Origin of the sequence: Bordetella tumulicola (assembly GCF_965138755.1) — a bacterium.
Lineage (GTDB): Bacteria > Pseudomonadota > Gammaproteobacteria > Burkholderiales > Burkholderiaceae_B > Bordetella_A > Bordetella_A tumulicola.
Genome location: NZ_CBCSFP010000011.1, coordinates 30 through 57,506 on the forward strand (window position 1 = coordinate 30; position 57,477 = coordinate 57,506).

General features: G+C 60.3%; 49 protein-coding genes, 1 tRNA gene and 1 pseudogene (1 of these 51 cut by a window edge). 33 read left to right on the plus strand and 18 right to left on the minus strand.

Translation table 11 applies throughout. From position 1 onward, the window contains the following. Window positions 1–66: 66 nt before the first annotated feature. From ACNAZS_RS21225 to ACNAZS_RS21235, 3 genes are all read right to left on the minus strand, one after another. Window positions 67–1,584: an efflux transporter outer membrane subunit gene (locus ACNAZS_RS21225; RefSeq protein WP_415792679.1), complete on the minus strand. Its 1,518-nt coding sequence runs from the start codon at window positions 1,582–1,584 to the stop codon at window positions 67–69. 88 nt (window positions 1,585–1,672) lie between these two features. Then, complete coding sequence (locus ACNAZS_RS21230; protein WP_415792512.1) at window positions 1,673–4,870, minus strand: efflux RND transporter permease subunit; 3,198 nt, start codon at window positions 4,868–4,870, stop codon at window positions 1,673–1,675. 138 nt (window positions 4,871–5,008) lie between these two features. Then, window positions 5,009–6,244, minus strand: a complete 1,236-nt coding sequence (locus tag ACNAZS_RS21235; protein WP_415792513.1) for an efflux RND transporter periplasmic adaptor subunit — start codon at window positions 6,242–6,244, stop codon at window positions 5,009–5,011. 241 nt (window positions 6,245–6,485) lie between these two features. Here ACNAZS_RS21235 and ACNAZS_RS21240 point away from each other — a divergent pair, with 241 nt between their 5' ends. The 3 genes from ACNAZS_RS21240 (at window position 6,486) to ACNAZS_RS21250 (ending at window position 9,644) form a co-directional block, all read left to right on the plus strand. Further along, window positions 6,486–7,499 (plus strand): LysR family transcriptional regulator, encoded by a 1,014-nt coding sequence (locus ACNAZS_RS21240; RefSeq protein ID WP_415792515.1) that lies wholly within the window; start codon window positions 6,486–6,488, stop codon window positions 7,497–7,499. Window positions 7,500–7,642: 143 nt separating this feature from the next. Next, complete coding sequence (locus ACNAZS_RS21245; protein WP_415792516.1) at window positions 7,643–8,764, plus strand: AI-2E family transporter; 1,122 nt, start codon at window positions 7,643–7,645, stop codon at window positions 8,762–8,764. A gap of 112 nt (window positions 8,765–8,876) precedes the next feature. Further along, window positions 8,877–9,644, plus strand: a complete 768-nt coding sequence (locus ACNAZS_RS21250; protein ID WP_415792517.1) for a phytanoyl-CoA dioxygenase family protein — start codon at window positions 8,877–8,879, stop codon at window positions 9,642–9,644. Between the two features lie 217 nt (window positions 9,645–9,861). On the opposite strand, the gene ACNAZS_RS21255 is transcribed toward ACNAZS_RS21250, so the two are convergent. Then, window positions 9,862–10,602, minus strand: coding sequence for a 16S rRNA (uracil(1498)-N(3))-methyltransferase (locus ACNAZS_RS21255; RefSeq protein ID WP_415792518.1), 741 nt, complete (start codon window positions 10,600–10,602; stop codon window positions 9,862–9,864). Window positions 10,603–10,838: 236 nt separating this feature from the next. Between ACNAZS_RS21255 and tkt the strand changes: the two genes are divergently transcribed. Genes tkt through ACNAZS_RS21270 form a run of 3 tightly spaced genes read left to right on the plus strand, consistent with a single transcriptional unit; the run spans window position 10,839 to window position 15,100 of the window. Further along, window positions 10,839–12,875 carry a transketolase gene (tkt, locus tag ACNAZS_RS21260; RefSeq protein WP_415792520.1) on the plus strand — a complete coding sequence of 679 codons (2,037 nt, stop codon included), beginning with the start codon at window positions 10,839–10,841 and terminating at the stop codon, window positions 12,873–12,875. Window positions 12,876–12,889: 14 nt separating this feature from the next. Then, window positions 12,890–13,900 carry a type I glyceraldehyde-3-phosphate dehydrogenase gene (gene gap, locus ACNAZS_RS21265; RefSeq protein WP_415792521.1) on the plus strand — a complete coding sequence of 337 codons (1,011 nt, stop codon included), beginning with the start codon at window positions 12,890–12,892 and terminating at the stop codon, window positions 13,898–13,900. Between the two features lie 6 nt (window positions 13,901–13,906). Next, on the plus strand, window positions 13,907–15,100 hold the full coding sequence (locus ACNAZS_RS21270) for a phosphoglycerate kinase (protein ID WP_415792522.1): 1,194 nt from the start codon (window positions 13,907–13,909) through the stop codon (window positions 15,098–15,100). Between the two features lie 70 nt (window positions 15,101–15,170). Here the strand turns inward: ACNAZS_RS21270 and cynS are convergent, their stop codons facing one another. The 5 genes from cynS to ACNAZS_RS21295 form a co-directional block, all read right to left on the minus strand. Next, window positions 15,171–15,614 (minus strand): cyanase, encoded by a 444-nt coding sequence (gene cynS, locus ACNAZS_RS21275; RefSeq protein ID WP_415792680.1) that lies wholly within the window; start codon window positions 15,612–15,614, stop codon window positions 15,171–15,173. Window positions 15,615–15,672: 58 nt separating this feature from the next. Further along, complete coding sequence (locus ACNAZS_RS21280) at window positions 15,673–18,195, minus strand: DUF3141 domain-containing protein (protein WP_415792523.1); 2,523 nt, start codon at window positions 18,193–18,195, stop codon at window positions 15,673–15,675. Window positions 18,196–18,334: 139 nt separating this feature from the next. After that, a complete protein-coding gene (gene yfcF, locus ACNAZS_RS21285) occupies window positions 18,335–18,985 on the minus strand; it encodes a glutathione transferase (protein WP_415792524.1) in 651 nt (216 codons plus the stop codon). Window positions 18,986–19,037: 52 nt separating this feature from the next. Further along, complete coding sequence (locus ACNAZS_RS21290; protein WP_415792525.1) at window positions 19,038–19,367, minus strand: DHCW motif cupin fold protein; 330 nt, start codon at window positions 19,365–19,367, stop codon at window positions 19,038–19,040. A gap of 42 nt (window positions 19,368–19,409) precedes the next feature. Next, window positions 19,410–19,895 carry a GNAT family N-acetyltransferase gene (locus ACNAZS_RS21295; protein WP_415792526.1) on the minus strand — a complete coding sequence of 162 codons (486 nt, stop codon included), beginning with the start codon at window positions 19,893–19,895 and terminating at the stop codon, window positions 19,410–19,412. Between the two features lie 103 nt (window positions 19,896–19,998). Here ACNAZS_RS21295 and ACNAZS_RS21300 point away from each other — a divergent pair, with 103 nt between their 5' ends. Both ACNAZS_RS21300 and ACNAZS_RS21305 read left to right on the plus strand, forming a co-directional pair. Beyond that, on the plus strand, window positions 19,999–20,718 hold the full coding sequence (locus tag ACNAZS_RS21300; protein ID WP_415792528.1) for an AzlC family ABC transporter permease: 720 nt from the start codon (window positions 19,999–20,001) through the stop codon (window positions 20,716–20,718). Further along, entirely contained in the window at window positions 20,715–21,065 is a 351-nt protein-coding gene (locus tag ACNAZS_RS21305) for an AzlD domain-containing protein (protein ID WP_415792529.1), read from the plus strand. Before ACNAZS_RS21300 ends, ACNAZS_RS21305 begins: the two co-directional genes overlap by 4 nt. Before the next feature lie 101 nt (window positions 21,066–21,166). On the opposite strand, the gene ACNAZS_RS21310 is transcribed toward ACNAZS_RS21305, so the two are convergent. Further along, on the minus strand, window positions 21,167–21,805 hold the full coding sequence (locus ACNAZS_RS21310; protein ID WP_415792530.1) for a histidine phosphatase family protein: 639 nt from the start codon (window positions 21,803–21,805) through the stop codon (window positions 21,167–21,169). A 206-nt stretch (window positions 21,806–22,011) separates the two neighbouring features. Here ACNAZS_RS21310 and ACNAZS_RS21315 point away from each other — a divergent pair, with 206 nt between their 5' ends. Together ACNAZS_RS21315 and greA are read left to right on the plus strand one after the other, a co-directional pair. After that, a complete protein-coding gene (locus ACNAZS_RS21315; RefSeq protein WP_415792531.1) occupies window positions 22,012–23,334 on the plus strand; it encodes a solute carrier family 23 protein in 1,323 nt (440 codons plus the stop codon). Window positions 23,335–23,855: 521 nt separating this feature from the next. Continuing rightward, on the plus strand, window positions 23,856–24,332 hold the full coding sequence (greA, locus tag ACNAZS_RS21320) for a transcription elongation factor GreA (protein ID WP_415792532.1): 477 nt from the start codon (window positions 23,856–23,858) through the stop codon (window positions 24,330–24,332). Between the two features lie 403 nt (window positions 24,333–24,735). Here greA and ACNAZS_RS21325 read toward each other — a convergent pair whose 3' ends face one another. Then, complete coding sequence (locus tag ACNAZS_RS21325) at window positions 24,736–25,347, minus strand: YhbY family RNA-binding protein (RefSeq protein ID WP_415792533.1); 612 nt, start codon at window positions 25,345–25,347, stop codon at window positions 24,736–24,738. A gap of 18 nt (window positions 25,348–25,365) precedes the next feature. Between ACNAZS_RS21325 and ACNAZS_RS21330 the strand changes: the two genes are divergently transcribed. The 5 genes from ACNAZS_RS21330 to ACNAZS_RS21350 all read left to right on the plus strand — a co-directional run bounded on the left by ACNAZS_RS21330 (window position 25,366) and on the right by ACNAZS_RS21350 (window position 31,268). Next, window positions 25,366–26,001, plus strand: coding sequence for an RlmE family RNA methyltransferase (locus tag ACNAZS_RS21330; RefSeq protein WP_415792534.1), 636 nt, complete (start codon window positions 25,366–25,368; stop codon window positions 25,999–26,001). A 145-nt stretch (window positions 26,002–26,146) separates the two neighbouring features. Next, window positions 26,147–28,039: an ATP-dependent zinc metalloprotease FtsH gene (gene ftsH, locus ACNAZS_RS21335; protein WP_415792535.1), complete on the plus strand. Its 1,893-nt coding sequence runs from the start codon at window positions 26,147–26,149 to the stop codon at window positions 28,037–28,039. A 29-nt stretch (window positions 28,040–28,068) separates the two neighbouring features. Further along, entirely contained in the window at window positions 28,069–28,911 is an 843-nt protein-coding gene (gene folP, locus ACNAZS_RS21340) for a dihydropteroate synthase (RefSeq protein WP_415792536.1), read from the plus strand. Continuing rightward, window positions 28,908–30,251: a phosphoglucosamine mutase gene (gene glmM / locus ACNAZS_RS21345; RefSeq protein ID WP_415792537.1), complete on the plus strand. Its 1,344-nt coding sequence runs from the start codon at window positions 28,908–28,910 to the stop codon at window positions 30,249–30,251. Before folP ends, glmM begins: the two co-directional genes overlap by 4 nt. 213 nt (window positions 30,252–30,464) lie before the next feature. Next, window positions 30,465–31,268 (plus strand): GNAT family N-acetyltransferase, encoded by an 804-nt coding sequence (locus ACNAZS_RS21350; protein WP_415792538.1) that lies wholly within the window; start codon window positions 30,465–30,467, stop codon window positions 31,266–31,268. 65 nt (window positions 31,269–31,333) lie between these two features. Here ACNAZS_RS21350 and ppx read toward each other — a convergent pair whose 3' ends face one another. Beyond that, window positions 31,334–32,821 (minus strand): exopolyphosphatase, encoded by a 1,488-nt coding sequence (gene ppx / locus ACNAZS_RS21355; protein WP_415792539.1) that lies wholly within the window; start codon window positions 32,819–32,821, stop codon window positions 31,334–31,336. 185 nt (window positions 32,822–33,006) lie between these two features. On the opposite strand from ppx, the gene ppk1 reads away from it, so the two are divergent. The 5 genes from ppk1 to pstB all read left to right on the plus strand — a co-directional run bounded on the left by ppk1 (window position 33,007) and on the right by pstB (window position 39,131). Then, window positions 33,007–35,076: a polyphosphate kinase 1 gene (ppk1, locus tag ACNAZS_RS21360; protein WP_415792540.1), complete on the plus strand. Its 2,070-nt coding sequence runs from the start codon at window positions 33,007–33,009 to the stop codon at window positions 35,074–35,076. Between the two features lie 143 nt (window positions 35,077–35,219). Next, window positions 35,220–36,263, plus strand: coding sequence for a phosphate ABC transporter substrate-binding protein PstS (gene pstS, locus ACNAZS_RS21365; protein ID WP_415792541.1), 1,044 nt, complete (start codon window positions 35,220–35,222; stop codon window positions 36,261–36,263). A gap of 110 nt (window positions 36,264–36,373) precedes the next feature. Further along, window positions 36,374–37,390, plus strand: coding sequence for a phosphate ABC transporter permease subunit PstC (pstC, locus tag ACNAZS_RS21370; RefSeq protein WP_415792542.1), 1,017 nt, complete (start codon window positions 36,374–36,376; stop codon window positions 37,388–37,390). A gap of 32 nt (window positions 37,391–37,422) precedes the next feature. Continuing rightward, window positions 37,423–38,280 (plus strand): phosphate ABC transporter permease PstA, encoded by an 858-nt coding sequence (gene pstA / locus ACNAZS_RS21375; protein WP_415792543.1) that lies wholly within the window; start codon window positions 37,423–37,425, stop codon window positions 38,278–38,280. Between the two features lie 44 nt (window positions 38,281–38,324). Then, window positions 38,325–39,131, plus strand: coding sequence for a phosphate ABC transporter ATP-binding protein PstB (gene pstB / locus ACNAZS_RS21380; RefSeq protein ID WP_415792544.1), 807 nt, complete (start codon window positions 38,325–38,327; stop codon window positions 39,129–39,131). Between the two features lie 143 nt (window positions 39,132–39,274). On the opposite strand, the gene ACNAZS_RS21385 is transcribed toward pstB, so the two are convergent. Continuing rightward, window positions 39,275–41,509 (minus strand): FepA family TonB-dependent siderophore receptor, encoded by a 2,235-nt coding sequence (locus ACNAZS_RS21385; protein WP_415792545.1) that lies wholly within the window; start codon window positions 41,507–41,509, stop codon window positions 39,275–39,277. A 189-nt stretch (window positions 41,510–41,698) separates the two neighbouring features. Here ACNAZS_RS21385 and ACNAZS_RS21390 point away from each other — a divergent pair, with 189 nt between their 5' ends. Then, window positions 41,699–42,715 carry a helix-turn-helix transcriptional regulator gene (locus ACNAZS_RS21390; RefSeq protein ID WP_415792546.1) on the plus strand — a complete coding sequence of 339 codons (1,017 nt, stop codon included), beginning with the start codon at window positions 41,699–41,701 and terminating at the stop codon, window positions 42,713–42,715. On the opposite strand, the gene ACNAZS_RS21395 is transcribed toward ACNAZS_RS21390, so the two are convergent. Continuing rightward, window positions 42,712–43,311, minus strand: a complete 600-nt coding sequence (locus ACNAZS_RS21395; protein ID WP_415792548.1) for a nitroreductase family protein — start codon at window positions 43,309–43,311, stop codon at window positions 42,712–42,714. The two genes, ACNAZS_RS21390 and ACNAZS_RS21395, sit on opposite strands and share 4 nt — an antisense overlap. Before the next feature lie 201 nt (window positions 43,312–43,512). Here ACNAZS_RS21395 and ACNAZS_RS21400 point away from each other — a divergent pair, with 201 nt between their 5' ends. Together ACNAZS_RS21400 and ACNAZS_RS21405 are read left to right on the plus strand one after the other, a co-directional pair. Next, entirely contained in the window at window positions 43,513–43,893 is a 381-nt protein-coding gene (locus ACNAZS_RS21400) for an RNA-binding S4 domain-containing protein (RefSeq protein WP_415792549.1), read from the plus strand. A gap of 139 nt (window positions 43,894–44,032) precedes the next feature. Beyond that, window positions 44,033–44,109: transfer RNA gene (locus ACNAZS_RS21405), tRNA-Pro, on the plus strand. A 144-nt stretch (window positions 44,110–44,253) separates the two neighbouring features. Here the strand turns inward: ACNAZS_RS21405 and ACNAZS_RS21410 are convergent. After that, a complete protein-coding gene (locus ACNAZS_RS21410) occupies window positions 44,254–45,156 on the minus strand; it encodes a LysR family transcriptional regulator (RefSeq protein ID WP_415792550.1) in 903 nt (300 codons plus the stop codon). A gap of 222 nt (window positions 45,157–45,378) precedes the next feature. Here ACNAZS_RS21410 and ACNAZS_RS21415 point away from each other — a divergent pair, with 222 nt between their 5' ends. Further along, window positions 45,379–46,359: a Bug family tripartite tricarboxylate transporter substrate binding protein gene (locus tag ACNAZS_RS21415; RefSeq protein WP_415792681.1), complete on the plus strand. Its 981-nt coding sequence runs from the start codon at window positions 45,379–45,381 to the stop codon at window positions 46,357–46,359. A 17-nt stretch (window positions 46,360–46,376) separates the two neighbouring features. Next, window positions 46,377–47,900 (plus strand): amidase, encoded by a 1,524-nt coding sequence (locus tag ACNAZS_RS21420; protein ID WP_415792551.1) that lies wholly within the window; start codon window positions 46,377–46,379, stop codon window positions 47,898–47,900. A gap of 109 nt (window positions 47,901–48,009) precedes the next feature. On the opposite strand, the gene ACNAZS_RS21425 is transcribed toward ACNAZS_RS21420, so the two are convergent. Next, window positions 48,010–48,969 (minus strand): Bug family tripartite tricarboxylate transporter substrate binding protein, encoded by a 960-nt coding sequence (locus ACNAZS_RS21425; protein ID WP_415792552.1) that lies wholly within the window; start codon window positions 48,967–48,969, stop codon window positions 48,010–48,012. A gap of 46 nt (window positions 48,970–49,015) precedes the next feature. Continuing rightward, window positions 49,016–49,933: a dihydrodipicolinate synthase family protein gene (locus ACNAZS_RS21430; protein ID WP_415792553.1), complete on the minus strand. Its 918-nt coding sequence runs from the start codon at window positions 49,931–49,933 to the stop codon at window positions 49,016–49,018. Window positions 49,934–50,037: 104 nt separating this feature from the next. Between ACNAZS_RS21430 and ACNAZS_RS21435 the strand changes: the two genes are divergently transcribed. Then, window positions 50,038–50,931, plus strand: a complete 894-nt coding sequence (locus ACNAZS_RS21435) for a LysR family transcriptional regulator (RefSeq protein WP_415792554.1) — start codon at window positions 50,038–50,040, stop codon at window positions 50,929–50,931. Window positions 50,932–51,237: 306 nt separating this feature from the next. Beyond that, window positions 51,238–52,251, plus strand: coding sequence for an FUSC family protein (locus ACNAZS_RS21440; RefSeq protein WP_415792555.1), 1,014 nt, complete (start codon window positions 51,238–51,240; stop codon window positions 52,249–52,251). 78 nt (window positions 52,252–52,329) lie between these two features. Here ACNAZS_RS21440 and ACNAZS_RS21445 read toward each other — a convergent pair whose 3' ends face one another. Continuing rightward, the gene (locus tag ACNAZS_RS21445; RefSeq protein WP_415792556.1) at window positions 52,330–52,836 is read right to left on the minus strand and encodes a CinA family protein; all 507 of its coding nucleotides are present in this window, start codon (window positions 52,834–52,836) and stop codon (window positions 52,330–52,332) included. Between the two features lie 159 nt (window positions 52,837–52,995). Between ACNAZS_RS21445 and ACNAZS_RS21450 the strand changes: the two genes are divergently transcribed. The 6 genes and pseudogenes from ACNAZS_RS21450 to lpdA all read left to right on the plus strand — a co-directional run. Continuing rightward, entirely contained in the window at window positions 52,996–53,355 is a 360-nt protein-coding gene (locus ACNAZS_RS21450; protein WP_415792557.1) for a hypothetical protein, read from the plus strand. Window positions 53,356–53,615: 260 nt separating this feature from the next. Continuing rightward, window positions 53,616–54,848, plus strand: a complete 1,233-nt coding sequence (locus ACNAZS_RS21455) for a 3-methyl-2-oxobutanoate dehydrogenase (2-methylpropanoyl-transferring) subunit alpha (RefSeq protein ID WP_415792558.1) — start codon at window positions 53,616–53,618, stop codon at window positions 54,846–54,848. 20 nt (window positions 54,849–54,868) lie between these two features. Continuing rightward, window positions 54,869–55,894, plus strand: a complete 1,026-nt coding sequence (locus ACNAZS_RS21460; RefSeq protein ID WP_415792682.1) for an alpha-ketoacid dehydrogenase subunit beta — start codon at window positions 54,869–54,871, stop codon at window positions 55,892–55,894. Between the two features lies 1 nt (window position 55,895). Then, the coding region (locus ACNAZS_RS21465; RefSeq protein WP_415792559.1) for a biotin/lipoyl-containing protein at window positions 55,896–56,427 on the plus strand (532 nt) is incomplete at its 3' end. A 1-nt stretch (window position 56,428) separates the two neighbouring features. Next, window positions 56,429–57,323 (plus strand): annotated as a pseudogene (locus ACNAZS_RS21470) (dihydrolipoamide acetyltransferase family protein); the annotation flags it as partial. Next, window positions 57,320–57,477: the beginning of a dihydrolipoyl dehydrogenase gene (gene lpdA / locus ACNAZS_RS21475; protein WP_415792560.1), read on the plus strand. It continues 1,240 nt past the right edge of the window; 158 of the gene's 1,398 nt are visible here — the first part of the coding sequence; the start codon lies at window positions 57,320–57,322; its stop codon lies off the right edge, out of view. The pseudogene ACNAZS_RS21470 and the gene lpdA, both read left to right, overlap by 4 nt.

Below are 57,477 nucleotides of genomic sequence, written 5' to 3' on the forward strand. Positions count from 1 at the left end.
GGCCGGCGGGGCCACGGAGACGGCTCGGGACGCCTCAACAGAGATTCTCCCGCTACGTCGAGCGCATCACTCGAACGCCAACTCCGCCGGCAGCGGAACATCCCACCCGCCGCCTAACGCTCTCACCAACCCAACCGCCGATCGGGCACGTTCGCCATCCAATTGCACTGAGACACGCTGCTGCGCCAATACGGTGCGGTCCGCTTCGATGACATCAAGGTAGCTGATCGAACCTTCCTTGTATTGCGTATGCGAGATGCGTGCGGCGCGTGCTGACGCTTGCAGCGCGGCGTCTTGAGCCGACATCTGGCTGGACAGGATGCGAAGGTTGGCCAGATTGTCTTCGACCTCTCTGAATGCCGTCAGGACCGTTTGCCGGTAGTTAGCGACATCCTCCTCGTAGACGGCGCGTGCGCGGTCCAGGCCTGCCTGGCGACGGCCGCCGTCAAAGATGGGAAGCGAAAGGGCGGCACCTACGATGGGGCCCAGCAGGAAGGTGCGGCTGGACCACTCAAACAAATTACCGAGTTCAGACGATTCAAACCCGGCCGCACCCGTGATGTTCAGCCGAGGGAAAAATGCGGCCTTGGCAACACCGACGCGAGCATTAGCAGCCGCCATGGCGCGCTCCGCGGCGGCAATGTCCGGACGACGTTCGAGTAGGGTCGAGGGTAGGCCCGCAGGGATGTTGACAGCGATGCGAGTCAAGGGTTGTGCGGCCAGGTTGAAGTCCGCCGGGGCTTTGCCGAGCAAGACCGCCAGCGCATGTTCCGCCGTGGTGCGGCGGCGTTCGAAACCCAGGGCTTCAGCGCGTGCAGACTCGAGCTCCGAGCGGGCCCGCGCGAGATCGAGCTCGCTGATGTCGCCCGCATCGTAGCGGCGCTCAATGAGTTGTAGTGTCTCTTCGCGCAACGTGACGGTTTGCCGATACAGGCGTAAGCCGGCATCCAGCTCACGTACCTGGAAATAAGCTTGCGCGACGTCGGCCTGTAGCGCTAATAGCACCGACCGATAGAGGGCTTCGCTTTGCTGCGCATCCGCCGTGGCGGCATCGACCGTGGAGGCGACGCGGCCGAACAGATCTACCTCGTAGGCCACGCTGGCCTGGGCGCGCCACAACGTTGAGGGATCGGTCGAGTCGTTGTCGGATAGGCCTTGTGCCGCGGGCGAAGAGCGTTGGCGCGTCGGACCAAAGCCGGCATCCACCGTGGGGAATCGTTCCGAGCGCGCGTCGCCGAGCAGCGCCCGGGCTTGCTTCAGGCGAGCGGCGGCGGCCTGCAGGTTTTGATTGGCCTGTTGCGCCTCTTGCTCCAGCGCATTGAGGGTGTCATCGCCAAAGAGTTTCCACCATTCGCCGCGTAATGCTTGTTCGGCCGGTTGCGCGGCCTGCCACGTGCCCGCTTCATGTGCAGGCAAGGGCGACTCGGCCTGAGCCTCTTTGAACGCGGCCGGGGTCGTCACGCTGGGGCGCTCGTACTCCGGGCCGACCGCGCAGCCGGCCAGGATCAGCAGCATGGCGAGCAGGCCGGACATTTTGGGCAGGGCGGCCCGCACCCGCAAAGGACGCGTGGTCGCGGGCGCCATCGTGGAGCCCTCTGCAGAGAGGGCGTGTGTGGATAAGTGCGTCATGGTCGATGTGTTTTGCATAGCAGTTCTCTGCGTCTGTTCGGGCTTAGTGGCCCACATGCTCGCTAGCCGGTTGCGTTGTCACGGGGGCTTCATGGGCCGTGGCCGAGTGCAGCTTGCGTGTGCCCAGCGATCGCAGCAGTACATAAAAAACGGGTGTCAGGAACAAGCCGAACAACGTTACGCCGAGCATCCCGAAGAACACCGCCACCCCCATGGCTTGCCGCATTTCTGCGCCGGCGCCAAAGGACAGGACCAGTGGCACCACTCCCATGATGAAAGCAATGGACGTCATCAAAATAGGCCGCAAGCGCAAGCGACTTGCTTCGATGGCGGCCTGCAGCGGCGTGCTGCCCTGCATCTCCAGTTCGCGTGCGAATTCCACAATCAGGATGGCGTTCTTCGCGGATAACCCGACCAGCACCATCAACCCGATCTGGGTGAAAATGTTGTTATCGCCGCCCGTTAACCACACCCCTGTCAGCGCCGCCAGGACGCTCATCGGCACGATCAGGATGACAGCCAGGGGTAGCGTCAGGCTTTCATACAAGGCGGCGAGCACCAGGAAGACCAGCAGCACACTGATGGGGAATACCCACAGCCCGGCATTACCCGCCAGGATTTGTTGGTAGGTCAGGTCCGTCCATTCGAATTTCACGCCACGTGGCAAGGTCTCGGCCGCGATACGTTCTGCCGCTTCCTGGGCCTGGTCGGATGAGTATCCGGGCGCCGGTCCGCCATTGATATCCGCGGCCGTAAAGCCGTTGTAGCGCACCACCATTTCCGGGCCAAAGGTCTGACGTACATTGACCAATGCGGATAATGGCACCATTTGCCCGGTATCGCTGCGGGTCTTCAATTGTCCAATGTCGTCAGGGTGGGCACGGAACTGCGCGTCAGCCTGTGCGCGTACTTGGAAAACCCGGCCGAAACGATTGAAGTCGTTGACATACATCGAACCCAGATAGATTTGTAATGTGTCGAACACATCGGTCACGGGCACACCCAATTGCTTGGCCTTGACCCGGTCGAGGTCTACGTCCAGTTGCGGCACGTTGATCTGGTAATTGGAGAACGTCGGGCCGAGCTCCGGCGTCTGCTGTGCTTTGGCCAGGAACGCCTGGGTAGCCTTGTCCAATTCGGCATAGCCCAGCGAGGCACGGTCTTCGATTTGCAATTTGAAGCCGCCCATCGTGCCCAGGCCCATGACCGGAGGTGGTGGGAATACCGCGATATAGGCATCCTTGATCGACGCGAACTTGGCATTGAGCGCGCCCGTGATGGCGTCGCTGGACAGGGCAGGATCGTGACGTTCATCAAAGGGCTTGAGGGTCACGAAGACGATGCCCGCACTGGAGCTATTGGTAAAGCCGTTGATCGATAGGCCAGGAAAGGCGATGGCACTGGCCACGCCCGGCTCCTTGAGCGCGATATCGGACATGCGGCGGATCACGTCTTCGGTGCGGTCCAGCGAGGCACCATTGGGCAATTGCGTAAAGCCGATCAGATATTGCTTGTCCTGGGCGGGCACAAATCCGCCCGGCACCAGTTGTGAAACGCCGACGGTTGCCGCCAGCAACACGACATAGATGCCCATTGCGCCGGCTTTGCGGCGAATCACGCCTGTGACGCCGACCGCATAGGCATCCGATGAGCGCGAGAAAAATCGGTTGAACGCATTGAAGAATCGTCCAAACAATCGGTTCATTACGCGCGTCAGCCAATCGGGTTTGTCGTGATGACCCTTTAACAAGATGGCAGACAGGGCGGGCGACAGGGTCAACGAGTTAAATGCCGAGATGACCGTCGAGATGGCGATGGTCATGGCGAACTGTTTGTAGAACTGACCCGATAGCCCCGTCATGAACGCCAGCGGTACGAACACCGCGCATAGCGTCAGTGCGATAGCGATGATGGGCCCGCTGACTTCGCGCATGGCGCGATAGGTAGCGTCGCGCGGTGTGAGCCCGGCGGCAATATTGCGCTCGACGTTTTCGACGACCACGATCGCATCATCGACCACAATACCGATGGCGAGCACCATGCCAAACAGCGACAGGGCGTTGATCGAATAGCCGAACATCAACAAGAGCGAGAACGTGCCCACGATCGACACCGGCACGGCCAATAGCGGAATCAACGAAGCCCGCCAGGTTTGCAGGAAGACGATCACGACCAGCACCACCAGGGCGATGGCCTCCAGCAGCGTCGTAATCACCGCCTTGATGCTCGAGCGCACGAACTGCGTCGGGTCGTACTCGATACGGTATTCCACCGAGGGCGGAAAGTCGGCGGCGAGTTCTTTCATGGTCTCGCGAACCTGCGAGGAAACGTCCAGCGCGTTGGCGCCAGGTGACTGCATGATTCCCATCCCGATAGCGGGCTTGTTGTCCAGCAACGAGCGCAACCCGTACTCCTGGGCGCCCAACTCGATGCGCGCCACATCCGACAGTCGCGTGATAGCGCCATCAGGAGAGGACTTCAAAATAATGTTGCCGAACTCGGTTTCGTCTTTCAGGCGACCCTGCGCATTGACCGAAAACTGCATGGGCACGTCGCCCACCGTGGGCGAGGCGCCGATCACGCCCGCAGCGACCTGCACGTTTTGCTCGCGAATCGCGTTGACGACGTCGGTGGCGGTCAGGTCGCGTTGCGCGACCTTTTGCGGATCGAGCCACACACGCATGGAATAGCTGCCCGATCCCCAGATTTGTACTTCGCCCACGCCGCTAATGCGCGCCAGACGGTCTTTGACGTTAAGGACGGCGTAGTTGCGCAGATAGGTGCTGTCATAGCGATCGTCAGGCGAAATCAGATGCACCACCAGCGTCAGTGTCGGCGAGCTTTTGGTGGTGGTGACGCCCAGGCGTTGAACGTCCGGCGGCAGGCGCGGCAAGGCTTGCGAGACCCGGTTTTGCACGAGTTGTTGCGCCTTGTCCGGATCGACGCCGAGTTTGAAGTACACCGTCACGGCCAGGTTGCCGTCGCTGTTGGCTTGCGACTGCATGTAGAGCATGTCCTCGACACCGTTGATGGATTCCTCCAGAGGCGAGGCAACGGTATTGGCGATCACGGCGGGGTTGGCGCCGGGATACTGGGCACGCACCACGACCGACGGCGGCACCACTTCGGGGTATTCCGAGATGGGCAGCTGGAACATGGCCAGCAGGCCAGCCAGCAAAATAATCACTGACAAGACGCCTGCAAAGATGGGCCGATCGATAAAGAATTTAGAGATGTTCATGCTTGCTTCCTGCAAGGGGCACGGTGACTTCAGGCAACACGGGATCTAGCCAGCACACGATTTGTGTGCTGGCAGCTCTGCTTGGATAAAGCCTTTTATGTGTTCAGGCGCTGTCATCCCGGCGCCGGCCTAACGTCTTCAGTTGATACTGGCTGTTGTGGTTGCGGTGGTGCTTGTGGCGGTTGTGGCGGCGGTTGTCGCTGTCGGCGTGCTTTGGGGCGAATCTTCCATCGAGACCAGATTGGGCGCCACGATTTCGCCCGGACGCACGCGCTGTAGACCATTGACGACGACACGTTCGCCCGCTTGCAACCCTTCGGTGATGACGCGCAACTTGCCTTGGCTCGCACCCAGCGATACTCGTCGATAGACCGTGCGACCTTCGTCGTCCACGACCAACACGAAGCGTTTGTCCTGGTCAGTGCCAATGGCGCGCTCTTCAACCAGGACGGCCGCGTGGGGTTCCGTGCCACCCAGGCGAATGCGAGCGTACATCCCCGGCAGCAGCGAGCCATCGGCGTTGTTGAACATTGCTCGCACGCGTATCGTGCCCGAGGTGGTGTTGATGCGGTTGTCGACCGATTGCACAACCCCTTCGCGGGAATAATTCTCCTCGTTCGCAAGACCCAGTTGGACAGGGACTGGCGCACCGGAGACACGGGCCGGACTCATGTACTTCAGATAGGTCCGCTCGTCGACGTCAAAGGCGGCATACATCTGAGATACCGATACCAGCGTGGTGAGGGGTGTCGACGTGGCACCGGCCGCTACGACGTTGCCTTCGGTGATTTCCGCTCGCGAGACACGGCCCGCCACCGGGGCGACGATTTCCGTGTAGCCTAGGTTCAGCTTGGCGGCATCCAGCGCGGCGTCGGCCGCTTGTACGTTAGCAGCCGCCTCTCTGGCATCGTTACGTTTTGATTCAAAATCGCGCCGGGCGATCGCGTTTTCCGCCAACAGGCGCTTGCCGCGTGCCAGCTCGGACGCCGTAAATGCGACCCGCGCGCGAGCGGCGGCGAGTTGCGCCTCGGCGCGGTCGACCTCGGCGGCATAGGGGCGCGGGTCGATGGTAAAAAGCGGATCCCCTTTGTTGACCAGGCTGCCATCTTTAAAATGCACCGCGGTCAGGGTGCCGGAGACCAATGGCCGAATGTCGACTCGGTCGATGGCTTCGAGCCGGCCGGAGTAATCCTGCCAGTCGATCAGCGTTTTGCCCAGGGCAGGCGCCACGTCAACGGACGGGGCTGCAGGCGCAGCCTGGGTCTGAGCGGTAGCGGTGCCGGCGGGGTCGCCCCACAGGGAATAACTGCCTGCGGCGGCCACCAGGGCCACAAAAATCGTCAACAGCGCAATAGGCGGGCGCGAAACAAGCATGATGTTTCCTTAGAGCATGAGGGATAATTGACCGAGGCGAAAAGGGCGGCGGTATTGCACCGCGCAGTCCCGAAATCCGGGGCTTGGGGTATCGGTCTAATCAGATAGGACGTATTCTGAGTGTTTTCCCGCGCAGGATAAATATAGCTATTCCGTCAATACTATTCAAAATACTCGACTAATAAAATCTAAAAGCGCGGTATGCTTTAGCCACTGCTATTTTGTTTTTCAGGACGGGACCATGGATCGTTTTCAAGCCATGCAGGTCTTTGTACGTGTCGTTGACGTCAACAGCTTTACCCGGGCCGCCGACAGCCTGGCATTGCCGCGCACGACAGTCACCACCACCATTCAGAATCTGGAGCGCCACCTGGGGGTGCGGCTATTGAATCGCACCACACGCCGCATCAGCTTGACCCCGGATGGGGCGGCCTACTATGACCATAGCCAACGCATTCTGGCCGACGTCGAGGAAACCGAGGCCTGCTTTCAAGAGGCGGCGGTTCGCCCACAGGGTAAATTGCGTATTGATGTGCCCGCCAGTGTGGGCCAGCGGATCCTGGTCCCGGCGCTCTGCGAATTCCACACGCGCTATCCCGATATTGAGTTGGTGCTTGGCATGAGTGATCGTCGCGTCGACCTGGTGCAAGAGGCCGTCGATTGCGTCATCCGAGGCGGCGAACTCGAAGACTCGACCCTCGTGGCGCGTCGTATCGGGTCGTTCCAGTTCCTGACCTGCGCGGCGCCGTCTTATCTGGCGCGCAATGGCGTGCCACATACGCTGGACGACCTGAAAAACCATACTGCCCTGAATTACTTTGCCAGCCGTTCCGGCCGTAATTACAACTGGGATTTTGTGATCGATGGCCAGGTTCACGAAATCGAAATGCCGGGGATCGTCTCTGTCAACGATTCGAACGCCCACTTGGCACTTGCGCTGCAAGGGTTCGGCCTGATCCAGACGGCCCGTTTCATCGCCTTGCCGCATGTGCTGGCGGGTGAACTGATCGAGGTGATGCCGCAGTACAAGCCCCAGGTGTTGCCGATTTCCTTGCTTTATCCGCAAAGCCGTCAACTCTCACCCAAGGTGAGAGTGTTTTCCGATTGGGTGGCGGAGTTGTTCTCGCGGTGTCCTCTGTTGCGTGGAGGCGACGGTACCGAGGCCTGTCACGACGTTCGCTATGCAGAATTGTCCCAGTCTGCAATGCGGGCCCCGCGCCGTGGCGAGCTCGCCGAACCCGAGTATGCGATATAGGACCTGCACGGTCCGACGGCAGGGTCGGGCAGGCCTGGCGAGCGGGAACATTCAGATGCCATGCCAGGGCGAACTGTGACGGGCCGCCCTGGTTCGTACTGTATATTTGAACGCTCGGCTTTTCCGCCTCATCGGCCCGTCCCATGCAGCAGCCCGTCCTACCCGCGTACTTGATTGCCCGCTGGCTACTTTTGCTAGTGCTGCTGGCCGGCGTTTATTTTCTCAGCGGTTTTTTGGTACCGGCGCTGGCGGCCCTGATCATCGGCCTGGCCACATGGCCGTTGTTTCAGCGCCTGGTCGCAGCCTGCGGTGGCCGAACCATGGTGGCGGCCTCATTAGCCCTGGTTGGCGTGATCCTGGTACTGATCGTGCCGCTGACCCTGGCGCTGTCATACGCGGTGCAGGAGGCCAGCAGTTTCATCGCCTGGGCCCTGGCCGCCAACCGTCACGGGGTAGAGGTCCCGACCTGGATCTCGGCATTGCCTGGGGTCGGTGAAAAGCTGTCCGAATATTGGCGCACGTATATCGGCGAGCCCCACGCGTTGGGCGCGTTGGTCGAAATGGTCAGCGGCGAACATCTGGGTAATATCTATCGCATGGTGCTGTCCGCAACCGGCAACGCCTTTCACCTGGTGCTGAATGTCATATTCATGTTGATCACGCTGTTCTTTGTGTACAAGGATGGCGACAACATGATCGAGCAACTGGACGTACTGGGCGAGCGGATTTTGCCGACACGCTGGCAACGCTTCTCCCGCGTGGTACCGGCAACCGTGGGCTCCACGGTGACAGGCATGAGCCTGATCGCCGTGGGTGAAGGGGTTGTGCTGGGCCTGGCGTACTGGATCGCTGGCGTGCCCTCGCCGGTGTTGCTGGGCGTGGTGACAGGCTTTATGGCCATGGTCCCCGGCGGCGCCCCGCTGTCATTCACCCTGGTGTCCCTGTATTTGGTGGGATCGGGGCAGTTAGTGGCCGGCATTGCGCTGTTAGCCTGGGGCACCATTGAGCTCTTCATCGTCGACAAGACCTTGCGCCCGCGCCTCGTGGGCGGACCGGTCAAATTGCCGTTTCTCCCCACGTTTTTTGGTTTGATCGGCGGGGTAAAAACCATGGGCATCGTGGGTCTGTTCGTAGGCCCGGTGCTGATGGCATTGCTGGTCGCCGTATGGCGCGAATGGGTGCGCAATGTCAGGCGCGACCGCGATCTGGCTCGATTAAAGAATGCAGAGGCGCCGACCAGGACGCAGGCCGACGAACCCGCGTAAAGCGATATGATTAAGCCTGCGTATGAAGCGTCGGCTCGTCCGATTGCATCGTGCGCGGGGCTCTTTCGACACATCCAAGTCGATTGTTCTCGTCGATATCATCGAGGAAAAAATGTCTGCATCATCCGTGGCGGCCCAAGTGGCCACTCTGCGCGAGCAGGGGTTTGTGGTCGCCCGCCAGTTTGCTTCACCCGACACCGTAAAGGCCCTGCGCGCTGAGACACAACAACAGTTGGCCCAGGCCGTTGCCCCACTGGAATACGAGGCCGATTTGCAATATCCAGGCGCGCCCACGTCCCGTCAGGCGCAAGGCGGCGCAACGGTGCGCCGTCTGCTCAATGCCTATGGCCGCGGCCCCCTGTTTCAGGCATGGTCCACCACACCAGCCGTGGCTAGCTGGCTCAGGACGTATTTTGCGGACACCCCCGTGTTGTCCACCGTCCATCACAATTGCGTCATGACCAAACACCCGGCCTACGGCAGCCTGACCGGCTGGCACCAGGATATCCGCTATTGGTCGTTCACTGACGATGACCTCGTCTCGACTTGGCTGGCGCTAGGTCCCGAGACCGCGGATAACGGTGGCCTGTTTTTCTTGCCGGGCTCCCACACCGCCCCATTCTCTGCCGAGCAATTCGACGAGCAAAAATTCTTTCGCGCCGATCTCCCGGAAAACCAATCCTGGATCAATCGCGCAGTCTGCCCGGATCTCGAACCCGGCGACGTCGTCTTCTTCCATTGCCGGACCCTGCATGCGGCGCGCCAGAACAGCAGCACGCAAGTCAAACTCTCCGTGGTCCACACCTATTATCCGCAGACATGTGCACCGTTGCCGCAGACCCGGTCGGCGTCCTTGCCTGGCGTACCGTTGTTGGCGTAGGTGTCTGCTGTGGGTGGCGGTTGGTCTCTGTCTAGGCGTCCCGTGCGCGTGTTATGGGTCACACCGGCCAGATCGCGACGGCTCGGCCCATAAGCACGGGCCGAGGTCCCGCTGCGCGGGACTNCCCGNCGNTCNANCTGGCCGGCGGTGGCTATACACCGGCGCCGCTCGGCNNCTTAAGTACCCAACACTACGCCAGCAACGCCCCCGAGATGCTTCACCACTGAAGTAACGCCGTCACCGCGGAGATCAACGCAATGCCCGCGGTCTCGGTGCGCAGAACACGCGGCCCGAAGCGTACGGGTTGGACGTTGTGTTGGGCGGCGAGGGTGAGTTCTGCGTCGGACCAGCCGCCTTCGGGGCCGACGAGTAAACAGATGGCCTCGTGTGGCGGCCTGCCGGGCAGTGTGCTGATGGCGTCGGCGAGCGTCGGGGTGGCGTCGGGATGGCAGAGCAGGCGTAGGCCGGTGGGGGCCTGGGTGAGCCAGTCGCGCAGGGTGAGCGGGGCGTCGACGGGCATGAGGCGGTTGCGGCCGCATTGTTCGGCGGCGGCTTGGGCGATACGGGACCAGTGGGCGACGCGCTTGTCCAGGCGGGGGCCGCTTAGTTGCAAGACACTGCGCTGGGCGGCGATGGGACAGACGCGGCTCGCGCCGAGTTCGACGGCTTTCTCTACGACCCAGTCCATTTTGTCGCCTGAGGGCAGGCCCTGTACCAGCGTGACGTTGCCGGCGAGCTCGGCCTCGCGTGGGTCATAGGCGCCGAGCTGGGCCCAGGCGCTTTTGCCGTCGATGCTGAGCGTGGCGGGGTACTCGCCGCCGGTGCCGTCAAATAGGGTCATGGCGGCGCCATCACGCAGGCGTAAGACGCGGACGGCGTGGTGGGCCAGGGCATCGGGCAGGCAGACGTGGGCGCCGGGAGAAAGCGGGGTATCACAGAAAAAGCGCGGTAAGGGCATGGGGTGGGACGAACAGGGCGCGTTCTGGCGCGGGCGAGCACAAAAACGTAGCCTACCATTCTGATGGGGCGAGCGCTGATGGGGTGAGCGGCAGGGCGCCGGTGAGGCATTAACGGAGGGGTGGGTTCATGGCCGCCTCAGCTAGGGTTATCCTCAGGTGCTAAAATCATGACCTTCTCAAACCCTCTCACCTGGCCCCGTTTTTCGGCCGGCCGGAGTCTACGAGCCTTTTCCGCATGAGCCCATCCACTGCCCAACCCTTGGCCCTTGCCGATGCCATTCGCGCACTCGCCATGGATGCTGTCCAACAAGCAAATTCGGGGCATCCCGGCGCTCCCATGGGGATGGCGGAAATCGCCCAGGCGTTGTGGTTGGGCCATTTGCGTCACAATCCCGTCGATCCCGCCTGGGCCAACCGTGACCGCTTTGTGCTGTCCAATGGTCACGGCTCGATGTTGGTCTACGCGTTATTGCACCTGACCGGCTACGATTTGCCTATCGAGGAACTCAAGCAGTTCCGCCAATTGCATTCGCGTACACCGGGTCATCCCGAGGTCGGTATTACCGCCGGCGTTGAGACGACCACGGGTCCATTGGGTCAGGGCTTGGCCAATGCGGTGGGCATGGCACTTGCCGAGGCCTTGTTGGCCGCCGAGTTCAACAAACCGGGCTTGTCCATCGTTGACCACCACACCTACGCGTTCGCGGGCGATGGATGTCTGATGGAAGGCATCTCGCACGAGGCCTGCTCGTTGGCGGGGACACTGAAATTGTCCAAGCTGGTTGTGCTGTATGACGACAATGGTATTTCCATTGATGGTCATGTCGAACATTGGTTTGGCGAAGACACCGCGACGCGTTTCGACGGCTATGGCTGGAATGTGATCCGTGGCGTCGATGGCCATGATGTAGCGGCGGTGGATGCGGCGATTGCCCAGGCGCGTGCACAGTCAGACAAGCCCACGCTGATCGTTTGCCGCACCGTGATTGGCAAGGGCGCGCCTACGATGGCGGGTACGCACAACGTCCACGGCGCCCCGTTGGGTGCCGACGAGATCGCTGCGACGCGTGCCGCGCTGGGTTGGACGGCAGCGCCGTTCGAGATCCCGCAAGCGGTGCGCGAGGGCTGGGATTCGCGCGAGGCGGGCGCTCAGGCACAGTCTGCCTGGCAGACGGTATTTGACGCCTATGCGGCGCAGTACCCCGCCGAGGCGGCCGAGTTTACCCGTCGTATGAAGGGCGAGTTGCCGGCGGATTTCGCCGACACGCTGCAGGCCTTTATTCAGACGACCGACAGCAAGGCCGAGACGGTCGCGACTCGCAAGGCATCGCAATTCGCCATCACGGCGTTGGCGGCCGCTCTGCCCGAGTTGCTGGGCGGTTCGGCCGACCTGACCGGTTCCAATTACACCGACTGGAAGGGCGTGGCCCCGGTCCGTGCTGGCGAGCAGGGCATCCAGTTCGGTCGTCACATCAATTACGGCGTCCGGGAATTCGGGATGTCGGCAATCATGAACGGTATCGCCTTGCATGGGGGTTACCTGCCGTTTGGGGGGACGTTCCTGACGTTCTCCGATTATTCGCGCAATGCCATTCGCATGGCGGCGTTGATGAAGCAGCGCGTGGTGCATGTGTTTACGCACGACTCGATCGGGTTGGGCGAAGACGGTCCCACGCACCAGTCCATCGAGCATGCGTCGAGCCTGCGCCTGATTCCCAATCTGTCGTTGTGGCGTCCCTGCGATACCGCTGAAACCGCGGTGGCGTGGGGATTCGCCGTGTCGCGTCCGGCCAGCATTGGCATGGATGTGCACGAGGGTGGCCCTACGGCGTTGTTGCTGTCGCGCCAAAACCTGCCGTTCGTGCAGCGCGATGCCGATACGCTGAAAGCGATTGTCCGCGGTGGTTACGTTCTGCGAGACGCAGAAGGCGCTCGTGCCGTTATCATCGCCACGGGCTCCGAAGTCGCCATTGCGTTGGCGGCTCAAGAACAGCTCGCCGGGCAGGGGATCGCCGTGCGAGTGGTGTCTATGCCCAGCACTGACGTATTCGACAGCCAGGATACCAACTGGAAGCGCTCCGTACTGCCCCCGGGCTTGCCGCGTGTGGCGGTCGAGGCCGGTACGACGGCACTGTGGCACAAATACGTAGGCCTGGACGGCGCCGTGGTCGGTATCGACCGTTACGGCGAATCCGCGCCTGCCGGGGCCTTGTTCAAGTTCTTCGGTCTGACTGCCGACAAGGTAGCCGAGACTGTCAAGCAAGTTTTGTAAAAGGAGCTCTAGTCATGACCATTCGTGTCGCCATCAACGGATACGGCCGCATCGGCCGCAACATTCTGCGCGCCCACTACGAGGCCGGTAAAAAGCACGATATCGAAATCGTCGCGATCAACGATCTGGGTGATCCCAAGACGAATGCGCACCTCACGCGCTACGACACTGCCCACGGCAAGTTCCCCGGCACGGTCGAGGTCGATGGCGAATACATGGTCGTCAACGGCGACAAGATCCGCGTGTTGGCCAACCGTAACCCGGCCGAACTGCCCTGGGGCGAGCTGAACGTCGACGTCGTGCTGGAATGCACGGGCTTTTTCACCTCGAAAGAAAAGGCCGGCGCGCACCTGAAAGGCGGCGCCAAGAAAGTCATCATCTCGGCTCCCGGCGGCAAAGACGTCGACGCAACCATTGTTTACGGCGTGAACCACGGCGTGCTCAAGGCCACCGATACTGTCATCTCGAACGCATCGTGCACCACCAACTGCCTGGCTCCGTTGGTCAAGCCGCTGCACGACAAACTGGGCCTCGAAAGCGGCCTGATGACCACGATACACTCTTACACCAACGATCAAGTCTTGACCGACGTCTACCACGAAGACCTGCGTCGCGCCCGTTCGGCCACCATGAGCATGATCCCCACCAAGACCGGCGCTGCCGCGGCCGTGGGCCTGGTGTTGCCCGAGTTGAATGGCAAGCTCGACGGCTTTGCGATCCGTGTCCCGACCATCAACGTGTCTCTCGTTGACCTGTCGTTTGTGGCCAAGCGCGACACCACGGTTGACGAAGTCAACAGTATCCTCAAGGCGGCCTCCGAAGGCGATCTGAAGGGCATCCTGGACTACAACACCGAGCCCCTGGTCTCCGTCGACTTCAACCACAACGCAGCCTCCAGCACCTACGACTCGACGTTGACCAAGGTGTCGGGCAAGCTGGTCAAGGTGTCGTCCTGGTACGACAACGAGTGGGGTTTCTCGAACCGTATGCTCGACACCACTGTCGCGCTGATGTCGGCGAAGTAATCCGCCATGGCCAAGGTCAATACCCTGTCCGCGCTGGCCGAGGCTGGCGCGTTGCATGGCAAGCGCGTGTTTATCCGTGCCGATCTCAACGTGCCGTTTGACGACGCGGGCCAGATCAGCGAAGACACGCGCATTCGCGCCTCGGTGCCGGGCATCCGCCTGGCACTGGATAGCGGTGCGGCTGTCATGGTGACCTCGCACTTGGGTCGCCCCACCGAAGGCGTACTGACCGACGCTGACTCGCTGGCCCGTGTGGGCCAGCGTTTGTCGCAACTGCTGGGCATGCCTGTCCAGTTGGTCAAGGACTGGGTCGACGGTGTGACGGTCAATCCCGGCCAAGTGGTGTTGCTGGAAAACTGCCGCGTCAATCCGGGCGAAAAGAAGAACGACGAAACCTTGTCGCGCAAGATGGCGGCGCTGTGCGACGTCTACGTCAACGACGCTTTTGGTACGGCGCATCGCGCCGAGGCCACCACGCATGGCATCGCGCGTTTTGCGCCCGTTGCTTGCGCGGGTCCGTTGCTGGCGGCCGAGCTGGATGCCCTGGGCCGTGCTTTGCATGAACCCAAGCGTCCGTTGGTGGCGATCGTGGGGGGCTCAAAGGTCTCGACCAAGCTGTCCATCCTGCAATCGCTGGCCGACAAGGTCGATCAACTGGTGGTGGGCGGCGGTATCGCCAATACCTTCATGTTGGCGGCCGGCTTGTCCATCGGTAAATCGTTGGCCGAACCCGATCAGGTTGATCAGGCTCGTACGGTGATCGACATCATGAAACAGCGTGGTGCAGAGGTCCCCATCCCGACGGATGTGGTGTGCGCCAAGTCGTTTTCGGCCGACGCCGAAGCTACCGTCAAGGCGGCCGATGCGGTGGCCGATGATGATCTGATTTTGGACATTGGCCCCCAAACGGCGCAGCGGCTGGCAGGTATCTTGCAACAGGCAGGCACCATCGTCTGGAACGGCCCGGTGGGCGTGTTCGAGTTCGACGCGTTTGCCAACGGCACAGAGACCCTGGCGAAAGCCATCGCCGAATCGCCCGCGTTTTCGATCGCGGGTGGCGGTGACACGCTGGCAGCTATCGCCAAGTACTCGATCGCTGACAAGGTCGGTTATATCTCGACCGGTGGCGGCGCTTTCCTGGAGTTCCTGGAAGGCAAGTCCTTGCCGGCCGTGGCCATCCTGGAAGAACGCGCTAGCTAATCGCTGATCGTGTAAAGCCGCTCAAATCAGGGCGTCAGGCGCTTTTGCCTGACGCCCTGATTGTCTTATGTCAGTACTGTTTGTACGGCAGAAATTTTCCGCTCATCACGATGCGTACGCGATCGCCTGCGGGGTCGTTCTCGCGCTCCAGGTCCATCTTGAAATCGATGGCGCTCATGATGCCATCGCCAAACTCTTCGTGGATCAGCGATTTGAAGGTGGTGCCGTAGATGTTCACCAATTCATAAAAACGGTAGATCAACGGATCTGTCGGGATCGCGCTTGGCAATGACCCCTTATAAGGCGTGACTTGCAACTGCAGCACTGCGTCTTCAGGTAACTCAAGCAGCTCACCCGCCGCTTGAGCTTGCTGCGTCGTCAACGTCATCTGTCCTAACAATGCCGCAGCCGTCCATTCTTTGCTTTGCCCCACGACTTTGGCAATATCCGGCCATTTCAGGCCTTTTTTGAGCTTCTGGGTAACGACAAGTTCGGTAACTTCAGCGCGGGTCATCATGGACAAGTCCCATTCTGGATGCAGATCGTTGAGAAGCGGATGCGTCGTACGTGGGTCACTTCGCCGTGGATCGTCTGCGCGACGTGGGTGAACGAGGCGTTGCGGCCTGGGTCGTCGATTTCGTGACGACGCGTTTAGTGGTGGTGCCTTTGGTGGCCGAGCGCTTGATCGCCGGTTTAGCAGGCGACAGCGTCGTGGACGCTGCCGCGATCGTCTTTGTCGCTGATTTCGTGGCAGATGTCGTAGCCGGTGCGGAAGTGCGCTTAGCAGTGGACGTCGTCGCGGGCTTCACCAAGGATTTGCCAGCCGATTTCCGTACCGGTTTAGCGGCCGTCTTGCTTGCCACGGGACGAGTGGGTTTTTCATCCTGACCATCTTGCTCACGCGCGACGGCCTGCTTAGCCGCGTCGCGGAAAATGGTTTCGACCTCCTCCAGGCAGGCGTGGGCACGCGTATTCAAGGGGCCAGTCGCCTCCAGGACGTGCCGCATCGTGCCAAAGGCCTGCCGGATTTCATCTGACGATGCGCTCTCTAGCAGTTTGGGCATGGCTTGCAGTGCACCTTGGCGATCCAGCTGCATCATCAGTGCTTGATCGCGTGCGACGTCCTTGAACTCCTGCAAGGCGAGATTGGCGTCCGCATCCGCGCGCATCTTGCGCAGCATGGCAAAGCTGCGTTCATCGATGCTGCCTTCGGCGCTTGCGACGTACAACAGCATGCGGATCGCGGCTTCGCGCACACCACCCTGATCGATCTGGCTACGCAGTTCAGCGGTGCGCTCATCCATGAAATGGCGGTGCTCGGGTGAGACGCCGGGATGCTTGCGAGGCGCGTGCTCCCTCTGCGCGCCTAGACCCGCCCAGTCTTGCACCAGGCGCGAGCCGTAGATATTCATGAATAATTGCTCGCCGGCGGCGTCACGCAACTCTTGCCACATATTCAATCCGGCCTCGATGTTTTTCGAGACCATGCGTTCCATCATGGCAAAGGGGTTGTCCGCAGAAACGGGACGGCGATGTTCACGCGCTTGCTCGGCCACTTGCGCGATGGGTGCGATCCAGGGGTTGCGGTCGGAGAGCAGCTCATAAGGCAAGCGCAGGGGATGCATGCGTTGCATCCATTCTGCTACTTGCGGGGTGACGGCGGCGCGCACCCAAGGCTGTACAAAGCTCCGGTACAGGCCCAGATTGATGTCCGAAATCCGCGCGACGGCGGCAAATCGCCGGTCGTCTTCTTCGTTACGCGCCACAATGGTACGCACGTCATCGAGCTTACGACGCGCGAACGACACGACATAGTCGCCATCGGCCAGATCCGCGTTGAGCGTCTCCGGGGTTTTATCTGCGATTTCGGCTTGGTAAATGCCGGCAGGCAGCACATCGATCAGGTCAATGTTGTCCGTGAACTCCTGGTGCTCTTTTCGGGCGACGGAGCCCGACACAAAAATGCCCAGATGGCCAATGCTTTCGTGCACGGCATAGACGATAGTCTGGCCGTGGGCGAGCACCTCGGCATCATTCTGGTAGAGGTCCGGGATCCAGCCCAGTGCCTGCGGCGGCGGGGTGATGTTGTCGCCCTTGGAGCAAAACACAATGATCGGCGAACGAATATTGCGCAGATCGATACGGATGCCGTCGGACGTGACCAGGCCGGCCGTTGCCAGGCGATTGCCGATAAACAGGTTATCGACGATGTATTGGATTTCCGGCTCGTTCAGAAAGACGTGGCCTCCCCACCATTTTTCAAACTCCAGGTAGCGAGAGGCTTCGGTATCGACTTTGGCGTACAGGTTGTACTGCTTGCTCCAGAGCGTATTGGCGGGGTTCAGACTCTCGAAATTCTGCACCAGCCAGGCACCATCAAAACGGCCCTGACCCAAGTCGCTCGCCATGGCGGTCAGCCAACTGCCGCCGAGTAATCCGCCGCTGTAGCGCATAGGGTTCATCCCACGCCAGCCGGCCCAATACGACAGCGGCGCACCCGCGACGATGATGGGGCCAAACAGCTCGGGCCGCATGGCGGCCGTCATCATTATTTGCCATCCAGCCTGGCAATTGCCGACCACCACCGGCTTGCCCTCCGACTCTGGATGGAGAGCGATGATTTCTTCCAGGAAACGCGCCTCGGCGCGCATCACGTCTTCCACCGTTTGAGTATCGGTGGGGCGTGGCAAAAACGTCGCAAAGTAGCAGGGATGGCCGGCACGCACAGCGACGCCGATTTCGCTTTCGGGCTTGAAGCCCCCAATGCCCGGACCATGCCCGGCGCGGGGATCTACCACTAAAAACGGGCGCTTTTTGGGATCTACGGCGACATCGGACGACGGCAGAATACGCAGCAATCCATAGTTGACCGGACGATCGAACTCGCGGCCATCCATGATCAGCTCGGATTTCATGCTGAGGACATTCGGGGCGCGCTTGGCCATATGCCGGTGATACTGGTTGCCGCGCTGGCGCATCACGTCCGAATACAGGGCGCCGCGCTGCAGCGTGTCAACCGTGTAATCGTAGGCCGCCGTCCAAGGGGTGGATGGCAGGGTGGCAGGGGCGTTGCGATCGTTGGCAGGTTTGGCCACTGCGATCTCCGGTAAAGCGACTGTCCGCCGGGCAGCAGGCGCTGATGGGTTTGGTGATGCTCTAAACCCCATTACAGCGCATTAAATGTTGCAATGCAACATTGCTTTGTATGAAATTGCAGACGCGCGTTGGGTCTGCCTAGGCGCGCGCGTCCTGATTGAACTGCAGCCAGGTCTGAACGACAGCGCGTTGCCATTGTGTGTCAGCGTAGGCACGCAGGGCCTCGGGTAGCTCGTCAGGCCCCGCCAAGCGGCGCAGCATCAAGGCCAGTTCGGTATCGGCGATGCACCAACTGTCGAATAGTTGGGGCCGAGCGTCGGGCAGCAGAGCTTGTGCCACGCGTACGAGCTTGGCGGCTGCCGCCAGAGCTGCGTCGCCCAGGGGCGCAGGCTGTGTTTCATGGAACACGACTTCGGTGGGGCGTTCCTCGCGCAACGCGGCCAGATCGCTGCGTAGCCAGGCTTGAACCTGGCGGGCGTGTGCGCGTTGTTGCAGCGCTGACGGATATAGAGCAGGGTAGTCAGGCGCAGGGAAGGCGTCTTCGAGATACTCGATGATGGCGCTGGATTCGGACAGGTGAAAGGTGTCGTGAGTCAGGGCCGGGACACGACTGGTGAGGGCGCGGCTGGCAAAGGGCCGCATGCGTTGTTCGCCGGCGGCCAAGTCAACCAGCCGCAATTCGACCGGCAGCCCCTTTTCCGTCAGCGCAACATAAGCCGACATCGCATAGGGGCTCACGAATCGCGCGTCGACGTAGAGCGTCAGGGGAGAGGCAAGCGTGTCGGCCAAGATAATCTTTTCCTGATGAGGGCAAAGGCAAATTTTGCCACTAAATTTCGTGTCAGTCGACGATGAACAGGCGCGCGCCCGTCGATGTGGATGACCGGTGGGCTTCGGCTTGGTCGGCCACCTGGTAGCTCATTCCGGGAGTCAAGACGAAGTTGCGACCGTCCTCGAGCTCAGTGTGCAGTTCGCCTTCCAGGCAAAACAGGATGTGGCCTTTGCTGCACCAGTGGTCGGCCAAATAGCCCGGTGAATACTCGACCAACCGTACGCGGATGTCGCCGAATTGGCGCGTGCGCCAATAGGCGATGCCGGTGTCTCCCGGGTGTTCGGTGGGGGCGATCGTTTGCCAATCGGTGGTGCCGAAAGGAATGTCGTGCATTTTCATGGGCGATTCCGTTGCTGGTGCGTTGCTGTTGTTGTTGTTGCGCTAAGCCGTCATTTTCTTTTGCCAAAACATCGCCTGACCCATTTCACTGGCCAATTCGTAGCCTTGATAGCCTACCTTGCGATATAGGGCGCGCGCGGGTTCATTGCCCTGCAGGACTTCGAGAGTTATCTTGCAACAACCGCGTTGTCGCGCCACCTCGTCCAGCGCAGTCAATAATTGTTGCGCAACCCCCTGACCGCGAAAGCGCGCAGCCACCATGAAATCATGCAGATTTAATAGCGGCTGGCAGGCAAAGGTCGAGAAGCCTTCGAAGTAGATCGCCAATCCTGCGGGCACGCCGTCTAGCAAGGCGATCAAGGCGCCTGCCGTGGGGCGCTGCGATAGCGCAGAGATCAGATGGCGACGCGTGTGAGGGGACAGCGGCGCGCCTCCCCCCATGGGGTCCTGGGCGTATTCGTCCAGCAGCGCGACAATCATGTCGCCGTGAGCGGGGTTGTGAAAATCGGCGTTGATAATAGTTAACACAGTGATGTCCGTTTTGGGTGCCCGCCAGAGGGCGTTGCAGCTCGAATGTGAATACAAAGAGGTATTATGCCGCGCGTTGACGTGTCAAGACTGGAGTGTGCCCATGAGTCGTCCATCCGTTTCCGAACCCCATCTGGCTTTGCCGGCGGGGGCGAGCTGGGCGGGCTTGAGGGCGTGTCTGCCGGTCATGATCGGGTATTTCCCCGTGGCCATGACATTCGGGATCGCGGGCTTGTCCACGGGGTTGTCGCCCCTGCAGGTGGTACTGATTTCGGTGCTGGTCTATGCCGGTGCCAGTCAATTTTTGCTGTTGGCCTCCATCAAGGCAGGCACACCATGGCTATGGGTTGTCGCGCTCTGTTCGCTACTGAACGCCCGCCACCTGCTGTACGGACCGCTGTTGTCGCGCTTTTTGCCAGAGCCGTTGGGTGCACGACTCAAGTTGGCTTTTCTATTGACCGACGAAGTGTTTGCCACGGCCTTTCAGCGCATTGAACACGTCGACCCTGCCTATCGAAATCGCTGGATGATGCTGCTGGGATTGGGTGCATGGGTCACCTGGATCGCCGGCACGGCCGTCGGTGTTTATGCTGGCGATGGCCTGGAACGCCATTTTCCCATGCTGTCCCAGGTCATGCGTTTTGCGTTGCCCGCGTTATTTCTAGCGCTCGTTTGTCAAAGCGCGACGCGCACCCTGCGTGGCGCCATTGTTGCCGCCCTTGTTGTAGGGGCTGTCTGCGCGGCGCTCGGGCAGACCACGCTGGCCATCCTGGCTGCGGCGGTCGTCGGCTGCGCCTTTCAGCGTCTGCGGAGCACATCATGATCGGCGGCGAACTGGGTTTTTGGGGCGCCGTTATCGCGATGGCGGTCATCACCTATCTGACGCGCGCCCTGCCGTTCATGCTGTCAAACCGCAGCCGACTGCGGCGGCGATTGGCCGAAGGGGCGTCGCTGGCGGCGCTGGGACCGGCCCTGTTAGCGGGCATTGCGGCGGCCGTGATCGTGCCTGACATCCTTGCCCTGCAGGGCCTGTCTCAGTTTTTGCCTTATGCCGGTGGGCTGCTAGCAACCGCCTTGAGCGTTCGGCGGTGGGGCAATTCGGGCTTGGCCGTGATTATCGGCGTGGTCGTGTACGGCGGGTTGTTGATGCTGGCGGGTGTGGGAGGCTAGGGACCCGTGTTGGTCCGCTGCGCGCTATCCACCACCTGCACCATATCCACCCCATATGCACCAAGCCACTAATCGCCCGGCCCACGCACGTCGCAGCGTGCCTACGGCACGATGTCGCTGGCGGACTCGGTATCCAGGTGGGCGATGTCGCCCCATTCGAGGACTTGCCATTGACGATCGTCGATACCGATGCGGTTGATGCTGGCGTTCAACAGCGGCACGGGACGCGGACCGTCCAGGGCGACGCCGGATGCCCGGCGCCAGATGATGTCCAGCACGCCGCCGTGGGTGACCGCCAGGATGCGCTCATCAGCGTGGCGCTGCGCGAGATCACTCACCGTGGCAATGACGCGCGCCTGGAATTGGCCTAGCGATTCACCGCCCTCGATGGGCAGATGCGGGTCGCGGCTTTTGCGTGCCGCTGCGGCTTCGGGCGCGAGTTCGTCGATGCGATGAAGATCCAGGCCCTCGAGAATGCCGAAACTGCGTTCGCGTATGCCCGGCTCTGCGCGGATGCGCAAGTCCAGCCCGGCGCCAAGGGGAATGGCGGTGGCGTGGGCGCGTTGCAGGTCGCTGCTGTAGAGAGCGGTGAAGGTATGCTCGCCGGCGGCCAGACGTGCTGCCAGGTGCGTGGCTTGGTCGCGTCCGGCGGTATTGAGCTCGATGTCTTGCCAGCCCTGCAGGCGGCCTTCGCGGTTCCAGGGCGTTTCGCCATGGCGGATAAACCAGATTTCAGTCATGCTTGTGGTGGGTGAGGGGATTGGGTCAGCGTTTGCTGTGGCCTACAGGATATACCGGAGGCCGGCGGACGCGGTTTGGCATCACGGTCCGTCATGATAAAGCCAGCGGCGGCATCGGCGCGGGCATCACCGGATTGCCGGCGGGCGTGCTCGCCCCTACACTTCGCCCGCCGACTAATTATTCCTGTCTGAATACAGGGGACTTCATGCCCAACTCTTATTTCCCGCGCTGGAAGCTGGCCGATGATTCGGTACCCGGCGTCGTGATCGCGCCCGATGAGCGCCTGTCCGCGTCCAAGAACATTGCCATGGGCGCGCAGCACGTGGTGGCGATGTTTGGCTCCACGGTATTGGCGCCGTTGATCATGGGCTTTGATCCGAACGTCGCCATCCTGATGTCCGGGATCGGTACGCTGATTTTCTTCCTGTTCGTGGGTGGCCGAGTGCCGAGTTATTTGGGCTCGAGCTTTGCATTCATTGGCGGGGTAGTGGCGGTGACGGGTTATGCAGGGTCCGGTGCCAATGCGAATATCGGTGTCGCCTTGGGGGGCATCATCGCCTGCGGCTTGGTCTATACCTTGATAGGTGTTGTCGTGGCGGCCGCGAATGCACGTGGAGACGGTGGCGCAGCCTGGATCGAACGTCTCATGCCGCCGGTGGTGACCGGTGCGGTGGTGGCGGTGATCGGGCTGAATCTGGCGCCTATCGCCGTCAAGGGAGCGATGGGCGGCTCGGGCTTTGATACGGGCATGGCCATCGTGACGGTGTTGTGCGTGGGCGGCATTGCCGTCTATACCCGCGGTACGGTCCAGCGGTTATTGATCCTGGTAGGGTTGTTGTTGGCGTGCGTCATTTATGCCATTTGCGCCAATGGCCTGCAGCTTGGCAAACCCATCGATTTTTCCGGCGTGGCCGCGGCAGCATGGTTTGGGTTGCCGCAGTTTGTGGCGCCGGTCTTCAAGGCCGATGCGATCGGCTTGATCGTGCCTGTCGCGATCATTCTGGTGGCGGAGAACCTTGGCCACATCAAGGCCGTCGGCGCGATGACGGGCCAGAATCTAGATCGTTATATGGGGCGAGCCTTCATTGGCGATGGGGTGGCGACGATGCTGTCCGGTGCCGTGGGTGGTACGGGCGTGACCACGTATGCCGAAAACATCGGTGTGATGGCGGTCACGCGTATTTATTCGACCCTGGTGTTTGTGGTGGCGGCGATTATCGCTATTTTTCTGGGCTTTTCCCCCAAATTCGGTGCGCTGATTCAAACCATCCCAGGCCCGGTGCTGGGTGGCATGTCCGTTGTGGTGTTTGGACTGATTGCCGTGGCCGGGGCGCGGATCTGGGTGGTGAATCAGGTTGATTTCAGCGATAACCGCAATTTGATTGTGGCCGCTGTCACACTGGTTCTGGGCGCAGGGGATTTCACTGTCAAACTGGGCGATTTCACGTTGGGCGGCATTGGGACGGCAACGTTTGGCGCCATCATCTTGTATGCCTTGTTGCAACGCAGCGGGCGCCAAGTGGTGTAGGTCATGGTTCAAGGGTAGGATTGGCCACGGTTGATCGCGTTATTGATATCTTCACGGGGCATTGATCATTCCACGGTTGGGCCCTTTCTAACGCCCGTTATATTGCCTCTACTACGCGGAATTGCAGCGAAATGACTGGTTTCTGAATGACTTGCAATTCCCGTCGATTTTGACCACAATAATGACTTGCTTACCCCGGTTCTGACCCGAGCCGGGGTTTTGTTTTGCCGCCGGGCCGCCCCAAGGCAAAAGCGCCCCCTTGGGGGCAGCAAGCCGAAGGCGCCGCGTGGGGGCTTTATCTTTGGTCGCCACCCTTGTCCCGTCGGGTGCGGGGGCGATCAACACAAGTCGCCAGGAACGCTAGCCAACACTGATAACCGGGTCCAGATCGTTGCGGCTTGTTTGATCTTTATTGGTATCACCCGCTAGCCCCGCTTGGGCGGCGCTGGCAAAAATCTAACTGTGTTTTGACCGAAACGCTCCAATTCGGGGCGTTTTCTACTTTTTGTTTGGGAAACGACATGCCTGCCATTCCTCTGACCGCGCGCGGAGCCGAGCGTTTGCAAGCCGAATTGCATCGGCTCAAGACCATCGAGCGCCCCGAAGTGATCAACGCTATCGCCGAGGCTCGTGCCCAGGGCGATCTGTCGGAAAATGCCGAGTACGATGCCGCCCGCGAGCGCCAAGGCTTCATCGAAGCCCGTATTTCTGACCTTGAAGGGACGCTTTCCAATGCGCACATCATCGATCCCAGCACGCTGGATGCCGAGGGACGCGCGGTGTTCGGCGCCACGGTAGATATCGAAGAGTTGGATTCGGGGAACCGTCTGTCGTACCAGATCGTGGGCGACATCGAGGCCGACATCAAGTCCAACCTGATCTCGGTTTCCAGCCCCGTGGCACGTGCGCTGATTGGCAAATCCGAAGGCGACGTGGTCGAGGTGAAGGCCCCCTCGGGCGTCCGCGAGTACGAAGTCCTGGGTGTGCGTTACTTGTGATCTGACGGGTGACCACTCGAAAAAAAGGCCCCCACGCGGCGCCTTCGGCTTGCTGCCCCCCAAGGGGGCATTTTTGCCTTGAGGCGGCCCGGCGGCAAAAAGGCCCCCACGCGGCGCCTTCGGCTTGCTGCCCCCCAAGGGGGCGTTTTTGCCTTGGGGCGGCCCGGCGGCAAAAAGGCCCCCACGCGGCGCCTTCGGCTTGCTGCCCCCCAAGGGGGCATTTTTGCCTTGGGGCGGCCCGGCGGCAAAAAGGCCTCCACGCGGCGCCTTCGGCTTGCTGCCCTCCCATGGGGCACCTTTCTGCCTTGGGGCGGCTCAGCGGCAAAAAAAACGCCAAGTCCGTAGGGATTGGCGTTTTGTTGATTCTGGGTCTGGCCATTGGCCATACCGTTTTATTTTTTATTTATCGCTTGGTGCTCTTGCGCCCGGCTGATGCGCGCATGCCACTACGGGTACCGGCGCGCAGGCTGAGCGCGCTGCCTGAACGGCGCGGAATACCATGCGGCGACGCTGACGCGGGTTTTTTGGTGGATGGGCGAGTCGGGCGGTCCGTGGTGCTGAACATCATGTCTGTGCGCGAGCGGGCCTTGGGCTCGACGGGCGCCGATTTGCGGGCACGGGCGGGACGCGCTTTGGACAAGGTCTTGCCTTCAGCTGCCAGCTTTTTGGGCGTATGCGGCTCAGATGGCTTGCGTCGGACGGGGGTGGTGTCTTCGTCGGGTGCGGCGGCAACATTGCCGGCCAGCGGGCGGAACAAGATCAGCATCTTGCCCAAATGGTGCACCGCCGCGCACGATAGCGTCTCGCAGATCGTCGCCAGCATGGCCTCGCGCTCGTTGCGGTCGCTGCCGCCGGCGCGTACCTTGATCAGCCCATGGGACGTCAAGGCGCGATCAATTTCTTTCAAGACCGCGTCGGTCAGCCCGTTGTCGCCGATCAGGACGACCGGGCTCAGCGGGTGGGCGGCCGAGCGCAATTCGCTGCGCTCGCGTGAGGTGAGTTCTAATATAGGCATGTGTGGAATTGTACGGTAATGGCCAAAAAGAAATTCTCTAAAGACTGGATCCACCAGCACATCAACGACCCTTATGTGAAGATGGCGCAACAAAAGGGCTATCGGGCGCGTGCTGCCTTTAAGCTAATCGAGATCCTCGACACGGAAAAGCTCATGCACCGTGGCGACGTGGTGGTCGACCTCGGGTCTGCGCCGGGCAGCTGGTCGCAGGTGGCGCGTGAGCGCCTGGCCGGCCCCGGCGGGGTGGTCGATGGTCGTATTATCGCGCTGGACTTCCTGCCGATGGAGCCCGTCGCGGGCGTCGAGTTCATCCTGGGGGATTTTCGTGACGACGCAGTCTTGAAACAGTTACAAGAAATCGTCGGCGGCCAACCGGTAGACCTTGTGATTTCCGACATGGCCCCCAACTTGTCTGGTGTGAGTTCTGCTGATTCCGCGCGCATTCAACATGTCTGCGAGTTGGCGATGGAGTTCGCCCGCAACCACCTCAAGCCTGATGGTGCGCTGATCGTCAAGGCTTTTCACGGCAGCGGTTTTTCGCAGATCGTGCAAACCTTCAAACAGCACTTCAAGCGCGTGGTGGAACGCAAACCAAAAGCTTCCCGGGACAAGTCCTCGGAGACCTTCCTGGTGGCGCGCGACCTGAAGCACTAATTTTTACCGTTGTATACAGCTACCCGTGGGACGGCCGGGCGGAATCGGCGCCGACAGGGTAGAATGAACTATTGACATACTTGTGACTGTGCCATATACGCGGGGGCACAGTTGCCGGTCGGAATCAAAGGGCAGGAGATCTACCTTGAACAACTCATTTTCTAAAGTCGCGGTCTGGATGGTGATCGCACTGGTCCTGTTCACGGTATTCAAACAGTTCGACGGTCGTGCTCAAACGCAAGATGGCGTGAGCTACACCCAGTTCATGGAGGATGCCAAGGCAGGCCGTATTCGCAAGGTAGATGTGCAGGCGGACGTTCTGTATGTCACCCCTGATACGGGCCGTTCGTACACCTTGACGTCGCCGGGCGACATCTGGATGGTGTCCGATTTGCTCAAGTACGGTGTCGACGTCTCGGGCAAGGCCCGCGAAGAACCCTCCTTACTCATGAGCATCTTCGTGTCGTGGTTCCCGATGCTGCTGCTGATTGGGGTCTGGGTGTTCTTTATGCGCCAGATGCAAGGCGGCGGCCGTGGCGGTGCGTTCAGCTTTGGCAAGTCGCGTGCACGCATGCTCGACGAAAACACGAACCAGATCACGTTTGCTGATGTGGCAGGCTGCGACGAGGCCAAAGAAGACGTTCAGGAACTGGTTGATTTCCTGCGTGACCCCAGCAGGTTCCAAAAGCTTGGCGGCCGTATCCCGCGTGGCGTCCTGATGGTGGGCTCGCCCGGTACCGGTAAAACCCTCTTGGCCAAAGCCATTGCCGGCGAAGCCAAAGTCCCGTTTTTCAGTATTTCGGGTTCGGATTTCGTTGAAATGTTCGTCGGTGTGGGTGCTGCCCGCGTGCGCGACATGTTCGAAAACGCGAAAAAGCAGTCGCCTTGCATTATCTTTATCGATGAAATCGATGCCGTGGGTCGCCAGCGCGGCGCCGGTCTGGGCGGCGGTAACGACGAGCGCGAGCAGACGCTGAACCAAATGCTGGTTGAAATGGACGGCTTTGAGTCGGGCCAGGGCGTGATCGTCATCGCTGCCACCAACCGTCCCGACGTGCTGGATCCCGCGTTGCTGCGTCCGGGTCGTTTCGACCGACAAGTCGTGGTGCCGCTGCCCGATATCCGTGGCCGCGAGCAGATTCTGCGTGTTCATATGCGTAAAGTGCCGCTGTCGACCAACATCGATGCCAACATCCTGGCGCGCGGTACACCTGGTTTCTCCGGCGCTGATCTGGCCAACCTGGTGAACGAAGCCGCCTTGTTCGCGGCGCGTCGCAATGGTCGCACCGTCGACATGACCGACTTCGAAAAAGCCAAAGACAAGATCATCATGGGCGCCGAGCGTCGTTCGATCGTCATGCCCGAAGAAGAGCGCAGAAACACGGCTTACCACGAGTCTGGCCATGCCATCGTGGCGCGTATGCTGCCCAAGACCGATCCTGTTCACAAGGTCACCATTATCCCGCGCGGTCGTGCGCTGGGCGTGACCATGCAGTTGCCTGAAGGCGACCGCTACAGCATGGACAAGGAGCGCCTGCTCAATACCATCGCTGTGTTGTTCGGTGGCCGTATTGCCGAAGAACTCTTCATGAATCAGATGACCACGGGCGCCTCGAACGACTTCGAACGCGCCACGGCGATCGCCCGCGACATCGTGACCCGCTACGGGATGACGGATGAGTTGGGCCCCATGGTCTATGCCGAGAACGAAGGCGAGGTCTTCCTGGGTCGTAGCGTGACCAAGACCACCCATATGTCCGAAGCCACCATGCAAAAGGTGGATTTCGAGATTCGCCGCATCATCGATGAGCAATACGGCGTGGCGCGCAAGATCCTCGAAGACAACCGCGATAAGGTCGAAGCCATGACCCGCGCGTTGCTCGAGTGGGAAACCATCGACGCCGATCAGATCTTGGATATCACGTCGGGTCGTCCTCCGCGTCCTCCCAAAACACCGCAAGGCCCGTCCGACACGGCCGACACGCCGCCGCCCACCGGGCTGGCAACGGACGGCAATGGCACACCGGCTGCGGTCTAAGCTGCTGTTTCAGGTCTCTGTCGTTTTATATGGGTGACACCTTCCTATGCGGGCGCTTCGAGTTTGATCTCGAGCGCCCGCTCGTCATGGGCATCGTCAATGTCACGCCCGATTCTTTTTCCGATGGTGGCGAACACGCCGATACGGACAGTGCGGTCAGTCATGCACGCCGCTTGATCGACCAGGGCGCGCATATCCTGGATCTGGGAGGCGAGTCCACGCGGCCGGGCGCTGCGCCCGTTTCGGTGCAGGATGAACTGGCGCGCCTGTTGCCGGTCATCGACGCATTGCGTGATAGTGGCGTGCCGTTATCCATTGACACTTTCAAACCCGAGGTCATGCGCGCCGTGCTGGATGCTGGCGCTGACATGATCAACGACATCTATGCATTTCGTCAGCCGGGAGCGATCGACGCCGTGGCGCAGTCGCGTTGCGGATTGTGTGTGATGCACATGCAGGGCGAGCCGGGCACCATGCAGCGGGCACCGGAATACACTGATCTGCTGGGTGAGGTCGATGTGTTTCTCGCCGACCGTGTGCAACAACTGCGCGCCGCCGGGGTCGATCCGCAGCGCATCGTGCTGGATCCAGGGTTTGGATTTGGCAAGACGGCAAGTCACAACTATCAACTATTGCGCGGGCTCTCCAGCCTGCGAGCCTCCGGTTATCCATTGCTGACCGGGTTGTCACGCAAGACCATGATAGGCGACGCTACCGGCAAACCCGTGGCGAATCGTCTAGCGGGCAGTATTGCCGGCGCGTTGGCTTGCGTGGCACGGGGGGCTTTTATCGTGCGTGTTCATGATGTTGCAGAGACGGTTGACGCACTCAAGGTCTGGCAAGCATCCGAGCAAGGAGCTATACAACTATGACGCAACGCAAGTATTTTGGAACCGATGGGGTGCGTGGCGAGGTGGGCGGCGAGGTTATCAACGCCGCTTTTGCTCTACGTCTGGGCTATGCGGCGGGACGCGTGTTGTTCCGTCGGCATACGGAACGCGGGCATAACCGCCCTCAAGTCATTATCGGTAAAGACACCCGTATCTCGGGCTATATGCTCGAGTCGGCACTCGAAGCCGGTCTATCCGCCGCAGGTATCGATGTGTTGCTGGCGGGCCCGGTGCCGACGCCGGCAGTGGCCTACCTGACCCGGGCCTTGCGTTTGGTGGCGGGTATCGTGATCAGCGCATCACATAATCCGTATCAAGACAACGGGATCAAGTTCTTCTCGGCGCAAGGGATGAAGCTGCCCGACGAAGTCGAGGCCGAGATCGAAGCCGCACTCGACGAGCCGCTGGACTGCGTGAGCTCCAAGGCATTGGGACGCGCGCGTCGCATGCAAGACTCAGGGGGGCGTTATATCGAATTCTGCAAAAGCACGTTTCCCAACGAGCTTGACCTCAATGGCCTGAAAATCGTCGTCGACGCCGCCCATGGCGCGGCCTATAACGTGGCTCCGCACGTGTTTCGTGAGCTGGGGGCTGATGTGCACGCCATTGGCGTCTCGCCCGATGGTTTCAACATTAACGACGGGGTCGGCGCCTTGCATCCCGAAGCGCTGGCCAAGGTCGTCAAGGCGCGCGGTGCTCACCTGGGTATTGCCCTGGACGGCGACGCCGACCGACTGCAGATGGTCGATGGCGAGGGGCGTGTCTATAACGGTGACGAACTGCTGTACGCCATCATCCGAGAGCGCATGACACAAGGGCCGGTCGACGGCGTGGTCGGTACGCTGATGACGAACTACGGGTTCGAATTGCAGATGCAACGCCTGGGTATCGGGTTCGAACGCGCCAAGGTCGGCGACCGCTACGTCCTGGAGCAAATGCAGGCGCGCGGCTGGCTGTACGGGGGCGAGAGCTCCGGGCACCTGCTGTGTCTGGATTGTCACACTACGGGCGACGGCATCATCGCCGCGCTACAGGTGTTGACAGCCTTGCAGCGCAGCGGCGAAAGCCTGGCCCAATGGATCAGCGAACTGCGCATGTATCCGCAAAAGATGATCAATGTGCCCTGGGTGCCCGGGACTGATTGGAAATCTCACGCCGGCCTGATGGCGGCGCAAAGTGCTGTGGAGGCCGAACTCGCCGGGCGTGGCCGGGTATTGATTCGTGCGTCGGGGACTGAACCCAAATTACGCTTGATGGTCGAAGCCGAAGACGCGGATCTGGCTCAGGCGAGCGCTGAAAAACTGGCGGCCAGCCTGAACTGATCGGTTCGGCGTACAACAGGCAGCATGTATGGGCCGGACCCCGCGGAACCGGCCCTTTTTTTGTTCCATCGTCGCGTTTATTGTGTTTAGATGCATTTTGTTTTTATTTCACACAATTTTGATCGGCGTAAACTTCATAGTCATGTCATTTTTTTGTCAGAAGCCTGACATATCCGGCCTCCACACTGTCTGCACATCAAGGAGTCCTGTGCAATGCTCGAACTAGCACGTATCGATGCCAGGCGTGAAAACGCCGAACCCTGGGTCGCAGGATCGGCCGGGCATGTCCTGGTCGTGGGCTTGGCGCGCACGGCCGACGAGGTCGAGCAGATCCAGCGCTTGAGATACTCGGTCTTTACCCAAGACATGGGGGTCGTTTTTCCCGATGCGCATGATGGCATCGAGCAAGACCGTTTTGATCCCTGGTGCGAACACCTAATGGTACGAGAGCTCGATACCGGCCGGGTCGTGGGGACATACCGTATCCTGACCCCTGAAAAGGCCCGCGAAGCGGGTGGCTACTATTCCGAATCCGAATTTGATCTGACTCCGCTCGGAACGTTGCGCAGTGAGTTGGTCGAGGTAGGGCGTTCATGTACCCACGCCGATCATCGCAGCGGCGCGGCGATCATGCTGTTGTGGTCCGGTTTGGCCGAGTTCATGCGACGTGGCGGTTATCGTTACATGCTGGGGTGTGCCAGCGTGAGTTTGCGCGACGACGGCGTCACTGCCGCCGAGGTCTGGCGCAATGTCTCGGGTAGTCTGCAAGACGCCAGCTTGCCCCGCGTCAAACCCCTGCATCGCTATCCGGTAGAGCGCCTGAACAGCACGCTGCCCGCTCGCGTACCGCCGCTCATCAAGGGCTATCTCAAGCTCGGCGCGCGTATCTGTGGCGAGCCCGCCTGGGATCCCGATTTCAATGCGGCCGATTTTCCGGTGCTGTTGGACATGACCTGCATGGATACCCGTTATCGGCGTCATTTCGGGTTGGACCCCGCGACTTCCGAGGTGCTTTGATTATGCGCCGGCTGCTCAAGCGATTGCGCATCCGGCTCATTCGCAAGGCCACGCGCTCATTTCGCCTAGAACTCAAGCAACTCGAAAGAGAAACCGACTTTTCGCCATTCTGACTCTTCGGCACGCAGAGTAAAGTCGCTGAGTGGATGCTTGGTCAACCAAGCCTGATTCCCCCGCACTACGATAGACTCGTCCCGTACCGACACGCTCAGGGGCAGTTGGGGGATATCGGTACGACGGCGCATCAGCAGCACCGCCAGACGCAGACACAAAATAGCAATCCACTGGCTGCGGTTGCGCACCATGGATTCGAGCTTGGTCAGTTTGCCTTGGTGTCCCAGCGTCAGTAACGCTAGCAACTGCTGATCGGCGCGGGAAAAGCCTGGCATGTCCGCATTGTCCAGCACATACGCCGTATGTTTGTAATAGGCGTTGTGAGCGATAGACAAACCCACTTCGTGCAGATTGGCTGCCCAGCCTAGCGCGTTACGCAGGTCGGCATGCTCTTTATCAGATGCGTAAATCGAATCAAAAAACGCGAGTGCCGCCTCACGTACACGCTGGGCCTGATTATTGTCGATGTGATAGCGCTTCATGAATTGATGTACCGACTCATCGCGCGTGTCATGCGCTGCGTCACGGCCCAGCAAATCGTACAGTACGCCCACCCGCAATGCACCGTCGCCGGTGTGCATGACTTCAATGCCCAGTTCGTCGAAGAGGGCGATCATGATCGCCAAACCGCCTGGAAGCACGTCGGCGCGATGCACTTTAATGCCCGGCAATTCATCGGGAATGACTTGGCCCGACTTGATGATGCGGTCTTTCAGTTTGCCCAGGCCTGCCCGGGTAATGCCGATATCGGAAAAGCCGCATTCGGTCAGGATGGCGTATAGGGCTTTGGCGGTACCCGAAGAGCCATAGGCTTCTTTCCAGCCCATTTTTCGATATTGCTTGGCGATGACTTCGATTTCGCGGCGAGCGGTCAGCTCGGCCTGCTTCATCTGGTGCGCATCAACGATCCTGTCGGGGAAAAAATCACGGCTATAACTGACGCATCCCATATAGAGGGATGACATTAACGCGGGCTCGAAATCCTTGCCGATGATGACTTCGGTCGACCCGCCGCCGATGTCGATGACCAGGCGTTTGTTGGTCGAAGGGGGCAGGGAGTGCACTACACCGGAAAAAATCAGTCGGGCTTCTTCGCGTCCGGCGATGACTTCGATAGGAAAACCCAGCGCCGCCTCCGCACGCGGCAGGAATTCCTCGGTATTGCGCGCGACGCGAAAGGTGTTCGTCGCCACCGCACGCACCCGACTGGGGTGAAAACTCTGCAAACGCTCGCCAAAGCGTTCCAGTACAGCGACGGCACGGTCGATGGCAGCGTCGTCCAGTCGTCGGTTCTGATCCAGTCCGGCCGCCAGCCGCACGGTTTCTTTCAGGGCGTCGACCTGGTAAATCTGTTGTCCGTTTTCGTCTTGGACAACTCGTCCGATAGACAGGCGAAAACTGTTCGAACCGAGGTCTACGGCTGCCAGGAGATGATCCATGCTGGAGGTCGTTAAGGCTGTAAGAAGCTGCAATTATAGAGAACGGAGATGAATGTGCCTGATCGGATCGCCAGAATCTCGGGTTTTGACGTACGCTAGCGGGCTATCACCATTTCGTCATGGAATGGTCACATTACTGTAGTAAAACGCAGCTTTTGCTCCTGAATCTTGGGATGGAACCCCGTATGTCCACATCGCTAGTTGAGTCCCCGTTTCTAAACCGTGAACTTTCTTTGCTGAAATTCAATGAACGGGTCTTGGCGATGGCGGAGCACCCGCAGGTCCCCTTGCTGGAGCGTTTGCGCTACGTCTGTATTGTCAGCTCGAATCTGGACGAATTCTTTGAAATTCGTATGTCCAGCCTGAAAGAGCAGTTGCGCCAGAACCCGACGCTGCACGGCGACGATGGCAGGACGCCCGGCGAAGCCTTTGACCGGGTACAGAATCACGCTCACAAACTGGTAGAGCGCCAATATAGTCTGCTGAACGACGAAATTTTGCCTCGTCTGGACGCCGAGGGGATTGCGTTGCTGCACGCGTCGGAATGGAATCCCGAGCAGCAGCAGTGGGCGCATGAAGTCTTCAAGCGCGACGTCATGCCGTTGCTGACGCCCATCGGCCTGGATCCCGCCCACCCGTTTCCCAGGGTCTACAACAAGAGTCTTAACTTTATCGTGGCCTTGTCAGGGGTGGACGCCTATGGCCGCCAAGCATCGATTGCCATTGTGCAGGCGCCGCGAGCATTGCCTCGTCTGATCAAAATGCCCGTCAAGCTGTCTGGCAAGCCCGAGGGATACGTGCTGCTGACCTCGCTGATGCGGGCGTTCGTGGGTGAGCTCTTTCCGGGGCTGGAAATGCTGGGTTGCTACCAGTGGCGGGTGACGCGCAACAGCGACCTGTTTGTCGACGAAGAAGAAGTTACCAATCTGCGCCAAGCCTTGCAGGGCGAGCTGTCGCAGCGCAACTTCGGGGCGGCGGTGCGTCTGGAGATTGACCGGTTGACGCCAGCAGACCTGGAAACCTACCTGCAGAATGAATTCTCGCTGGCTCCCGAAGACACTTATCGCGTCAATGGTCCGGTGAACCTGTCTCGCCTGATGCAACTGTGCAATGACGAGACGCGTCCTGATCTGCTATTTGAACCCTACCACGGCAGCATGCCGTCACCCTTTGACCGGGTCTCGGACAAGCCGGCCGAGTTGTTTGCGGCGGTCGCAAAGGCGGATCAACTGCTGCATCACCCGTATCAGTCATTCCAGCCGGTGATCGATTTTCTGACAGCGGCGGCGCTGGATCCGGACGTGATGGCGATCAAGCAAACTATTTACCGGACTGGCGAAGATTCCGAGTTGATGCAGATCCTGTTGGCGGCGGCACGGGCGGGCAAAGAAGTCACCGTCGTCGTGGAACTGATGGCGCGCTTTGACGAGCAGACCAACATTAACTGGGCCGCCCGTCTCGAAGAGGTGGGAGCACATGTCGTGTATGGCGTGGTTGCCCATAAAACGCACGCCAAAATGGCCTTGGTACTGCGTCGTGAAAAGGGCAAATTGCGCCGCTATGCTCACCTGGGCACAGGCAACTACCACCCGCGTACGGCCAGGCTGTATACCGATTTTGGCTTGCTTACGGCCGATCCCCGCTTGTGCGAAGACATGGACAAGGTTTTCGCGCAGTTGACGGGGCTGGGTGCGCGACGCACGTTGAAATCCCTCTTGCAGTCCCCCTTTACGATGCACGAGACCATGATCGGCTTGATTCAGGCCGAAATCCGCGCCGCCAAGGCGGGGCGGCGCGCCCGGATCATGGCGAAGATGAATTCCCTGCTCGAGAAACAGATCATCGCCGAGCTCTACAAGGCCAGTCAGGCCGGCGTCAAGGTCGATCTGCTGGTCCGGGGGGTATGCGCCCTGCGGGCGGGCGTGCCGGGCTTGTCGGAAAATATCCGGGTTCGGTCGATTATCGGGCGCTTTCTGGAGCATTCCCGGGTGTTCTATTTTTACGCCGACGGCGAAGAGCCCGTTTACCTGTCATCGGCCGACTGGATGGACCGCAATTTCTTCCGCCGCGTCGAAGTCGCGTTCCCGGTCACTGACAAGGCGCTGAAAAAGCGTGTCATCGACGAGGCGTTTACCTTTGCCTTGCGGGACAATCAGCTGGCCTGGGAACAGCAGACCGATGGCACATACACTCGGGTGCGCAATCGCCGGGCACCCTTTAATTTGCACGAATTCCTCATGGAGCGCCTGGGATGAGACCGCAGGGCTCGGCTGTCACATTTCTCGTATATGACTGTCATAGTCTTGTCATCTTGGCCTTCTAACATTCTTTCTGTCGATGATCGGACGGGCGGAAACAGCCCGCCGCGACCTCCTAAACGAACACAGAAGGAATTCGAATGTTCAACCGCGTATTTAAGCAAATTACCGTTGGCGTTGCCCTGGGCAGCGCCGTTTTCGCTGTGCAGGCGGCCAATGTAACCGGCGCCGGCGCCTCGTTCCCATACCCGGTGTATGCCAAGTGGGCCTCCGAATACAAGGCCGCGACTGACACGGCCGTCAACTACCAATCGATCGGTTCGGGCGGTGGTCAGCAACAGATCAAGGCCAAGACCGTTGATTTCGGTGCTTCGGACGATCCTTTGAAGGCCGACGACCTGGAAAAGAGCAATCTGCTGCAATTCCCGGCTGTGATCGGTGGCACCGTGCCCGTGATCAACGTCGACGGCATCAAGCCGGGCGAACTGAAGCTGTCGGGCGCCGTGCTGGCCGATATCTTCCTGGGCAAGATCAAGAAGTGGGACGACGCTGCCGTCAAGTCGCTGAACCCCGATCTGAAGCTGCCCTCGGCTGACATCATCGTGGTTCACCGCTCGGATGGTTCGGGCACGACCTTTGGCTGGACCAACTACCTGTCGAAAGTGTCGCCTGAATGGAAAGAAAAGGTCGGCGAAGGCAAGGCTGTCAAGTGGCCCACCGGCCAAGGTGGCAAGGGTAACGAAGGCGTTGCCGCCTACGTTGGCCAGCTGAAGAACTCGATCGGCTATGTTGAGTACGCCTACGCCAAGCAAAACAATCTGTCCTGGACCCAACTGCAGAACAAAGACGGCAAATTCGTGCAACCTGAGCAAACCGCTTTCGCGGCTGCCGCAGCTAACGCCGACTGGAAGAGTGCGCCTGGCATGGGCGTGGTGCTGACCAACGAACCGGGTGCTGACTCCTGGCCCGTGACGGCTGCCACCTTCATTCTGATGCAAAAGGTTCAAGACAAGCCCGAGCAAGGCCGTGCGGTTCTGGAATTCTTTGACTGGGCCTTCAAGAACGGCGACAAGACCGCCGCAGCGCTGGACTACGTGCCGCTGCCCGACAACGTGACGGACGCTATTCGCGCCAGCTGGAGCGAAATCAAGACGGCTGATGGCAAGCCGGTCTGGACCAAGTAAGCGTCTTAACGAGTAAGACCTAAACTGACGCGCGGACCTTATTGGCCCGCGCGTCAGTCTGCGCCGCCAGCCCTGTCTCTCCCTCAGCGTATTTCAAGGAAACCCTATCCATGAGCGCGGTATTGGATAATGGTGTGCCACGCCAGTCTCGACCGACGGATTCCGTCACTACCGGTACGCCTTCACCTATGAAGAAAAACAATAGCGCCCTGATGGATGTGTTCTTCAAGAATGCAACCCGGCTGTTCGCCTTTTTGGTGTTCATCCTGTTGGCAGCCATCATGCTGTCCCTTATTTATGGCAGTCGCGAAACGCTGGCCAAATACGGCCTGTCGTTCTTGTGGCAAAACGACTGGGATCCGGTCCAGCAGAACTACGGCGCGATCGTACCCATTGTCGGTACCTTGCTGACGTCGGCCATCGCCCTGATCATCGCCGTGCCGGTGTCCTTCGGTATCGCCATCTTTTTGACCGAATTGTCTCCGGCCTGGCTGCGTCGCCCGCTCGGCACAGCGATCGAAATGCTAGCCGCCATCCCGTCCATTATTTATGGGATGTGGGGCTTGTTTGTTTTCGTTCCGATTTTCCAGCAGTACGTGCAGCCGGGGTTGATCTCTGTGCTGGGTAGCATGCCCGTGATCGGCGGGATATTTGCTGGTCCGCCCTTCGGTATCGGTATTTTCACCGCCGGCCTGATCTTGTCCATCATGATCATCCCGTTCATCACCGCGGTGATGCGCGACGTGTTCGAGTTGGTGCCGACCCTGCTAAAAGAATCCGCCTACGGTCTGGGCAGCACGACTTGGGAAGTCATGTGGCGCGTGGTGCTGCCGTTCACTAAAACGGGGGTGATCGGCGGCGTTATGCTCGGGTTGGGTCGCGCATTAGGTGAGACCATGGCGGTGACGTTTGTCATCGGCAACGCCTTTCGGTATCCGGATTCCCTGTTCTCGCCGGGTAACTCCATTGCCTCGGCGCTGGCTAACGAATTCAACGAAGCGGGCGGCCTCCAAAAATCGGCGCTCCTGGAACTGGGTCTGATCCTGTTCCTGATTACCACTGTCGTGTTGGCACTGTCCAAGATCCTGCTGGTACGCGCTGTTGCCTCCGAAGGCAAAAAGACCTGATCGGCTCACCGGACGTTTACGGGAAGAAAAACATGGTTGAATCTCCAATCAACATGAGCAACGGCATTTATCGCCGTCGCAATCTGTTCAATAAGGTCATGCTGACCGTTTCATTGGGCACACTGATATTTGGGCTGTTCTGGTTATTCTGGATCATTCTGACCCTGCTGTTCAAGGGTGCGCCGGCTTTGTCGCTGACCCTGTTTACAGATATCACCCCTCCTCCAGGCGAGACGGGGGGACTGGTAAACGCCATTGTCGGCAGCGTCTTGATGGCTGTCGTGGGGACGATCATCGGCACGCCGATCGGCGTGCTGGCCGGCACCTATCTCGCCGAATACGGCCAGCGAGGTTGGTTGGCACCTGCAACACGCTTTCTGAACGACGTATTGCTGTCCGCCCCATCGATTATCATTGGCTTGTTCATCTACGCCGTCTACGTGGCGCAGGTCGGACACTATTCGGGCTGGGCCGGCGCGTTGGCCTTGTCCATCCTGGTGATTCCCGTGGTCGTGCGTACCACCGACACCATGCTGCTGTTGGTGCCCAATAGTTTGCGTGAGGCGACTGCGGCGCTGGGCTGTCCCAAATGGCGCATGATCACCCTGGTCTGCTACCGCGCTGCCAAGAGCGGCATCATCACCGGGATTTTATTGGCCATTGCCCGTATTTCGGGTGAAACCGCGCCGCTGCTGTTCACCGCGTTGTCGAATCAATTTATGTCGTGGGACATGAATGCGCCCATGTCCAACCTGCCGGTCGTGATCTATCAATACGCGGCCAGCCCGTTCCAGGATTGGAATGATCTGGCTTGGGCGGGCGCCACGCTGATTACCTTGTTGGTGCTGGGTATCAACATCATGGCTCGTAGTCTGTTCCGCAAATCGTGATTGCCACGCTGGCGCCCTGAGAGGCGCCGGCTACAGGAAAACTCATGGAAAATACTGTCACCGCTGGCCAAACTGCTGCTCCGGTTGCGCCCATCCTCAAATCCAAGCTTGAAGTCAAAGACCTGAATTTTTACTACGGCAAATTCCATGCGATCCGCAACGTGAACATGTCGATTCGTGAAAACAAGGTCACGGCGTTTATCGGCCCGTCGGGTTGTGGCAAGTCCACGTTGCTGCGTACCTTTAACCGGATGTTCGAGCTGTATCCTGGCCAGCGCGCCGAGGGTCAAATCATCCTCGACGGCGAAAATCTTCTGACTTCCAAGACCGATATCTCTTTGATTCGGGCCAAGGTCGGCATGGTCTTCCAAAAGCCCACGCCGTTTCCCATGAGCATCTACGACAACATCGCGTTTGGCGTAAAGCTGTTCGAGCGCTTGTCCAAGGGCGAGATGGACGAGCGTGTGGAGTGGGCGTTGTCCAAGGCCGCCTTGTGGAACGAAGTCAAGGACAAGCTCCATCAAAGCGGCAACAGTCTGTCAGGTGGTCAGCAGCAACGTTTGTGTATCGCCCGCGGCGTGGCGATCAAACCCGAAGTGCTGCTGCTAGACGAGCCTTGCTCCGCATTGGACCCGATCTCGACCGCCAAAATCGAAGAGCTGATTGCCGAGCTGAAAAGCGACTACACCGTCGTCATCGTGACCCACAACATGCAGCAAGCTGCGCGTTGTTCGGACTACACCGCCTACATGTACCTGGGCGAGTTGATGGAATACGGCGAGACCGATCAGATCTTTGTGAAACCGGCACGCAAGGAAACTGAAGACTACATCACCGGACGTTTCGGTTAAGCCTGTACTCCTCGCTGGGGTCGGTAAAAACAAGGGCCGGGCATCCTGTGGATGCCCGGCCCTTGTTTTGAGGTGTCAGGGGTCGGTTTGACCGCCTGGGGCAAGGCGATGCACACATCGCCTGCCCGCCCGTCGGAACGTGATCAGTACGTGACCGTCATCGTGGCGTAGTACGCGCGACCCGGTTCGTTGTAGGTGGCCGCGCCTGCCGAGGTGGCATTGCCCTCGCGGTATAACTGCTTGTCAAACAGGTTGCTGACGCCCACGCGGAAACGCAGATGGCTGTTCGGCTCGTAACCCACGCTCAGACCGACAAGGGCGTAGGGGCTGACGGTCTGACGACCTTCACCGATGATCTCTTCGCCCGTACGCACGTTGGTGTCAGGACCCTTTTGCTTACCGTAGTACGTCACGTTCGCCTGGAACGACCATTCGGGGGTATAGAACCAGTCCAGCGTACTGTTGATGGTGTACTCGGGAATGATACTCAGCGGTTCGCCCGTGTCCTTGTTCTTGGATTGCAGCATGTACGTGAAATTGGTGTTCCAGTCCAGCGTCGGGCTCAACGGGATGAACAGATTGCCTTCGATGCCTTCGACGATGGCCTTGCCGCTGTTGGTCCATTGCAGCACGCGCGCGCCATTGCCCAGGCGATAAACATATTCCGTGTCGGCAACGATCTTGTTCTTGTAATCGTTGCGAAAATACGCCGCGCTGGTGCGCCAGGTGCCCGGGTCGTACTCGAAGCCGATTTCCTTGTTGATGCTGATTTCCGGCTTCAGGTTATCGTTACCCACCAGGTAGCAACCGCCCGAATTGGGCTCCACGGCGTTGCAGCCGTTGCCTCGGCTATATAGCAGGTAGTTGGGGTTCGACTGATACAGGTTGGGCGCCTTGTAGGCGCGGGCAATCCCCCCTTTCAGGCGCAACGTATCGGTGGCCTTGAAGGACATGTTCAGGCTGGGACTCAGGTTGCCGCCATACTCACTGTTGTGGTCGTAACGCAGGCCCGGGGTCAGGATCGTGCGCATGCCCGCCTGAATATTGTCCTCGACAAAGAGGGCATAGCTGTCCTGGCTCGTTTTGCTTGCACGGCCATCCGTTGGGGTTCCGTCGATGCCAGTGCCCGTGGTGCCGGTGTCATAGGTCTGGCGCAATCCCGACGGATCGTCCAGCGATTCATGCAGGTATTCCACGCCCATGGTGGCGACCTGTTGCCAGCCCAGCGTAAAGGGAATGCTGGCTTCACTCGTGGCCCGCAGCGAACGCAGGCGCGCGGTATCGCGACCCAGGTCCGTGGGTGCGCCCTCGGGGCCACCAGCCAACCCTTCTGCCTGGCGGGCGTTACGCGTGTACTCGTACGACAAGCCCGAGCGGGATGTGCCCCAGTCGTAGTTGCCCCGATGTGTCAGGCCAAAGTTCTCGCGGTACATGGCGTTGGTCTCTTTGCCATACAGGCTGTCCGAGAACGCGTTGTTCGCGTTGTTCATGGTGTCGCCCGCAAACAGGTTGCCCTGGCGGCTATAGCCCATTTCGAATTCCAACGTATTGCGCGTGTCGGGACGCCAGGCGAATAGCGCGTTGATGTCCTGATTGATGACCCCTTCGCGACCGGCGGTCGTGGACACACCATTTTCATCGAGGGCGGCATGGTCCGCGTTAATGTCTCGGGAGTCAGGGTTGGTCTTGCTGTAGTTGGCGTAGACACGCATGCTTAGCGTGTCGGAGATCGGTGTCGACAGGCGCGCATTGACGCGATTCGTGTTGCCTTCGTCGCTGTCTTGCGGCTGATTGATGTAGTACGTCGCCGATGCGGTCGGCTTGTCGCTGGGTTGCTTGGTGATGATGTTCACCACGCCACCCATGGCGCCCGAGCCATAACGGGCTGCGGCCGGGCCGCGGATCACTTCAATACGTTCGACTTCTTCGGCCGGTACCCAGTTGGTGTCACCGCGCGTGTCGCGATCGCCGTTCCAGCCATAGCGCACCGCGTTGCGCGATTCGACGGGCTTGCCGTCAATCAGGATCAGGGTGTTCTCCGGGCCCATGCCGCGGATGTCGATCTGGCGGCTATTGCCGCGAGCACCGCTGGCGCTGTTGCCAGTCAGGTTGACGCCCGGTTCGCGGCGGATGATGTCCGATAAATCATTGGACGGCGGGCGGCGCTGGATCTCTTCAGCGGTGATCACCGACACGCCCAGCGATTCTTTGACCTCCTCTTCGGCCGTCCCGAGGACTTCGACGGCGGACAACTCCTGCACGATCGCGGGATCGTTAGGCAGTGGAGCGTCTGCCTGGCTTTGGGCGAGGGCGGTGCCAGACAAGGCAAGAGTGATCAGAGCGCCTAAATACTGGCGCTTGAACGGGGGCGTAGACATGCCGGATTCTCCGAGTGCGCAATAAATAGCGCGCCACCGGTTGCATATAGTGACGCGCTGAATATGAGTTATTGGGAATGATTTACAATAGCATTCCGCTGACAGGATTATGTCAGCGAAGCTTTGGCCCAAACTTTGCTTGCACACTCGTTTTTTTTGCTAAATCCTCATTTTTCTTGATTTCTAGCCATGACCTCGGTACCGCTCGGCCGTAACGCTTGCCTTCAGAGTGACGCTGCGCCTTTGCTGGATGAACTCGCCTTGCAGCAACGCGCATGCCGTAGCGCGGAGAATTACGCTGTCGTGGCACCTCGTGCCAATCAGCCCGTGTTTGAGGGGCTCGTGGATACGGTGCGGTTGGCGGAGGGGTTGAGTCTGCATCGTGTGGATGCGCGCGATTTGCTCGGTGTTGCTATCCATGCGGATTTACAACCCGGCTTGCGTATTGCGTTGACCGTGGGTGGCAAGGCTGATGTGAGTTATGGCGGCTATCGACTGCTGTTGGGCCCCCGGCCCGGCGGGCGGGCATACGGGGCCATGGTGGCATTGACCGAGTCCACGCCGTTTATGCGGCAGTCCCGTCGCGGAGATATCGAACGCAGCGTTTGCCTGACGCTTAGCGAGTCGTGGTTGCGGCAGCGCCTGGGTGACGCGTTACCTTCGTGCCTGGCCTTTGCGCGTCAACATTTGTCCGTCTATCCCTGGACGGCGCCCGCACAAACGGTCGCATTGGTTCAGCAGATGCTGACCCCGCCCGAACTCGATGAGGCGTTGTGGCGCATGTATCTGGAGTCGCGCTCGCTAGATTTTGTCATTCAGGCATTGACCAGCCTGAGCGGTGCCGTACTGGCGCCTGGCGCCAACGGATTACGTCGGCGCGAGCGCACGCGCATGGAACAAGTGCGCGATCTGCTGGAGAGCGGCCAGGCCGATGAGATGAGCCTGGTGGACATTGCGCGCCATGCGTGCGTCAGCGTCAACACGCTGCAGCGCCATTTCCGGGCCGTTTGGGGCAAGACGGTATTTGCCTATCTGCGTGACGCGCGTCTGGCCCGAGCGCGGATGGCACTCGAGCGCGACGCGATCAGCGTGACACAAGCGGCATTGATGGCGGGCTATTCCAGCCCGGCGAACTTTGCCACGGCGTTCCGGCAGCAGTACGGCATACCGCCGGGACACGCGGGGCGCCGGCGGGCGACGGATTAGCCGGCGACGCGAAAGCGCTCGGCGTCGTCCATGAAGGTTTTTTCACCAAATCCGCCTTCGTTCGAGCCAAAGGGCATCTGCGCACGCAGTTTCCAACTGGCCGGGACGTTCCATTCGGCGGCGACGGCGGCGTCGATCAGCGGATTGTAGTGTTGCAGGCTGGCGCCGACGTCATTCGTGGCGAGCGCTGTCCATACTGCCAACTGGGCCATGCCACTCGCTTGTTCCGACCAGACCGGAAAATTGTCGGCGTACAGCGCGAATTTTTCTTGCAGGCTGCGCACGACGTCCTGATCTTCGTAGAACAAGACCGTACCTACTCCGGCGGCGAAGCTATTGAGCTTGGCTTCGGTGTTTTCAAAGCCCTCGGCGGGCGCAACCTTACGCACTTCATCGATCGCGATTTGCCACACTTTCTGACTTTCGGCGCCAAACAGAATGACCGCTCGCGAGCTCTGTGAGTTAAACGAGGAGGGGGTCTGTTTGATCGCTGCCTGGATCAGGGCGGTCAGTTCTTCTGGCGAGGCGGACAGATTCCGGCCCAACGCATATTGCGTGCGGCGTTGTTTCAGCGTATCGATAAAAGCGTGGTTCATGAGTATGGCTTCCGATGAGTAGATAGATGGATTCAAGTACGAGGAAATTCTACTGTTGCATTGCATCAAAGTCACCGATTCAGGGCCCGAAAAGTGCCTTTTCGGGCGGAACAGATTGTTCTGTTTATGGTGTTAATCGTTTGTTTTTAGTTCTAAATAAAACGATATCGGCCGTGGGCTTCCCGTAAAATGGCGCCTGATATGGACAAAATGCGACTCGACAAATGGCTGTGGGCGGCGCGCTTTTACAAGACCCGCAGCTTGGCCTCTCAGGAAATTGGCAAAGGGCGGGTCCTGGTCAATGACCAGACCGCCAAGCCGGCACGCGAGATCACCGTGGGTGATCGGGTGAGCGTGCGCAAAGAAGACCCGTCTATTCAGGTACAGGTACGAGCCGTCAGCGCTGTTCGCGGCCCCGCGCCCGTGGCGCGCTTGCTGTACGAGGAAACTCCCGAAAGCATTGCCGCGCGCGAACGGGCGGTGGAAATGCGCCGTCTGGCGCCCGAGCCCGCGCAGGACATCGCAGCGGGCCGCCCCACCAAACGTGATCGCCGCCTGATTGATCAGATGCGTGGCAAATAAAGCGCAGGGGCAAAAGACCGTTTGACCAAAAAGTTTAAGTAATGGCCCGGATCGGAGCGCCGGTTATGGTAGCATTCGAATCCCTGACGAGAACGGCTCTTTTTTCGGCGGTTTATGGTCAGGCACAAGCAGTACATTTCGGGGCGTAGCGCAGCCTGGTAGCGCATCTGCTTTGGGAGCAGAGGGTCGCGAGTTCGAATCCCGCCGCCCCGACCAATGAAAGCAAAGGGCTTACAGATTTCGGTCTGTAGGCCTTTTTTATTTATTTGTGGATGGCGATGCAGATGTCGTGCTCGCGCAGATGTTTGCCTCGTCGTGGCCACTGCCAGGCGCAGGTAAAAATCGGCTTTGCGTATTTGATCACGATGCCGCCTCGGCAATGCTGGCGATGAACGCCTTGGCGGCGTCTGGCATGATGCGTCCCGCCAGCGTCTGTACTTCGAAGTGACGTTCGTTCATTTCGCGGTCTCGTAGCGGCACCGCGACGATCCTGCCCCATCGAAGCCGGTCTCGGATCGCCAGTTCGCCACAGAAGGCGATGCCACCGCCGACGCTGGCAAAACCGACCAGCGCGTCGATGCTGCGGCTGGTGAAGGCCGGTTCGCAATGCAGTTGCTGACGGCTACAGCTGATGTCGATCAGTTGGCGCAGCGTGGAATCGGGGCTGGGCAGAGCCAGGGGATGGGCGATCAGCTGGCGCAGCGACAGGTCGCGTCGACCTGCCAGCGAATGATCGACGGCAAGTATCGCCCGGACCGGCGCCGGGACGCGGACTTCTACCCGAATGTCCCGCTGCGACGTCAGGCTGAGTGTCACGCCGATGTCGGCCGAACCGTCGCGGATCCGCTGAGGGATCTCTTGTTGCGAACACACGTCGAGCGAAAAGCGGATGCCCGAAAAATGATGTCGGAACCGGGCGATGGCAGCGGGGACGAATTCCGACGCATAGCCTTCCGTGCTGACGATGCGCACATGGCCATGTCGCAGGCCGCGCAGCGCCAGGATGTCTCCTGCCACGCGTTCGACGTCCTGCTGCATGTGCTTGGCGTGCGCGGCCAGCAGTTCGCCGGCGGCATTAGGCGTCATGCCTCGGGCTTGTCGTTCGAACAACAGCGTATCGAGCTCGCGCTCCATCCGGGCGATCTGGCGGCTCACGGCCGATGGGGCGACGTCCAGGCGAGCCGCGGCCGCGCTGACCGAGCCGGTGCGCACCACTTCTAAAAAGTAGCGTAGCGAGATTTCCTGCAGGACGCGGAGATTCATGGTGGGCGTATAGGTTTGCGGAAAACGCAACGAAGCATTCTATTCGTTGATATTGCTAGAAAGCGAGGACGAAGTCTAGGATGTGGGCATTTCGTGCGCCGACGGTGATTACCACAGCCATGTTTCGATGCAACGATTCCTGAGCCGCGGGNGNGTCTCGCGGCCGGTTCCCAGGCGCCGCCAGACGCGCCCGTTTTCCACCATCTCACATTGAGCACCGCCATGAAAACCTCGTTTCTTGCAGTCAGTCTCGCCCTTGCCAGCGCTGTCGGTGTTGTTGCTCCCACTGCGGCCCAAGACGCCTATCCCAGCCGCCCGTTGACGCTGGTCGTGCCCTTTCCGCCAGGAGGAGCTACGGATGTGCTGGGCCGCATGGTGGCGCAGAAGCTGGGGCAGGAGTTGGGCGGCACGGTAGTGGTGGAAAACCGCGCCGGCGCGGGCACGGTGATCGGCGCCAGCTTCGTCGCCAAGGCTGCGCCGGACGGCTATACGCTGCTGGTCAGTTCGGGCACCACCTTTACGGTGAATCCGGCGATCCGGAGCAACCTGCCGTATGACCCCGTCAAGAGCTTCGAACCCATCGGCATCGTGGCCCGCACCGGGCTGGCGCTGCTGGCCAATCCCAAGGTGCCGGTCAAGGACCTGAAGGAGTTCGTGGCCTATGCCAACGATCCCGCGAACAACCAGCCGCCCTATGGCTCCTTCGGCACCGGCACCACGGCGCACTTCGTGGGCGAAGCCTTCATGGCGGCCGCGAAGCTGAAGATGACGCACGTACCCTACAAGGGCAGTTCGCCCGCGATGACCGACCTGATTGGTGGCCAGATTCCGTTCTCGGTGGACACGGTGGCCGCCGCGCTGCCGCAGAGCAAGCAGGGCAAGGTGCGCGTGCTGGCCGTTTCCAGCCCCAAGCGCTCGGGTTTCCTGCCGGATGTGCCGACGTTCGCCGAGCAGGGCTATCCCTCGGTAGCGATGGATACGTGGCTGATGGTGGCCGCGCCGCGCGGCCTGCCGGCCCATGTAAAGAGCCGGCTGGAGCAGGCGCTGCGCGCCACCGTCGAATCGCCCGAAGTGAAGAAGAGCCTGGAAGCCCAGGGCTTCGAGGCGGCCTTTACGAGCGCCGCCGACGGCGAGGCGCTGATCCAGCAGGAATTGCCGCTGATGAGAGAGGTCGCGCAGCGCGCGAATATCAAGATCGATTGAAGGAAAGGAGAACGACGATGGCATTGGACGACACCCTGGTATCCCTGACGGCCGTGGAGTTGCGGCGCATGATAGGCGCGCGGCAGCTTTCGCCGGTGGAGTTGCTGGAGGCCTGCATCGCACGTATCGATGCCGTCAATCCGTATGTGAACGCGGTGACTGCCACTGCCTACGAGCGAGCCAGGGCAGAGGCGCGAGCCGCGGAACGCGCCGTGATGGCGGGCGAGCCGCTCGGGTTGCTGCATGGTTTGCCGATGGGCGTGAAGGACCTGGAGCCCACGGCCGGCGTGCTGACGACCTACGGCTCGGCGCTGTATCGCGGCTACGTGCCCGAAGAGGATGTCGAGCTGGTGGCGCGCCTGCGGCGTGCCGGGGCCATCGTTACCGCCAAGACCAACGTGCCGGAGATGGGCGCGGGCGCCAATTCACGCAATACGGTGTGGGGCGCAACAGGAAATCCTTTCGACCCCAACCTGAACGCCGGCGGCTCGTCGGGGGGCTCCGCCGCCGCTCTGGCCTGCGACATGCTGCCCATATGTACCGGGTCCGACACTGGCGGTTCGCTACGCATCCCCGCATCCAAGTGCGGCGTGGTGGGCTTCCGGCCGTCGCCTGGTATCGTGCCCAGTGCGCGCAAGCCGTTGGGCTGGACACCGATCTCCGTGGTCGGGCCGATGGGACGCACGGTGGCGGACGCTTGCCTGCAGATGGCCGCGTCGGCCGGGCCGCATGCCGGCGATCCTCTCAGCTATCCGCTGGATCCGCTGCAGTTCCTGCATCCGGGCGTAGCGGACTTGGGGTCGCTGCGGGTGGCCTACACCGAAGACTTTGGTTGCTGCGCCGTGGATGATGGCATTCGTACCGTGTTCAAGGAGAAGATCGCCGCTATGCGGCATCTGTTCGCGGCTTGCGATCCGATCGAGCTGGACCTGGGCGACGCCCATCGCTGCTTTGACGTGCTGCGGGCGGAGGCTTTCGTGGCGGGCATGCGCGATGCCTACGAAAAGGATCCTTCAAGCTTGGGGCCCAACACCCGGGCCAATTTCGAAATGGGCGCGGCCATGAGCCTGAAGGACTGCGCCTGGGCGCAGGCTGAGCAGACCCGCCTGATCAAGCGCTTCCAGCGTGCCTATGACGACTACGACCTGATTCTCTCGCCTACCACGCCGGTCTCGCCATTCCCCTGGACGCAGTTGTATGCCGACACTATCAACGGCGTCGCGCAGGAGAACTACTACCGCTGGCTGGCGCTCACGTACGTTGTCACGCTGACGACGCATCCGGCGTTGACACTGCCCTGCGGGCGCGATGCGCAGGGCAAGCCTTTCGGCCTGCAAATCGTGGGGTGCTTCCGGGGCGACCGGGACGTGCTGGCGGCGGCCCAGGCGATGGAGCAGGCCTTTGCCGGTATAGAAGCCCTGCGGCGTCCGCGCCCGGATCTGGCCGCCCTGCGAGCGGCGGAACCTGCCTTGACCTCTATCGTGACCACCCCGCCGCAATGGCAGGGCAGCGGTCGGGCGGGGATGGTGTCGGCCGTGTAGCAGGCGTCGGTTTGTTGCACCCGGGTCGCGCACTGCGGTGTTTCGCAATTTATTCTCACACCGCGAGTACCCTGCCGGGCGCTTCAGAGCGGTTAGTCAGATTGCTCCCTCACTCAGCTTCGATGCCTGCTGTCTTTATGATTTGTCCCCAGCGTTCCAGTTCGGACAACTGAAAAGCTTGCAATTGTTCGGGCGTCGATAGTTCGACTTCCATTCCCGCCTGCTCTACAACCTGGCGTACGGAAGGCTTTTCCAATGCGTGCTTTACCAGTTCGTTCAGGCGCTTGATGACGGGCTCGGGCGTGTTCGCCGGTGCGTATAACGCGTTCCAGAACCCGAACTCGTAGCCTGGCAGCGAGTCCGCGATGACAGGCACCTCGGGAACGAGGGCCAAGCTTGTCGGGCTGCTGACGCCCAACGCTCGCAACTTCTCGCCTTTCACTTGCGGCAGGCTTGTGGCTAGATCAACGATCATCAGATCGGTTTGTCCCGCTACCAAGTCCAGAACCGCAGGCGGATTGGCCCTATAGGGCACATAGTTGAAACGCGTGCCGGTCATTTGTTGGAAGAGTTCTGTGGCGACGCGGGCCGACGAGCTGCCCGAACCGTAGTTCAGCTTGCCCGGCTCTTTTTTGGCCAGTGCTATCAGCTCCGCCATGGTGTTGGCCTTGACCTGGGGGTTAACGACGAGAAGCTGGTACCCCTTGGTCAACATCGAGACTGGCGCAAAGTCCTTCATGGGGTCATAAGAGAGCTTCTTCATTAAGTGCGGATTGGCCGACTGCGTGGTGTTCGTCGTGATGAAGACCGTATAGCCGTCCGGCTGCGAACGCGCTACATACTGGGCCGCGATGCTACCGAATGCGCCCGCGCGATTTTCCACCACGACCGCTTCTCCGGTCTCTTGAGTTATTTCCTGAGCGATGGCGCGAGCTAGCCCATCTGTAGCGCTGCCGGCGGACGAACCCACCACAATGTTGATGGGCTGAGTGGGAAAGCTCTCGGCGTGTACGGTAGCAGCAAGCGCGAGGCAGGTGGCGAGACCCAGGAGGGGGCGACGAATAAGCATAATTTGTCTCGATTTTTTGTAGAAAAAATAAATAAGCGATAGCTGATTACGAGACCAGCGACCATCCTTGCATTAGGGCGTCAAGTTGATGGCGCTGTGCATCTTGCAGCGGCCAAGCCGACGGCGCACGGGTGGCGCCGCAGTCATTACCCATGATCTGAAGCGCGGTCTTGACGACGGTGACGTTAGTTCCGTTATTTTCTTGCGCACGCAATTCTTCGAAAGGCAGCATTTCCTCGATGAGGCGCATGGCTTGGCCGTAGTCGGACTTCTCCAGCGCGTTGTAGATGGCTACAGAGCGTTCCGGCATGACGTTGATCAGCCCAGACGTGAACCCTCGCGCACCTACCGCGCACAATGGCGGCGCCCATACTTCAGCCAGGCCACCCACCCAGGCAAGCCCGAGGTCAGCGGTGCGGCGTATGGCTTCGGCGAGAATCAGCGGGGTTGGCGAGGCCCATTTCACACCGATAACTTCTGGAATACGGCACAGTTCCTCTACCGCGGCCAGGCCGATGTTCTCGTTGCGAAGATAGAGCACCAGCGGTAGGCCCTCGGCTGCGTCGGCAATCTGACGCACGTAGCGCACCACGCCGCGAGGGGCGACAAAGGGATCCGGCGGCTGGTGCACCATCAATGCATCCGCGCCCGCTTTACGAGAGGCGCGAGCCAACGAGCAGGCCTCATGCACGCTGCGGCCAACGCCGGCAAGCAACGGCACCCGGCGATCGACGGTCTCGGCAGCGATGTTGACCATCTGCTCGGCCTCTATTGCCTGCAGGCCATAAAATTCACTGGTGTTGCCGTTGGCGACTAAGACATGTACGCCCGCTTCGACGGCCCGATCCACAATAGGTTTTAGCGGCGCCCCAATGATGCGGTCGTCAGCGTCGAAAGGTGTTACCAAAATACCCGAAATGCCGTTCAGGGCCGTGCGTAACGCGGCACCTTGAAAATGGCTCATGCTTCTCTCCAGAGGAACGAGTGTCAGAACCTGCTACTCTAAAAGTCGCTTAAGCTCGCGTCCAATCCGAACATAGAATCACGCAATTCAAAATCCGCATCGCCATGTTTCAACTGACCCATCTCCGCTGTTTCGTTGCGGTCGCTACCGAATTACATTTTGGACGAGCGGCCAAACTTCTGAACATGACCCAGCCACCGCTGACTCGGCAAATTCAACTCTTGGAGCATGAGTTGGGTGTCACGCTCTTGGAGCGTGCTGGTGGAACAGTTCGGTTGACACATGCCGGGACCGTGTTTCAACGGGAAGCCGAGGACATCCTGCGACGCAGCCAGGCAGCCACTCTCGCCGCCCGTCGTGCGCTGCGTGCAGACGCCGGTAGTGTGACCGTCGGCTTCATTCCGGCGGCGTGTTTTACGCTGCTGCCACGGTTATTCAGTGCGATCAAATCTGCGCTACCGTGCATCCATGTTCTTTTGCGAGAGATGCAGACTGCGGACCAAATTGAGGCCATTGGCGCGGACCGCATCGAACTAGGGATAGTCCGACCATTTGCCCCACGCAGCTTCACGGACAGCAGCGTACTGATCCGTGAGCCTTTTGTTCTCGCATTACACCGTCATCATCCATTTGCACAAGCAAAAACGGTTCCCCTCGCGTCCCTGGAAGGCCAGCCCTTCATCGAGTTTTGCCCTTCTGAGTCTCGTTACCTGTACGAGGTGGTTGCTGGACGCTTGCGCACTCAAGGCGTGGTGCCGCTGACCGTACAGATATTGAGTCATACGCACTCCATCCTCTCGCTGGTAGATGCCGGAATAGGGTTGGCTCTCGTTCCACAGTCCTCAATGCGGTTAGGGTATCAAGATGTTGTTTTCAGGCCATTGGACGACGCCACGGGGCTCACTGTGGAGCTCCACTTAGCGTGGCGGGCTGGCTCACAGCATCCCGTAACGAATGAGCTTCGGTCAGTGATTCAAGGTACGTTTCACGTCGACTGACGATCAGATTTGTCACGGTCGCCGCGAAGAACAATCGTGCTTTGGGTGCCGGGACCGATTCGACGACGAGGCACAACTGTTGCGCACGCCATACGACAACGAAAAATTAAGATGGCTCACCGAGCGGCTAAGTGTCGCGAATCGCGCGGCATGGGACTTGCTAGCGTCCGATGCTCTGATGAACCTACCGTCCTATTATCTGTGCCGAACCATTCCGAAACTGATCGATCGTCCCTATCCACCCGATTTTTGAGATCGGCGGAGAAATGTCGAACGATCATCGAGGCTGACGCCGTTCGGCTGTCTTTGCAGACGGTCGTTGCGGTGGTGCTCGTTTATGTGTGGATGCGATGGCAGGCGCTGCCCGAGATCGCCTGGGGTGCGTTCTCAGCGCTATTCGTTGTGCGAGCCAGCGTCGAAGGAACCATCGGAGAAGCCTCGGCACGTATTCTTGGTGCTTTGATCGGGGTGGTGCTCGGTGTGTCCCTGGTACTCGTGGCTAATGCCGCCGGGGTTGGCCCGACATGGCGTATCACGGCAGGCGTAGGGGCAGCAGCCTATCTGTCGATGCGGTGGCCCATGCTGAGCTACAGTCTGGTCACGGTTACCATATTGACCGTGATGCCTGACAACGACATTTTGGGCGGTGCTATTCACAAGGGCGTAGCCATTCTCATCGGATCTGCCTCGGGCATTCTGGCCGCCGCCGCCGTTCTGCCGCTGTCGGCCCGGCGCAGCGTACGCATGAACCTGGCGGCGTCAATCGAGGCCTATGGCGAAATGCTCGTCGACTGGGTGTCCACATTCAACGACGCACGTGAGCATCCGCCGCTGCACGAGCCTCCGGTTATGAAGCGGACACGTGGACAGGCGCGCGACATGGCCGCGCAAGCGTGTTCTTTCCCGCTGGACATGGTGTATTCACATGCGTCGGTTGATCGCTTGCAGAATCGGATTGAAAGCCTTTGGCGTACCGCGCCGCTGATGGAGCGAACGGGAAACTTCGTGCTCTCGCACCGTCTTTGTGCTTGCCTCAGTCCTGCGCTGGAGGAAGTGGCGCAGGCGCTCAAGCAGCAGCTCGGCGACTTGGCGGACGCGCTGCGAAAGCGGGATGCTGCGCCATCGCGTCACAGACTGGACGCCTCTCTGAAGGGGTTGGACGACGCTATTGAAGAAGCCGTGCGCACTAGGGGCTGTGATGCGTCCGAAAGGGACGCGATCGGCGTGATTCGCTGGGTATGGCACGAGGTAGCACGGGAAGTGCACGCGCTGGACGACTACCTGAATCAAGGTCGCACCGGTTCTGGTCCGGCACGGTAAAGGCGTAGCGGGCGTGAGGGGCACATCGCGTATAACCTCCCCCGACGTCCTATTTCGTTGGTCCCGTGACCAGCAAGCCTACGGCTGTAGGCCGCTTTGACGCGCTAAGAAGTGCTCCACGATTGCGCACAAAGCGAATTCGGCGCTCGCCTCGCGGATGCGGTTGCGGTCGCCGCTGAAGCGTTTTGTCGCCGTGTATACAGTAGGGTGGGCATCGGCAGGTCCATTTTTAAAAACCCACGCATAGCACTGCGTGCCGCTTGGAACGCTGCCGTCTGTGTCATCGGTAACTCCCGTATTCGCAACGGCGACATTGGCAGGGCTTTTACGAGCCGCGCCAAGTGCCATCTCGCGTGCCACGGCTTCGCTAGTCAGATTATGGGCCGCTAGCGTCGACTGAGGCACGCCGAGACAGCGTTTCTTTGCATCGACGGAGTACACGACGAATGCACAGTCCAATAGGCTGCCCGCACCAGGTACGTCGGCGAGCGTCGCGGATATCAGACCAGCGGTGCATGACTCGGCCGTCACCAGCGTCAGATTGTGCTCACGCATGAATGTAGCGACTTGTTCGATGGCGTTCATCTGGGTTCTCCCATGTGTGGTACGCAGCCAGCAAGTTTCGGACCTACGGCGCGTGGCGTTGCGCGAGGCGGCAGGCGCCGGTCAGGCTTGGGTCGGGTACACTTTTTTCCTTCGTAACAATCAAGCGCCGATATTCAACGCGCATTTTTGGGGTCCGCCATGTTGTCGTTCAAATTTAAGTCGATCTCTTTTGGAAAACCAGTGGCGCTTGTCATGGGGTCGGTCTTGGCGATGGGTGCGGGGCTAGCCTGCGCGCAACAGAATTCCGCCGCGCTGGTTGGATTCAGCGGTCAGATGCACGCTGCCGCCGAATTTTGCGGGGATTACACCGCGACTCAGCTCGACGAAATGAAAGCCCAACAAAAGGCCACGTCCGCCGGCATGGGGGTTGCCTCGGCCGAGTTCGATACCGTTTTTTCCTCGGCCTACGACGGTGCCAAAAAGAAACTCGCTCAACTCAGCGCCGCAGAGAAGGAAAAGACCTGCGCGGAATTGAAAGCGATGTCCGCGGCTCGATAGCCGTCTTGGCGGGGGCCGAAGGCTCCCCCGGGGAATCCTGTCCCGAGGGGCCCGGATTTCCCCTATTTGTTGTCCTCCAGCTCAGGTGTCTGACTGGTCATTTCAAAATCGACCGGCGGCTTGTGCTAATCTGCTTTTTGCCAGACGCGTAGCATTACCCCCGCGCGCGATCCGGTGGCAGTCAAGTGCGCGGTTACCTCCTGCATTTGGCTTTTGCAAAGCAAGAACGCAAGACACAATCAAGCGTGGAGACAAACATCATGAGCCAGTATGGCCCACTAAAACTGCATGTCCCCGAGCCCACCGGGCGTCCGGGTTGCAAGACTGATTTCTCGTACCTGTCCCTTTCGCCTGCCGGCGAAGTCCCCAAACCCCCTATTGATGTGACCGCTATCGATACCGGCGATCTGGCGTATCGGCTGGTACGCGTGATCGACGACGAAGGGCAGGCGCGTGGTCCCTGGGCGCCGCAGTTGGACGCCGACACGTTGCATGCCGGGATGCGCGCGATGTTGAAGACGCGCATTTTCGACGCCCGCATGCTGACGGCACAGCGGCAAAAGAAGATCTCCTTCTATATGCAAAGCCTGGGCGAAGAGGCCATCGGTACGGCGCATGCACTGGCCCTGGAGCAGGGCGACATGTGTTTCCCGACCTATCGCCAGCAGAGCATTTTGCTCACGCGCGACGTGTCGCTGGTCGAGCTGATGTGCCAGTTGATGTCCAATGAGCGTGACCCGCTCAAGGGGCGCCAGTTACCTGTGATGTACTCCAAGCGTGAGGCGGGTTTTTTCACAATCTCGGGCAACCTGGCGACGCAGTTTATTCAGGCGGTGGGCTGGGCGATGGCGTCGGCGATCAAGGGTGATACGCGGATCGCTTCCGCGTGGATCGGCGACGGCGCAACAGCTGAGGCGGATTTTCATACGGCCTTGACCTTTGCCCATGTATATCGCGCGCCGGTGATTTTGAACGTGGTGAATAACCAGTGGGCGATTTCGACGTTTCAGGCGATTGCCGGCGGCGAGGGTACGACGTTTGCGGGGCGTGGCGTCGGCTGCGGGATTGCGTCGTTGCGTGTGGATGGCAATGATTTCCTGGCCGTCTACGCCGCGTCGCACTGGGCGGCCGAGCGTGCGCGCCGCAATCTGGGGCCGACCTTGATCGAGTGGGTGACGTATCGGGCAGGCCCGCACTCTACGTCGGACGATCCCACCAAATACCGGCCTGGCGATGACTGGAGTCATTTCCCCTTGGGCGATCCGATTGCCCGGTTCAAAAAACATTTGATCAGTCTGGGGATCTGGTCGGACGCTCAGCATGATGCGTTGAAAGCCGAGCTCGAAGCTGAAATCCTGGCCGCCCAAAAAGAGGCCGAGAATTTTGGCACGATGGTCGGTGGGCATGTGCCGAGTGCCGCCAGTATTTTTGAAGATGTCTACGAAGACATGCCGGAACATTTGCGCCGGCAGCGCCAAGAGCTGGGGGTCTGATCTTGACGAACGATAAACATATGGGTCCGGCGACGACGTCGATGACCATGATTCAGGCATTGCGCTCCGCCATGGATGTCATGCTGGAACGCGACGACAACGTGGTGGTGTTCGGCCAGGACGTAGGCTATTTTGGGGGTGTGTTTCGCTGCACTGAGGGCCTGCAGACCAAGTATGGAGCTTCCCGCGTTTTTGACGCGCCGATTTCCGAAGGCGGTATTGTGGGTGTTGCGGTCGGCATGGGGGCCTATGGCCTGCGGCCCATCTGCGAGATTCAGTTTGCCGATTATTTCTATCCGGCATCGGATCAGATCGTCTCAGAGGCCGCGCGGCTGCGTTACCGTTCCGTGGGCGAGTTTATTGCGCCGATGACGATCCGCATGCCCTGCGGCGGCGGGATCTACGGTGGACAAACGCACAGCCAAAGCCCCGAGGCGATGTTCACGCAGGTTTGCGGTTTGCGTACCGTGTTGCCGTCCAATCCGTACGACGCCAAGGGCTTGTTGATCGCGGCGATCGAAAGCAATGATCCCGTGATCTTTCTGGAGCCCAAGCGTTTGTATAACGGCCCCTTTGATGGCCATCATGATCGTCCCGTGACGCCTTGGACCAAGCATCCTGCCAGCCAGGTGCCCACGGGCTATTACACGGTGCCACTCGGGGCGGCCTCGATTGTGCGGCCGGGTGACGCGCTGACGGTATTGACCTACGGCACCACAGTGCACGTGTCGCTGGCCGCCGCCGAGGAAACCGGGCTGGATGCCGAGGTCATCGACCTGCGCACGCTGTGGCCGCTGGATCTCGACACGATCGTGGACTCGGTGCGCAAGACGGGACGCTGCGTCGTGGTGCACGAAGCCACGCGTACTTGCGGCTTTGGGGCCGAGTTGATTTCGTTGGTGCAAGAGCATTGCTTTCATCATCTGGAAGCACCTATCGAGCGTGTGACGGGTTGGGATACACCCTATCCGCATGCACAAGAGTGGGCGTATTTTCCAGGGCCAGCCCGCGTGGGCGCGGCGTTCCGACGCGTGATGGAGGCATGACATGGGAATTCATATCATCAAGATGCCCGACATCGGCGAAGGGATTGCCGAAGTCGAATTAGTCGCCTGGCATGTCAAGGTGGGCGACACCGTGGCCGAGGATCAACCCTTGGCCGACGTCATGACCGACAAGGCGACGGTCGAGATTCCATCACCCGTGGTGGGTAAAGTGATGGCGCTGGGCGGTAATGTCGGCGACGTCATGGCCGTCGGTGGCGAGTTGATTCGGCTAGAGGTCGAGGGTGCGGGTAATTACAAAGGTGATGTCGCATCGGGGCCGCCAGGTCAGCCGACTGCCGCCACGACGGGCGCCGCATCTGCATCGACGGCCGAGGCGCTGACAGAGGGCGGGGCCTCCCCGGCAATTGCCGGCACGCGTGCGGCGGATCCGGTCGCGAAAGACGTCGACGCAAATGCGAAGGCAGGTGCTGCAAACCCGGATACGCGCAGTGGCGCCGCCACATCGGCACCGGGCCAGTCAAACGCCACGCATTCGTATGCTGCAACGAGATCGGCTGCGCGGCAGCCCGCGCNGCCACGCCAGCCTGGCGAGCGGCCCTTGGCCTCGCCCGCCGTACGCAAACGTGCCTGGGACCTGGGTATCGAATTGCGCTATGTGCAGGGCTCGGGCCCCGCGGGCCGCATCCTGCATGAGGACCTGGACGCCTATGTGCAAGGGCAAGGCGCCGCGCCGTCGACGCTGTCATCCGGTTATCGCGAACGTCACGACGAGGAGCAAATCCCCGTGGTGGGCTTGCGTCGCAAGATCGCGCAAAAGATGCAAGAGTCCAAGCGCCGTATTCCGCATTTCAGTTACGTCGAGGAAATCGACGTTACCGAGATCGAGGACCTGCGTGCGCAACTCAATCGCAAGTTTGGCGAATCGCGTGGCAAGCTGACATTACTGCCGTTGCTCGCGCGCGCGATGGTCATTGCCTTACGCGACTTTCCGCAAATCAACGCGCGCTATGACGACGACGCAGGCGTGGTAACTCGTTATGGGGCCGTGCATCTGGGCGTGGCCACGCAGACGGACGCGGGTTTGATCGTGCCTGTGTTGCGTCATGCCGAGACGCTCGATATCTGGTCGATCGCACAAGAGATCGCACGCCTGGCTCAAGCTGTGCGCAGTGGCAAGGCCGAGCGCGATGCGTTGAGTGGATCGACGATCACGCTAACGAGCCTGGGCGCCCTGGGCGGGATTGTCAGTACGCCCGTCATCAATCATCCCGAGGTGGGGATCGTGGGCGTCAACCGTATCGTTGAACGACCGGCGATCCGGCAAGGGGTCGTCGTCCCTCGTAAATTGATGAATCTTTCCTCGTCGTTCGATCACCGCGTGGTAGACGGCATGGATGCGGCCCAGTTTATTCAGGCGGTGCGTGCGCTGCTCGAACAGCCCGCATTACTCTTCGTGGAGACGCCATGAGCGAGACGTTGAATACAACCCTGTTGGTGATCGGTGGCGGGCCGGGTGGCTACGTGGCCGCGATCCGCGCAGGTCAATTGGGGGTGCCCACGATTATCGTCGAGGGCGATCAACCCGGTGGTACGTGCTTGAACATTGGCTGCATTCCGTCCAA

Bases quoted from the DNA above. Each gene is read 5' to 3' on its own strand.
- ACNAZS_RS21410 (WP_415792550.1), bottom strand. From the start codon at position 45,156: ATGAATCTCCGCGTCCTGCAGGAAATCTCGCTACGCTACTTTTTAGAA.
- ACNAZS_RS21235 (WP_415792513.1), bottom strand. From the start codon at position 6,244: ATGCTTGTTTCGCGCCCGCCTATTGCGCTGTTGACGATTTTTGTGGCC.
- pstS (WP_415792541.1), top strand. From the start codon at position 35,220: ATGTTCAACCGCGTATTTAAGCAAATTACCGTTGGCGTTGCCCTGGGC.
- ACNAZS_RS21390 (WP_415792546.1), top strand. From the start codon at position 41,699: ATGACCTCGGTACCGCTCGGCCGTAACGCTTGCCTTCAGAGTGACGCT.
- tkt (WP_415792520.1), top strand. From the start codon at position 10,839: ATGAGCCCATCCACTGCCCAACCCTTGGCCCTTGCCGATGCCATTCGC.
- folP (WP_415792536.1), top strand. From the start codon at position 28,069: ATGGGTGACACCTTCCTATGCGGGCGCTTCGAGTTTGATCTCGAGCGC.
- ACNAZS_RS21385 (WP_415792545.1), bottom strand. From the start codon at position 41,509: ATGTCTACGCCCCCGTTCAAGCGCCAGTATTTAGGCGCTCTGATCACT.
- ACNAZS_RS21290 (WP_415792525.1), bottom strand. From the start codon at position 19,367: ATGAAAATGCACGACATTCCTTTCGGCACCACCGATTGGCAAACGATC.
- ACNAZS_RS21230 (WP_415792512.1), bottom strand. From the start codon at position 4,870: ATGAACATCTCTAAATTCTTTATCGATCGGCCCATCTTTGCAGGCGTC.
- pstA (WP_415792543.1), top strand. From the start codon at position 37,423: ATGGTTGAATCTCCAATCAACATGAGCAACGGCATTTATCGCCGTCGC.
- ACNAZS_RS21305 (WP_415792529.1), top strand. From the start codon at position 20,715: ATGATCGGCGGCGAACTGGGTTTTTGGGGCGCCGTTATCGCGATGGCG.
- cynS (WP_415792680.1), bottom strand. From the start codon at position 15,614: ATGACCCGCGCTGAAGTTACCGAACTTGTCGTTACCCAGAAGCTCAAA.
- ACNAZS_RS21435 (WP_415792554.1), top strand. From the start codon at position 50,038: ATGTTTCAACTGACCCATCTCCGCTGTTTCGTTGCGGTCGCTACCGAA.
- ACNAZS_RS21325 (WP_415792533.1), bottom strand. From the start codon at position 25,347: ATGCCTATATTAGAACTCACCTCACGCGAGCGCAGCGAATTGCGCTCG.
- pstB (WP_415792544.1), top strand. From the start codon at position 38,325: ATGGAAAATACTGTCACCGCTGGCCAAACTGCTGCTCCGGTTGCGCCC.
- ppx (WP_415792539.1), bottom strand. From the start codon at position 32,821: ATGGATCATCTCCTGGCAGCCGTAGACCTCGGTTCGAACAGTTTTCGC.
- ACNAZS_RS21310 (WP_415792530.1), bottom strand. From the start codon at position 21,805: ATGACTGAAATCTGGTTTATCCGCCATGGCGAAACGCCCTGGAACCGC.
- ACNAZS_RS21240 (WP_415792515.1), top strand. From the start codon at position 6,486: ATGGATCGTTTTCAAGCCATGCAGGTCTTTGTACGTGTCGTTGACGTC.
- ACNAZS_RS21415 (WP_415792681.1), top strand. From the start codon at position 45,379: ATGAAAACCTCGTTTCTTGCAGTCAGTCTCGCCCTTGCCAGCGCTGTC.
- glmM (WP_415792537.1), top strand. From the start codon at position 28,908: ATGACGCAACGCAAGTATTTTGGAACCGATGGGGTGCGTGGCGAGGTG.
- ACNAZS_RS21245 (WP_415792516.1), top strand. From the start codon at position 7,643: ATGCAGCAGCCCGTCCTACCCGCGTACTTGATTGCCCGCTGGCTACTT.
- ACNAZS_RS21455 (WP_415792558.1), top strand. From the start codon at position 53,616: ATGAGCCAGTATGGCCCACTAAAACTGCATGTCCCCGAGCCCACCGGG.
- ACNAZS_RS21330 (WP_415792534.1), top strand. From the start codon at position 25,366: ATGGCCAAAAAGAAATTCTCTAAAGACTGGATCCACCAGCACATCAAC.
- ACNAZS_RS21430 (WP_415792553.1), bottom strand. From the start codon at position 49,933: ATGAGCCATTTTCAAGGTGCCGCGTTACGCACGGCCCTGAACGGCATT.
- ACNAZS_RS21250 (WP_415792517.1), top strand. From the start codon at position 8,877: ATGTCTGCATCATCCGTGGCGGCCCAAGTGGCCACTCTGCGCGAGCAG.
- ACNAZS_RS21300 (WP_415792528.1), top strand. From the start codon at position 19,999: ATGAGTCGTCCATCCGTTTCCGAACCCCATCTGGCTTTGCCGGCGGGG.
- ppk1 (WP_415792540.1), top strand. From the start codon at position 33,007: ATGTCCACATCGCTAGTTGAGTCCCCGTTTCTAAACCGTGAACTTTCT.
- ACNAZS_RS21445 (WP_415792556.1), bottom strand. From the start codon at position 52,836: ATGAACGCCATCGAACAAGTCGCTACATTCATGCGTGAGCACAATCTG.
- ACNAZS_RS21225 (WP_415792679.1), bottom strand. From the start codon at position 1,584: ATGGCGCCCGCGACCACGCGTCCTTTGCGGGTGCGGGCCGCCCTGCCC.
- pstC (WP_415792542.1), top strand. From the start codon at position 36,374: ATGAGCGCGGTATTGGATAATGGTGTGCCACGCCAGTCTCGACCGACG.
- ACNAZS_RS21400 (WP_415792549.1), top strand. From the start codon at position 43,513: ATGGACAAAATGCGACTCGACAAATGGCTGTGGGCGGCGCGCTTTTAC.
- ACNAZS_RS21460 (WP_415792682.1), top strand. From the start codon at position 54,869: ATGGGTCCGGCGACGACGTCGATGACCATGATTCAGGCATTGCGCTCC.
- ACNAZS_RS21270 (WP_415792522.1), top strand. From the start codon at position 13,907: ATGGCCAAGGTCAATACCCTGTCCGCGCTGGCCGAGGCTGGCGCGTTG.
- ACNAZS_RS21350 (WP_415792538.1), top strand. From the start codon at position 30,465: ATGCTCGAACTAGCACGTATCGATGCCAGGCGTGAAAACGCCGAACCC.
- ACNAZS_RS21395 (WP_415792548.1), bottom strand. From the start codon at position 43,311: ATGAACCACGCTTTTATCGATACGCTGAAACAACGCCGCACGCAATAT.
- gap (WP_415792521.1), top strand. From the start codon at position 12,890: ATGACCATTCGTGTCGCCATCAACGGATACGGCCGCATCGGCCGCAAC.
- ACNAZS_RS21420 (WP_415792551.1), top strand. From the start codon at position 46,377: ATGGCATTGGACGACACCCTGGTATCCCTGACGGCCGTGGAGTTGCGG.
- greA (WP_415792532.1), top strand. From the start codon at position 23,856: ATGCCTGCCATTCCTCTGACCGCGCGCGGAGCCGAGCGTTTGCAAGCC.
- ACNAZS_RS21255 (WP_415792518.1), bottom strand. From the start codon at position 10,602: ATGCCCTTACCGCGCTTTTTCTGTGATACCCCGCTTTCTCCCGGCGCC.
- ACNAZS_RS21315 (WP_415792531.1), top strand. From the start codon at position 22,012: ATGCCCAACTCTTATTTCCCGCGCTGGAAGCTGGCCGATGATTCGGTA.
- ACNAZS_RS21450 (WP_415792557.1), top strand. From the start codon at position 52,996: ATGTTGTCGTTCAAATTTAAGTCGATCTCTTTTGGAAAACCAGTGGCG.
- ACNAZS_RS21425 (WP_415792552.1), bottom strand. From the start codon at position 48,969: ATGCTTATTCGTCGCCCCCTCCTGGGTCTCGCCACCTGCCTCGCGCTT.